We start from the raw sequence: 57,539 nt of genomic DNA, 5'->3' as shown, positions 1-57,539 counted from the left end.
ACCACCGCCTTGGTGATGAACGTGGGCGCAAGCCGCTGCCACGCGCCACAGAGCTTCAGATACGTGCGCGTGAGCCACGAGCCCGTCTGGTGAAAGTTGAACGCCAGGTCCGTGAGCAGCACCGTGCCGGTGGGCCGGTGGAAGAACACGAACTCGTCCAGCTTCGGCATCCCCTTCACCTGCACCTGGTCGATGACCCCCGCCCAACCCGCGTCCGCCGCGTCCCCCAACTCCAGGTCGATGCGCAAATCCTTCCGCTTCGCCCTCAGGCTCGCCGGCGCCACCACGCGCGCCTCCGGATACGCCGCCGCCCAGTCCCCCACCCGCAGGTGGTGCATCAGGTTGGGCGCGACCAGGAAGCGCACCGGGCCCAGCGCATCCACCGCCGCGCGCGCCTCGGGCGTGCAGGCGACCGGCGAGTGCACCCACAGCCCCCCGCCCGGCAGGCGGATGACCGTCATCCGTCCCCCCAGGTCGAACGCCCCCATCCGGAAGGGAACCGCCAGGGAATGAACCTCTCCAGCCACGGCGCGCAGCATGTCTTCCTCCTGGGACGACGACGGGACGGCGGGGCATCCTCGCCGCCCTCCGAAAGCCCTCGCAACGTGAACCACCTGCCCTGGGACGAGCCGGGGGACGTCCTGGGACGACTGGAGCGTTGATTTCCGGGTGGCCAAAGCGTAGGCAACCGTCCTCTTTCAACGACTTTGAAAAGGTGCTCAGCACATGGCCGATAAGCTCACGCCCCGAGAGAAGGGCTTTTCCGAGTGGTACGTCGACCTGGTCCAGAAGGCGAAGCTCGCCGACTACTCGGACGTGAAGGGCTGCATGGTCATCCGTCCCAACGGCTACGCGCTGTGGGAGAACATGCAGCGCGTCCTGGACAAGATGTTCAAGGACCTGGGCCACAAGAACGCCTACTTCCCGCTGCTCATCCCCGAGAGCTACCTCAAGAAGGAAGCCGAGCACGTCGAGGGCTTCAACCCCCAGCTCGCCGTCGTCACCCACGCGGGCGGCGCCAAGCTCGAGGAGCCCTACGTCATCCGACCCACGTCGGAGACCATCATCAACCGCAGCTTCGCCAAGTGGGTGCAGAGCTATCGGGATTTGCCCCTGCTCATCAACCAGTGGGCGAACGTGATGCGCTGGGAGATGCGCACGCGCCTGTTCCTGCGCACCACCGAGTTCCTCTGGCAGGAAGGCCACACCTGTCACGAGACCGAAGAGGACGCGGAGAAGGAGACGCTCCAGATGCTGGAGGTCTACCGGACGTTCTCCGAGGACTACATGGCCATGCCCGTGATGACGGGCCGCAAGTCGGAGTCGGAGCGGTTCGCCGGCGCCCTGCGCACCTACAGCATCGAAGCCATGATGCAGGACAAGAAGGCGCTGCAGGCCGGCACCAGCCACAACCTGGGCCAGAACTTCGCCAAGGCCTTCGACACCAAGTTCCAGGGTCGCGACGGCCGCGAGCACTTCGTCTGGCAGACGTCCTGGGGCGTGTCCACGCGCCTCATCGGCGGGCTCATCATGACCCACTCGGATGACTCGGGGCTCATCGTCCCGCCGAAGCTGGCGGCCACGCACGTGGTCATCATCCCCATCTTCGGCAAGGCGACCGACACGGAGAAGGCCCAGGTGCTGGAGAAGAGCCACGCGCTCGCCGCCGACCTGCGCAAGTCCGGCCTGGGCGTGGTGGTGGACGACGACGACAGCAAGGGCCCCGGCTTCAAGTACTTCGAGCACGAGCTGGTGGGCACCTGCGTGCGCATCGAGATTGGCCCCAAGGACCTGGCCAAGGGCACCTGCGTCATGGTGCGCCGTGACTTGAAGGTGAAGGAGTTCATCCCGCTGGGCGAGGCCGCCGCCAAGGCCCAGTCCATGCTGGACCAGATGCAGAAGGACCTCTTCCAGAAGGCGAAGACGTTCCGCGACGAGCACACCTTCGAGGTCAACTCCTATGAGGAGATGAAGGAGAAGGCGGACGCGGGCTTCCTGCTCGCGCACTGGAACCTGGACCCCAAGGTGGAGGCGCGCATCAAGGAAGAGACGGGCCTGACCACGCGCAACCGTCCCTTCGCGCTCAAGCAGGAGCCGGGCAAGTGCGTCGTCACCGGCGAGGACTCGCCGGGCCGCATCGTGTTCTCCAAGGCGTACTGAGCCCCACCGCGAACGCGGCGTCATGACAGAGGGCCGTGGAGGGACTCCATCAGTCCCCCCTCGGCCCTTTGTCACACCTCGAAGGGCGTCTCCCGCTCGAACTCGCGGCTGGGGACGCCGACGATGGAGTAGTTGGGCGACTGGAGCGGCGGCATGCGCCGGACGATGCGGCGGTGGAACGTGCGGTGGCTGCCCCGGAACTTCCCGCTGTTGTAGACGCGCAGCAGGTTCGCGGTGAACAGGCCGTTGAAGGCTCCGTCGCTGGAGAGCTGGTTGTCCTGGCACCCGGAGATGAGCAGCACCGTCGCCTTCGTCTTCGCGATGGGGTCATCCTTCGGGAGCCCCGCCATGACGTCGTCGTAGAAGGCCTTGTTGTCCCGGTACGTGCGCAGGGCAATCGCCGTGGGCATGTCCTTGAAGCGCCTCACCTCCGGTGCCGGGTCGTGCAGCGTGTCCGACAGCAACTCCAGGCTGCCTGACCCCCGAAGCGCCGCGTACGCCGCCTTGCTCACCGTGCCGCTGTGGCAGCTATCGGAGAACATCAACACGCGCACGCCCTGCTTCAGCTTGGACAGCGCGAGGTGGATTTCGTCGTCGATGAGCTCTCCGTCGTAGAGCACCCACGTCTCGTCCTGCGCGTCCGACTCGTCGCTGTTGCGGTCCGGGAGCTGCCCGCCGTGTCCGGAGTACGTCAGCAAGAACAGGTCTCCGGGTTGGAGCACGCGGGCCGCCTCGTCCATCTCCTTCAGGATGCGGCCCCGCGTCGCATCCTTCGTGAGCACCTTGCGCACGGTGGAGAACTTCCGCTCCGTGGCGATGGCCACCATGTCCTCGGCGTCCGCCTCGCAGGCGACGAGCGCTCCGTCCCAGCCCGCGTAGTGCGCCGGGTCCACCAGATTCAACCCGATGTTCAACGAATATCCCTGAGCCATGGTCACACTCCTCCTGTCACCGGAGGGAGCGCGAGGCTTCCAGGTGTGAGCCCACCGGCCCCAGGGCGCCGAGCCTCCCTGCCCGGCCCCCGTCCGCTCAGCCCACCTCGCGCAGCGCCTGCTTGCCCGGGACGAAAGTGGCCACGGGCTCGGCCTTGCCCGCGACGGGCAGGGGCGCGGCGGGCTCGAAGCGCAGGGACGCATCGTCCTGGCAGAAGCGGCGCGTGGCCTCCGACACCAGCATGGCCACGCCCACCTTCTTGGTGAGCCCTTCGATGCGGCTGGCCAGATTCACCGCGTCGCCAATCACCGTGTACTCGCGCCGCTGCGCGCTGCCCACGTCCCCTACCACCACGCGCCCCGTGTGGATGCCGATGCCGATTCGCAGCGGCTCCTCACCGCGCGCCACGCGCTCCGCGTTGAGCGTCTCCAGCGCCTCCAGCATGGCCAGCCCACACGCCACCGCGGCCTTCGGGTGCCCCGGCAAATCCAGCGGCGCGCCGAAGTACGCGAGGATGCCGTCACCGATGAACTTGTCGAGCGTCCCTCCATGGCGGAACACCACGTCCACCATGCGCGACAGGTACTCGTTGAGCAGCGCGACGACTTGAGGGCTGTCCATGCGCTCGGACATGGAGGTGAAGCCTCGGATGTCGGAGAACAGCAGCGTCACCTCGCGGTGCTCGCCGCCTCCCGCCTCGGTGCCGTGCTGGGCAATCTGCCGGGCGACCTCGGGGGAGAAGTAGCGGCCCAGCCGCTCCAGCCGCACCTCCTCTTGCGCCACCTGCGTCACCAGCCCCAGCACCTGCCGGCTGATGAAGGCCGCCGCGAGCGCGCCCAGCGCCAGCACCAGCACCATGCCCGGCAGGAACGCCTGCCACTCCACCTGGGCCTGGAACACCAGCATCTTCTCCAGGCCGATGGCCACCACCGTGGCCAGCACGACGATGACGCGCGACAGCGTCACCAGCGACACGAGCACCACCAGCACGATGTACACGCCCAGCGTCAAGAGCGCGGTGGGCACCGCGTTGTCGTTGTTCGCCGTGCCGATGGCCAGCGACTGGAGGGCGAAGACAGCGGGCATGTCCAGGAAGACGAGCCCGAGCGCCGGGCGCCGCCCCAGGCGGGGAAAGCGGCGCGCGCCCGCCCACAGCACCACCGCCAGCGCCAGGTACGCGGCGAGCACCCCGAGCGGCGTGCGCCACTCGAACTGCCACGTCATCACCAGCCAGCTCGCCGTGCCCGCCGCGCGGACCCGGTTGAGCCACTCGCCCACCTGCGCGCGCCACCCTTCCAGGCGTCGCGCGAGCGTATCCTCGACATGGGAAAGCACCCGCATGAGGTCGCACGCTACCACCACCCTCCAGGGAGCCACCCGCGTGCGAGCCATGAGGCCCAGGTGCGGTATCTTCCGCCCCAGGAAATCATGGCGAGCATCGGTCACGTGGCGGTGGGCATGGCCCTGGGGCGGTATGAGGCGAACGGTGAGTCGACCCGTCGCCTGGTTGCCTCCATGGCACTCTTCTCGATGCTGGCCCTGCTGCCGGACGCGGACGTGGTGGCCTTCGTCTTCCGCATTCCCTATGCGGCGCCGTGGGGACACCGGGGCGCGTCGCACTCGTTCGTCTTCGCGGCGGCGGTGGCGCTCGCGGTGGCGGGGGTGGCGAAGTGGGCGGGGGCGCCCGCGGGCCGCTGGGGTGGGCTCGCGTTCCTCGCGGTGGCGAGCCACGGGCTCCTGGACTCGCTGACGGATGGCGGGCTGGGCGCGGCGTTGCTGTGGCCTTTCTCGAATGCGCGGCTGTTCGCGCCCGTGCGTCCATTGCCGGTGTCGCCCATTGGCGCGGGCATGCTGTCGCCGCGCGGGCTGTATGTCGTCGGCGCGGAGCTGCTCGCCTTCATCCCCTTCTGGGCCTACGCGCTCTGGCCGCGCGGGTCCGCGAGAAAGCGCTGAGCCATGCGACTGTTCACCGCCGTCACGCTGGGGGCCTCCATCGAGGCTCGGGTCGCCGCCGAGCTGAAGCGGCTGCGCCAGCTCGCGAACCACGCCCGCTTCGTGCGAGTCGAAGGCATCCACCTCACGCTCGTGTTCCTGGGGGAAGTGGAGTCCTCGCGACTGCCCGCCATCCGTGAGGCGCTGGCCTCGGTCGGCCCCCGGCACGCGCCCTTCACGTTGTCGGTGGGCGGAGGCGGCACCTTCGGCACGCCCACGCATCCGCGAGTGCTCTGGGCGGGCGTGCATGGAGAGACCAACGCGCTCAAGGCCCTGCAGGCCGACACGGCGGAGCAGTTGCAGCCGCTCGGCTTCGAGTCGGAGTACCGCGACTACGCGCCGCACCTGACGCTGGCCCGGAGCCACACGTCGTCCGGAGACCCGGCGCTGCTCCAGTGCGTGAAAGCCCTGTCCGATACGGACCTGGGCCAGGGACGCGTGGACCGGCTCGTCCTCTTCGAGAGCCGTGGCCCGGAGTACCACCGCGTGGTCGAAGTGCCGCTGACGCGCACCGCCTGACAGCCGCACGCGCGCGCTCCCTTCTCCAGGGAACACCGTCGGCGCCAGGGACGTCACATGCCTCTCGGATGGGGGCGTAGGAGTGAGCCCTGGCATCGAGGCTGCATCGTGAGTCAGCCGGCGTGGCAAACGCCGGAAAGGACAGGGTCCATGCGTTGGCTCGTGTTGTGGGGAGTGTGGTTGTGGGGACTCAGCGCGGTCGCTGCGCCTCGGGAGGAGCTGGCGGCGAAGCTCCAGACCGGGGACGTCGTGCTGCACACCTCGCGCTCGCGGCAGTCCCAGGCCATCCGGGCGGCCACGCACAGCGCGCTGTCCCACGTAGGGCTGGTGGAGGTGACGGCCCAGGGCGTGTTCGTGGTGGAGGCCGTGCAGCCGGTGCAACGCGTCCCGTTCGCGAAGTGGAAGGCGCGCGGCGTGAAGGGCCACATCCTCGTGCTGCGCCCCCAGGGACTCGACGCCGAGCAGCGGCAGCGCGCTCTGACGGCGGCGAAGTCCCACCTGGGCAAGCCCTATGACTGGCGCTTCGGCTGGGGCGACGAGGCGATGTATTGCTCGGAGCTGGTACGCAAGGCCTACGCCCAGGGCGCGGGCGTGGAGTACGGAGCGATGGAAACCCTGGGCTCGCTCGACGTGGCCGGCCTGAAACAGCAGATGCGCGAGCGCTACGGCGTCCAGGTTCCGCTGGAGCAGGAACTGATAACACCCGCGAGCCTTGCTCGTGATGCGCGGTTGTCGGTGGTTCACTCGGATTTCCCGAGTGAGCGCCAGCCCGGGTCATGAATATCCAGGGGTGTATTCAACCCTGACTCGGAGAAGGTGAGCCGAGCCCGGAAGCGCGGATACACTTCGTTTCATGCGACGCCTCCTGCTCGTCCTCCCCCTCCTCCTCCTCGCTGGCTGCAAGAAGGACGTCACCCAGGGCGCGGTCAAGGTCACGGTGAAGTACGGCCCCTTCCTCCCGGGATGCCTCCGGGTGGAGGCGTTCGACGTGGCCAGCGGGCAGACACGCGGCAAGGACATCGTGGGCACGGAGGTGAAGGGGACTCGCGCCGACGGCGGCAGCATGATGGTCGCGCTGATACCTCCTCTCGACTGGGGAGCGTCCGTGGGAGTGCGCGCCACGGCCTTCGAGCAATCCTGCGAAGGCAAGGCCGTGGTCTCCGACTCGCAGCGCGTGACGGTGGAGCTCGACACCGTGCATGCCGTCACGCTGTCCCTGCAGGCCACGGACGCGGACCAGGATGGCTACGTCGGAGAGAGCAGCAACGGCACCGACTGTCGGGACGACGTGCTCGCCATCAATCCAGGCGCCGAGGAGCTCTGCAACGACGTGGACGACAACTGTGACGGCGTCGGCGACACGGTCCACTTCCAGTTGGGAGAGGCCTGCTCGACGTCGGCGGACTGCTCCGGTGTCTTCCGCTGCGGCACGACGGACCGCGCCCGGTTCTGCGACACCCCGCCCAGCAGGAATGTGTATCTGGACGGGGACCAGGACGGCCACGGCAAGAAGGACTCGACGCCCCTCATCGTCTGCGGCGCCACGCCCGACGGCTACACCACCGGCGCTCCGGACGACTGCGACGACACGAACCGCGACATCCGCCCAGGGCTCACCGACCTCTGCGATGACGTGGACACCAACTGCGACGGAGTGAAGGACGAGGGCTTCCCCACGCTCACGCAGCAGTGCACGGATTCGTTCCAGTGCCAGGGAACGAACCAGTGCAACAGCGTCCAGACGGCGCTGGAGTGTGTGACGTCCTCGGTGGCCACCCTGTGGTACCCGGACGAGGACGGCGACACCTTCGGTGGCAACACCGGCATCGTGCAGTCCTGCGTGAAGCCCGCGGGCGCCTATGTCACCAACAGCTCGGACTGCAACGACGGCGACTCGCGGACCCATCCCGGCGCCACCGAGCTGTGCGATGACCTGGACAACGACTGCGACGGCCAGAAGGAACTCCAGAGCGTCTGCCCGGGCGGAAACGCTCCCGCATGGACCAGCAGGAACGTGGGCTCGGGGGGGATGAAGGACTGGTACGCGGCCTCTTCATGGACTCGGGGCGGAGTGTGGGTCGGGGGTGACGACAACCGTCGCGCGCGGCTGCTGCCCACCGGCACGAACTTCACGGTCATCACGGATGACAGCTGCGGCGCCGACGACACCCAATGGCGCGCCATCTGGGCGGACCCCACCACGGGCCGCGCGTGGCTCGGCTCCGAGGGCGGCAAGAAGGCCCACCAGGACACCACCGCCGCGGGCTGCTCCGACATCAGTGACGACAACCGGTGGATTTTTGGAATGACCGGGCTGCGAACCAACAACGTCCTCACGCTCTACGGCGCCAACTCGCCCACGGGCGAGGACAACCAGACCACGGGCACGTCCTTCACCTGGGATGGCGGCGGAACCCTGAGCTACAACGCCGCGAACAACGCGCTCCCCAGCGTCTACAACATCCACGGGAGCGCCCCGAGCCACCTGCTGTTGGTGGGTGGCGCCTCGAACACGCCTCGCGTCTTCCGGTTCAACCCCGCCAACAGTCGCTGGGAGACGGAGAACGCGGAGCAGGACACCACCGGTGCACGGGCGCTGCGGGCCGTCTGGGCGGTGAACGACCAGGTTGCCTTCGCCGTGGGCGATGGAGGCACCGTCCTGCGCAAGGTCAACGGCACGAAGTGGGTCAAGCAGGGCTTCCCCAACGCCCATGACCTGACGTCGGTCATCGCCTTCGGCGCGGGGTCCGCCTATGCGACGTGCGCGAACGGCCACATCTACCGCTACAACGGACAGACGTGGACGGAGATCCACGCGGCCTCCGGCGGGCGCCTCAACGACATCACCGGCACGGGCCCCGACGACCTCTGGGTGGTGGGCATCGGCGGGCGAATCCTGCGCTGGCCCGCCTGGCCCTGAGGACGCGGGCGCTCAAGTCCCCCGCCGCGCCACCACGAAGCGGCGGGTGAACAGGAACGGAGTGCCCCGCGCGTGAGCGGGGTACGCGTCGCGCAGGCGCGGCCCCAGCTCCTCCAGGAACGCCTGTCGCTCCGCCTCACCCAGCGCCGCCAGCACCGGCCGCAGCGTCGTCCCCAACAACCACTGCAACACCGCATCCTCGCCCGGCAGCAAATGCAGGTACGTGGTCTCCCACGCATCCACCATCATCCCCCGCCCCGCCAGCAGCGACTCGTACGTCTCCAGCGTCTCCACGGGCCGCCGCCTCACGGGCTCAAGCACCCGGGCGAAGCGCGGCAGCGCCTTCACCTCGTCGACGAGGCGGTGCGAGGGCGCATCGAAGTTGGCCGGCACCTGGAAGGCCAGCACGGCGTTCGGCGAAAGCTTCGCCACCAGTCGCGCCATCAGCGCCGCATGGTCCGGCACCCAGTGCAGCGCCGCGTTCGACACCAGCACGTCCAGCGGCACGGGAGGCGCCCAGCCCGCGAGTTCCCCCACCTCGAAGCGCACGGAGCCCGGCGCGGGACGGCGGCGCGCCTCCTCCACCATCTCCACCGAGGAGTCCACGCCGTAGACCGTCGCGCCGGGCCAGCGCTCGGCCAGCACGCGCGTCAAATCCCCCGTCCCGCACCCCAGGTCGGCGACGTGCGTCGGGGCGGCCACGTCCACCCGCGACAGCAGCTCGAAGAAGGGCCGCTTCCGCTCATCGCGGAAGCGCGTGTACTGCGACGGGTCCCACATGCCAGCCTCCCGGCGGCGTGCTCGCGCCGCGCACCGGGAGGTCTAATCCACCCGCCCGCTCAGCGCTCGATGCGCAGCACCTGAAAGCCCTTTCCCGCGCTTCCGAAGCCGCTCACGTTCTCCATCCGCACCACCAGCTCCCCGGAGGGCAACACACCCCACACGTCCGCGCGCGCCAGGTCGGCCCCGCTCACCCGCTCGTGGCGCCGCGCCTCCTTCCACGTCTGCCCATCCCCGCTGGTGAACAGTCGCGCGGAGACATCCCCCGGCGCCTGCACATCCCCCGCGCTGGACCAGGCCGTTCCCAGCACCCAGCCACCTCCGGGCGCGGCGACCAGCGAGTAGGCGGGCCCCGGCAGCTCCCGCACCGTGCTCACCCGGCCGTCCACGGACAGCCGCAGCAGCTTCGGGTGCTCGGGCTCGAACAACGTGGACTGCCCGAGCAGGAGCGAGCCATCCGCCATCACCACGCCCGCCACCGCGTTCGCGCCGTAGCCCTGGAGCAGGGACTTCCACGTCCGCCCGCCGTCCGTGGAACGCAGCACCGCCGCCTGCGTCTTGTTGCTGCCCATCAGCGCCCACAGCGCCCCCGTCACCGGGTCCGCGACCAGCGCATAGCCATGCCGGTGCGCGGTGAGCGTGGAGCGCACGGACCAGCTCGCTCCGCCATTCGTGCTCGCCCACACCCGCACCGGCGCGGAGGACGAGGTGAAGGTCTGGTACTCGAGGAAGAACCACGTGCCGCCCAGCTCCGCGAAGCTGCGCGGCCCCATCGCCCGGTAGCCCCCCAGGCTCACCTCGTCCTTCCACGTCCTGCCGCCATCCGTGGAGCGCTGGAGGTTGTACACACCGCTGTGGCTGGCCACCGCCACCAGCGTCCCGTTCGCCATCGCCGCCAGCGTCCACAGGTTTCCCCCGTCCTGCCCGCGCGCGGCCCAGGTGGCCCCACCATCCGTGCTCGCCATCAACCGCGAGCGCTCGCCCCCCGCCGCGAGCCCATAGAGCGTGCCCGCGCCATCCACCGCGAGCAGCTCGTGGCTCGCGCTGGAGCGCACCAGCTCCAACGAGAAGGGCTCCTCTGGCGGCTCCTCGTCGAGCACCCTCGCCACGCGCGACACGGTGCCTCGCGAGCTCGCGTCCGGCGATTCGCCATAGAGACACGGCACCTCGGTGCTGCCCTCCGGCAGCACGTCCACCGCGTTGGGATAGCCCTTGAACGTCGCGTCCCCGTCGAGCGTCACCGCGTCGCTCAAGCTGCCGTCCGGCAGGAGGGCGCGCACGCGCAGCTCGTAGTGCTGATTGAGCACGCGCATGCGGTTGTAGAAGATGTACAGCGTGTCGCCGATGCGGGTGATGGCGGCCTGAATCGCCCAGTCGGACGTGCTCTCCACCAGCTTGCGCGGCCCGAAGGACGTCCCGTCGAAGCGCCGGTAGTACAGCCGCTCCTGCTCGTCCTTGTAGACCAGGTGCATGCCGCCCCGGCCGTCCGCCACCGCGCTCAGCGCCGCGCCGTGGTAGATGCCGTCGGAGAAGGCCTCGCGCACCGGCCCCCAGTCCTCCACGGGGTCCGCGTCGTCTCGCACCCGCATCCGCGTGGGCACGAAGCCATCATGCATGGCGTAGACGAAGACGAGCTTCGTCCCCACGCTCAACAGGCGCCCGCCTCCGCGACGGCGAACCTTGTCCAGCACCTGGGGCGCGCCAAAGTCCTGTCCGTCATCGGTGGACACCGCCACCACCGCCGTGGAGCCACCATCCACCTCCACCCGGAAGGCCTGGACCCAGAAGCGCCCCCGCGAGTCGCGCGCCAGGAGCGCCCGCGAGTAGCCCGTGCTGTCATCCACCGCATTCAGCACCCGCACCGCGGGCTCGGGTGTCCAGGTGTCCTCCGAGGACTGGTAGCGCCACCACTGGAACCAGACGTCATGGCGTCGGGAGGGCGCCAGCTGCGGACCCTCGTACGAGTAGACGAGCGCCACGTCCCGGCCCACCGCCAGGAGCTCCGCCCGGTCCGTGTGCGTGGAGTCCGACTGGATGTCCCCCACGCGCCGCACGGTGCGCAGCCCGTCCTCGGAGCGGTACAGGACCAGCCCCTTGCCCTCGGTGCCACCGTGCTGGATGGCCACCAGGAAGCTGGGGGGACGACTTCCACCTCTGTCGATGCGAACGATGTGGCGCTGCGCCGGGAGCGTCAGGGCATTGCCCCCACTCACCGGAACCAACGCCGAGCCGCCCGCCGCGAGCACCACGGCGAGCAAGGCCCCAGTCAGCCCTGTCATGAATCCCCTCCCCCGAACACCGAGGAGGAAGACTGTGGGCGGTCAGGGGGAGAAGGAAGCCGCCCCGCACCACCAGGGCGCCCCATTCCTTTTCAAGTGAACGGGGCGCCTGTCATCAAGCACACGCTCCCGCGAGCGCGGGCGTGCACCAACGACGAACTACTTCGTGCGACGGCGCTTGGCCGGAGCGGCCGTGCCCGCGTCCTGCGGACCCGCGTCGGGAGCAGTCGCCTCGACCGCGGCACCCTCCGCGGCGACACCCGCGTCACCCGAGCCGGCATCCGCCGCGCCCGCCGCGCCCGCGCGCGGAATGGCCGGAGGCGGGTTGACGAGCTGGAGCGAGCCCAGGAAGTCATCCGCCGCCGGAGCGCCGATGCTCGGGTTGTAGAGAACGAGCATGGTGTAGAGGCGCGGGCCCACCAGGTAGTTGCGCGCGCGCACCTCGCCGTTGGGCGAGGACACCGTGTAGGACTTACCGGGGTAGCCGTCGAGCGTCAGCTCCTGCTCGTTGCTGACGGTGCCCTTGAGCTGGTTGGTGAGGCCGTCGCGGCCCTCGTTCAGGAACGCTTCCGGCGGCCGGCTGGCGACGACCTTCTCCGGGTAGTCGGCGATGCTGACCGAGTAGATGACGCCCTCGGGGGTCTGCAGCGAGTAGGCCGCCGTGGACACCTCGCCCGCGGGGATGTTGACCTTCTGGCGCTGGACCTGAGGCTGGCCCGGCATCTTGACGTTGAAGCCCTCCTCGGCGCTCACGGGGTTGAGCTGCGGGCCCGCGGCGGCCGGCTGCGCGCCGCCCGTCTCTCCACCCTCGTTGGGCAGCTCCTCCACCGTGGAGGTCGCTTCACCAGAGTTGTTGGAGCTGCTGTCGGTCTTCTGCGGACCGACGCACGCGAGGGCCATCAGCGCAAGGGTGGCAATCGAGGCAAGGAGGCGGGACAACGAAGGCATGGGCGCGCTTCCTGAAATGAGTTTGGGAGAGTTGAACGCGGTGCGTCGGACGACGCTAGACGAACTGCTCGACTTCTGACTACCCGAGATTCGGAGACCCGCCAGTTTCCAGGTGTCACGAGGACCCCAGAAGCGTCGGCGGCAGGACGAACGTGGTGCGCCGGGAGGCGGAAACTCGGCCTTCCAGAGCCTACTCGCCCAGATAGGCGCGGCGCACCTCCGGGCTCTCCAGCAGCGCTTTACCGGGGCCGGCCATCACCACTTCCCCTGTCTCCAGCACGTAGCCGTAGTGGGCGGAGTTGAGGGCCAAGTGCGCGTTCTGCTCGACGAGCAGCACGCTGACGCCCGCCTTGTTCACGTCGCGCAGGGTGCGGAAGATGGTCTCCGTCACCTGCGGCGCCAATCCCAGCGAGGGCTCGTCGAGCAGCAGCAGTTGGGGCCGGCTGAGCAGCGCGCGAGCGATGGCGAGCATCTGCTGCTCTCCGCCCGACAGCGTCCCGGCCATCTGGTTGCGCCGCTCCTTGAGCACGGGGAAGAGCGTGAAGTTCTTCTCCATGTCCGCGCGGATGTCCGCGGTGTCCCGGCGCAGGTAGGCCCCCAGCTCCAGGTTCTCCAGCACGGTGAGGTTGGGGAAGATGCCGCGCCCTTCCGGTGCGTGGGCCATGCCCCGGGGCACCAGCTGGTGCGCCTTGAGGGACGTGGTGTCCTGCCCGCTGAAGCGGATGCTCCCCGCGCTCGCCTTGAGCATGCCGCTCACCGCGCGAAGGGTGCTCGTCTTGCCCGCGCCGTTGGCGCCGATGAGGGCGACGACTTCACCCTTGCCCACCGTCAGCGACACGCCCCTGAGGGCCTGGATGGCGCCGTAGTGGACCTTGATGCCCTCCACCGCCAGCAGCGGGGGGAATGCCTGGCGCTCACCCAGCGTCTTCACCTGCGCCTCGCTCACGCCGCTCCTCCGTGGCTCTCCAGGTAGCTGTCACCCAGATACGCCTCGATGACCTTCCGGTCGCTTCGCACCTCGGCCGGAGCGCCGCGCGCAATCGTCTCGCCGTGATCCAGCACGGTGATCTGCTCGCAGATGCCCATCACCAGCTTCATGTCGTGCTCAATCACCAGCACGCCCAGCTTGAAGTCGTCGCGCAGCTTGCGGATGAGGACCATCAGGTCCGCCTTCTCGCGCGTGTTCATGCCCGCGGCGGGCTCGTCCAGGAGCAGCACGCGGGGCTGGCTGCCCAGCGCGCGCGCGATTTCCAGCCGGCGCTGCTCGCCGTAGGGAAGGTTGCGCGCCTCCTCGTCGCGGCGGTGCGACAGGCCCATGACCTCCAGGAGGTGCTCGGCCTGCGCCGTCAGCCGGCGCTCCTCGCGCTGGAAGGACGGGGTGAGCAGGAGCGCCTTCCACCAGTCCGCGTAGTTGTGGGCCGCGTTCGCCAGCTTCGCGCCCACGCCCATCCGGGACTGGTGCAGCGCCGTCTGCGCGCGGCAGGCCACCTTCACGTTGTCCAGCGCGGTGAGCGCGCGGAACAGGCGGATGTTCTGGAAGGTGCGCGCCACGCCCAGCAGGTTGATTTGATGCGGCTTGCGCCCGTTCACCTTCGTGCCGCTGACGAACACCTCGCCCTGGGAGGGCTGGTACACGCCGGTCAGCACGTTGAACGCGGTGGACTTGCCCGCGCCGTTGGGGCCGATGAGGCCCTGCAGGTCGCCCTGCTGGATGGAGAGGCGGAAGTCCGTCAGCGCCTTGAGGCCACCGAACTGGATGCTCACCCCGTCCGTGCGCAGGAGCGCGGCGGACTTCGTGGCCGGAGCGACAGGGGCCACCGGCTGCGCGTTCGCGCTCATGCCAGCCCCCTGCGCTTGCGAGGCAGCCACCGGGGCAGCACGTCCCAGATTTCCTTCGTGCCGAACAGGCCCTGGGGACGCGACAGCATCAACACGACGAGCAGCAGGCCGTAGATGGGCATGCGAATCTGGTCCACCCGCTGCGCCAGGCTGCCCTCGGTGCCCAGCGCGCCGAACAGCGAGCGCATGCCTTCGGGCAGCAGCGTGAGGAAGATGGCCGCGACGAACGCGCCGGTGGTGGAGCCCAGGCCGCCCAGCACCACCATGACGACGATTTCCATCGAGCGCACGAAGGTGAAGGAGCCGGGATTGATGATGGGCACGAAGTGGGCGAACAGCCCGCCGGCGATGCCCGCGAAGAACGACGAGAAGACGAAGGCGCGGACCTTGTAGCCGGTGGTGTCCACGCCCATGGCCTCGGCGGCCACCTCGTCCTCGCGGATGGCCCACAGGCTGCGGCCATGGCTGGAGCCGGCGAGCCGGCGCGCGGCCAGCACCACGAGGAACACCCAGAAGAACACCATGCCCGGGCTGGAGTACTGGGGGATGCCCGACAGGCCCAGCGCGCGGCCGAACGCGTCCGTGTTCTGGACGAAGACGCGGATGATTTCGCCGAAGCCCAGCGTGACGATGGCCAGGTAGTCGCCCCTCAGGCGCAGCGAGGGCAGACCCACCAGGAAGCCGCACGCCGCGGCGGCGGCGCCCCCCGCGAGCAGCGCCAGCATGAAGAGCACCTGGTCGCTGGCGGCCACGGGGAGGAAGGACAGCGCCACCTCCTTGAGCTGCAGGGAGGTGTAGCCCGCGATGTACGCACCCACGGCCATGAAGCCCGCGTGGCCGATGGAGAACTGGCCCGTCATCCCGTTCACGATGTTGAGGCTCACCGCGAGGATGATGTTCACCCCGACGACGGACAGCAGATACGTCGCGAAGTCGGAGCCGGTCAGCGACCAGTGGAACAGCGCGAGCGTGGGAATCGCGATGACCAGCGGAAGGATGCCGCGCAGCGCGGGGGGGACGAGCGACGGTGCCTCGGGGATGGAAAGCGCGGGGGATTCCATCGTCACACCTTCTCCGCGGCGACCCGGCCGAACAGGCCACCCGGCTTCACCAGCAGCACCAGGATGAGGAAGCCGAAGGCCACCGCGTCCCGCCAGGTGCTGGCCGCGTAGCCCACCACGAACTCCTCCACCAGCCCGAGCACCAGCGCGCCCACCACCGCGCCCGGCACATGGCCGATGCCGCCAATCACCGCGGCGACGAAGGCCTTGAGGCCCACGTACAGGCCCATGAGCGGGCTCACCGACGTGTCCTTGATGGCGTAGAGCAGCCCCGCGCCCGCGGCCAGGCCGCTGCTGAGCATGAACGTCAGCGCGATGACGCGGTCGGTGGGGATGCCCATCAGCGCCGCCACCCGGTGGTCCCAGGAGACCGCGCGCATCGCCCGGCCGAAGCGCGTGCCGAAGACGAGGTACTGCAGGGCTACCATCAACCCCACCGCGATGAGGAAGCTGATGACCTGCCAGTTCCAGACGACGACGTCCCGGTCCCCGATGATGAGCCACTCCTTGGGCTCGATGATTTCGGGGAACGCGCGGGGGCTGGCGCCGGGCAGGAAGCCGATGTCCAGCTGGAAGCCGTAGGAGAGCGCGAAGGAGATGCCGATGGCGGTGATGAGCGCCGTCAGCCGGGGCTTCTCGCGCAGGGGCCGGTAGGCGAAGCGTTCAATGAGGAAGCCGAACAGCGCGCACCCGAGCATGGCCACCGCGAACACGGCGGCGATGCCGAGGAACGAGCCGCGCGCCTCGCGTCCAATCGCGAAGGCGGTGGCGTAGCCCATGTAGACGCCGACCATCATGACGTCGCCGTGGGCGAAATTGATGAGCTTGAGGACGCCGTAGACCATCGTGTAGCCGAGCGCGACGAGCGCGTAGATGGTTCCGGCGGCCAGACCGTTGATGAGGTGCTGGAGGAGCTGCGCCATTTAGGGAGAGATGGTCGTCACATACTGCGTCTTGCCGTCCCCGACCTTGAGGACGACGGCGGACTTCACGGCATTGCGATTGTCATCCAGGGTGACGGTGCCCGCCACGCCCGGGAAGTCCTTGGTCTGCGCGATGGCATCCCGCACCGCCGGACCGCTCAGGTCCTTGGCGCGCTTGAGGGCCTCCACCGCCACGCGGGCCGCGTCGTACCCCAGCGCCGCCAGCGCGTCCGGCACGCCGCCATACGCGGCCTTGTAGTCGGCGATGAACTTCTGCACGCGGGGGTCCGGATTGTCCGGCGAGTAGTGGTTGGAGAAGTAGCTGCCAGAGATGGCGCTGCCGCCCAGCTCGAAGAGCTTCTCGGAATCCCATCCGTCGCCGCCCATCAGGGGGACCTTGAGGCCCACCTCGCGGGCCTGGCGCGCGATGACGCCGACCTCGCTGTAGTAGCCCGGGACGTAGATGCCGTCCGGCTGCGTCTTCTTGATGGCGGTCAGCTGCGCGCGGTAGTCGGTGTCGCCCTGGCTGTAGCTCTCCGTCGTCGCGACCTTGCCGCCCATCTCCGTGAACTTGCGCGTGAAGACGTCCGACAGGTCGATGGAGTAGGCGCTCTTGTTGTCCTGGAGCACCGCCACCTTGCCCAGCTTCAGGTCCTCGCGGGCGAACTTCGCCATGACGAAGCCCTGGAACGGGTCGATGAAGCACACGCGGAAGATGAAGTCGCCCTTCTGCGTCACGGTGGTGTTGGTGGACGAGGGCGTAATCATGGGCACGCCCGCCGCCTGCGCCTTCTCCGCCATGGCCAGCGAGTTGGACGAGGCCACGTCGCCCAGGATGAGCACCACCTTGTCCTGCGTAATCAGGCGGGTGGCGGCCTGCGCGGCCTCCTCCGGCTTGCTCTGATTGTCGTAGACGCGAATCGCCAGCTTCTTGCCATTCACGCCGCCCGCGGCGTTGGCCTCCTTGAGCGCCAGCTCGATGCCGTTGCGCGTGGAGATACCGAAGGTCGCCTGACCGCCGGTGAGCGCGCCCACCTGGCCCAGCAGGATGGTGTCGGAGCCAGCGGCGGGTGTGCCGCTCACCGTGCTCCCGGACTGACCCTGCGCGGCCTGCGTGCCAGCCTCACCGGAGGGAGTGGGCTGCGTCTTCTTCTCACAAGCGCCCGCCATGACGGCGAGCGCGGCGAGCAGCATCGGGGCAAGGCGTCGCATGCGGAGCAATCCTCCTCAACAGGGGGTGCTGCGATTCAAAGCCCCGGTTTTCTAGGGGAGCCCTCTCCATGGGTCAAGCGCGCTGCCAGACAGGCCCTCCCCCCACGTACCCTCCGTGCGGCGCGTCACGCGGGGTTCCGGGCCCGGGCGCCGGAGGGGACCGAGGCGTTTCGCGCGCCCATCCCACCCCCAAATGCCGCGGTCCTCGGGGGAAGCGCCCGTGAACCTGGAGGACGACGCCCCCTGGAGGAGAAGGCGATGCACGCCGGGAGAGGGCAGGCAACCCCCGTCGGGGGCAACCACGGGACCGAGCCCCTCGCGCTCGTGTTGCCACGGCACTGTTCATCCCCGGACCTGTTCCCACCTTCCGGTTGATGGAGTGGTGGACCGCGCCCTCCATCCAGCCAGTCAGCAGGAGGAGCCAGCCATGTTCCAGCGCAAAGACGTCAGGGAAGGAATGGCCGTCCGCAGCATCGACGGCGAGAAGCTCGGCAAGGTCTTCGCCATCGGCGACGACGCATTCCACATCGAAAGGGGCCTGTTCTTCCCGAAGGACTACCGGGTCGCCTTCACGGAGGTCAGCGAGATTCGCGACGGAGAGGTGATTCTCAACCGGGGCAAGGAAGCGCTCCAGCAGGTCTCCGACGCGGAGCGCGCCAAGGCCACCGCGGGCACGGGCGTAGCGGCCGGAGCCGTGGGCCTGGCCTCCGAGCGCACGACGACCACGAAGGAGACGCGGGTACGCGACGCGGACCTGGGCACGTCGCGGGGCTCCGTCACGTCGCTGCCTGGCGCGAACCTGGGCACGGACGCCAACTACGCGGCCAACATGCGGGCGGACACCGACATCCGCAGGGGCGACACCCGCCTGGAGACCGACAGGCGCCTGGAGACCGACAAGCGCCTGGGCACCGAGATGAGGCGCGACGCCGACGACATCTCCATCCCCGTCCACCGGGAGAAGCTGACGGTGGAGAAGCGCGACACGCAGGCGGGCGAGTTGCGCGTGCACAAGGACGTGGTGGAGGAGGAGGAAGTGGTGAAGGTCCCCCTGCGCCACGAGAGGGTCCGCGTGGAGCGCCGGGCGGCGACGTCGGACAAGCCCGTGGTGGGCGCGACGTTCAAGGAGGAGACCATCGTCGTCCCGCTGCACGCCGAAGAGGTGGACATCACCAAGCGCTCGGTCCTGGACGAGGAGGTCGTCATCCACAAGGACGTCGTCGAGGAGGAGCGCCGCATCACCGAGAGGGTGCGCCACGAGAACGTGGACATCCGCACCGAGGGCGAGGTCGACGCGCCTCGCACGCTCAACGCCACGCCCGACGACCCGTCGCTGCGTCGTTCATGAAGTGACGCCCGGGCACCTTCCGCCCGGGCGCTCGCTCGGCCTGGAATGGGGCGGGAGCCCCGCTCCGTCTTCTGGAGTGGGGCCAGCCCCCTGCTTCGACTCAGGTGGGGCCACAAGCCTTGCTCCGTCTGGAGTGAGACCCGGGGCCCACCTGAGTCAGGGCGCGGCCTTCTTCTGGGGCATGGGGCGAGGCTCCGTGTCGATGTCCTCCTGGGGAGGCCACCCCTCTGGGGGAGCCCGCACGTCGCGGGACGCCACCGGAGGCTGTCCCCCGGCCTCCGTGCGGTCCAGCCGGTTCAGCTCTCGCAGCCGGTCCGGGAAGTGCCGGGCCATCAGCCGCGACAGCTCCGTGTCCTTCGCCGGCGTGACGATGTCCAACAGCCGCTCCGCCATCTCCTGCGCGCTCGCGAAACGCGCCGTCGGAGACTTGGCCAGCGCCACCTCGAGCACCTCCCACAAGGGACGGGAGATGGTGTCCGGCCGCGTCAGGCGCTCGTCGCAGATGGCCTGCATGGACCGCAGCTCGTCTCCCCTGTCAAAAGCGCGCCGCCCGGTGAGCGCCTCGTAGAGGATGAGGCCCATGGCGAACAGGTCGCTGCGGGCGTCCAGCCGCTGCCCCCGGGCCTGCTCCGGCGACATGTACAGCGGCTTGCCCTTCACGATGCCCGGCAGCGTCATCGTCCGCTGCGCGCGGACTTTCGCCACGCCGAAGTCCAAGACCTTCACCTGGCCGTCGAAGCCCACCATCAGGTTGTGCGGGGACAAGTCCCGGTGCACCAGGTGCATCGGCTTGCCGTCCTCGCCCTTGAGCAGGTGCGCCGCGTGCAACCCATGCAGGGCCTGCACGACAATCGCCGCCGTCTGCTCGGGCGTCAGCGGCCCCTTCTGCGCGCGCAGCAGCCGGTCCAGGTCCACGCCCCGCACCAGCTCCATGGCGATGAAGTACGCCCCCTGGGCCTCGCCGAAGTCATAGACGTGCACGAGGTTGGGGTGCGACAGCCGCAGGCCGATGCGCGCCTCGTCCAGGAACTGCTGGACGATGGCCGGTTCCGCCGTCAGGTGCGGGAGGATGCGCTTGAGGGCCACCAGCCGCCCCAGGCCCTCCGGGCCTCGCGCCCGCGCCACCAGCACCTGGGCCATGCCACCGGTGCCCAGCGGCGTCAGCACCTCGTACTTGCCAATGCGCCCGCGCGGCACCGGCGTGTCATCCAGCGCCAGTTCGTCCAGCCGCTCCAGGGGCCCCTGCCCGTCCATCAGCGCCAGGAAGGCCAGCACGGCCGTGTCCAGCTGCTCGCCGATGGCCTCCACCAGCTTCATCACCAGCCCGCCACCGTCCGCGAAGCCGCCCTCCACCGCCAGCCCCAGGCCGCCCAGCTCCAGGTTCCCCAGCTTCAGCCGGGTGCAGAACAACATCCGCCCGTTCTTCAGCCGGTGGGGCCCCCGCCAGCTCGCGGCCTCGAAGACGTCCGCGCCCAGCTCGCCCAACACCCGCGTCAGCACCGGCCCGCGCGTGCCCCGCAAGGACACGAAGCCCGCGGGCGCGTGCACCATGCGCGCGCACTGGGTGAGGAAGACATCCAGCCCCGCGTCCAGCGTCAGGCCGCGCTGGAGGCAGTCCTCGAGGATGTCGTCCGACATCCGATGAACCGCCACCAGGCCGCGCAGGAACGCGACCTCTGTCTCCAACGAAGGGAATTCCACGGGCCCATTACACACCCGTGTGAGCTTCCCCGGGTAGTCTGGGGTTGCCGCTAGACGCGCTCGCGGTCCTTCAAGGACGCGCTACCGGACACCCGCTCGGCGGTGGCCGAGGGCAGCGGCAGGGCGCGACCGTCGATGAGGCCGTGGACCTCCAGCACGTGCTCCAGGTGCGCCACGCGCGCCCTCAGCATGGCCGTGTCCGGGTGCTGGCCGAGCTGGGCCTCGCGCAGGCGGATGAAGGCCTCCATCACCGGCTTGAGCGAGAAGCGCAGCGTCAACCCGAGCAAGGGGATGCCGCACGTCATCGCCACGACCAGGACCATCACCACGGCTTCGACTGGATCCATGACTCGCTACCTCGAAACGGACAGGGGTACCTCACTCTACGCGGGCCGCGCGAAGTGATTGCACCCCCTGTCCGGGAGTCCGGAGCCGCCTCAGCTCGCCTGGCCGGTGTAGATGGCGTCGGCGATGCGGTAGGCGCTGCCCTCCAGGCGCTGGAAGGCCTCCTTGAGGGCCACCGCGTCGGAGGTGTTGAGCATGCCCTTGAGCCGCTCCAGGTCCGTCCTGATTTCCTCGCGGTCCTTCTCCGACAGGAGGCTGGCGTACTCCTCCAGGCTCTTCTCCGTCGTGTAGATGAGGCCGTCGGCGTTGTTGCGCAGCTCCGCCAGCTCCTTCTTCTTCTTGTCGTCGGACGCGTGCGCCTGCGCGTCGGAAATCATCCCCTGGATTTCCGCCTCCGACAGACCGGAGTTGCTCACCACGCGCACCTGCTGGACCTTGCCGGTGCCCAAATCCTTGGCGCTGACGTGGACGATGCCGTTGGCGTCGATGTCGAACGACACTTCAATCTGCGGCACGCCGCGCGGCGCCGGGGGGATGCCCACCAGTTCGAAGCGCGCCAGCGTCTTGTTGTCCGCCGCCATCTCGCGCTCGCCCTGGAGGACGTGCACGCTCACCAGCGGCTGGTTGTCCACCGCGGTGGAGAACACCTGGCTCTTCTTGCAGGGGATGGTGGTGTTCTTGTCGATGATCTTCGTGAAGACGCCGCCCGCCGTCTCCACGCCCAGCGACAGCGGCGTGACGTCCAGGAGGAGGACGTCCTTCACCTCGCCCTTGAGCACGCCACCCTGGATGGCCGCGCCCACGGCGACGACCTCGTCCGGGTTGATGCCCTTGTGCGGCTCCTTGCCGAAGAACTCCCGCACCTTCTGCTGCACGCGCGGCATGCGCGTCATGCCGCCGACGAGGAGCACCTGGTTGACGTGCTGCGCGCTCAGGCCCGCGTCCTTCAAGGCAATCTTGCAGGGCTCAATCGTGCGGTCGATGAGGTCCGCGACCAGCGCCTCGAACGTGGAGCGGTCCACCGTCTCCGTCAGGTGCTTGGGGCCGGACGCATCCGCGGTGATGAACGGCAGGTTCACCTCCGTCTCCGGCGCGCTGGACAGCTCGTGCTTGGCGCGCTCGGCGGCCTCCTTGAGCCGCTGGAGCGCCATGCGGTCCTTGCGCAAATCCAGCCCGTTGTTCTGCTCGGCGAAGCGCTTGGCCAGATAGTCGATGAGCCGCTGGTCGAAGTCCTCGCCGCCCAGGAACGTGTCGCCGTTGGTGCTCTTCACCTCGAACACGCCGGCGGTCAGCTCCAGGATGGAGATATCGAACGTGCCGCCGCCCAGGTCGTAGACGGCGACGCGCTCGGTGCCGCCGTCCTTCACCTTGTCCAGGCCGTACGCGAGCGCCGCCGCGGTGGGCTCGTTGATGATGCGCAGGACGTTGAGGCCGGCGATGCGGCCGGCGTCCTTGGTGGCCTGACGCTGGCTGTCGTTGAAGTACGCGGGGACGGTGATGACCGCCTCGGTGACGGGCTCGCCGAGGTAGTCCTCCGCCGTCTGCTTCATCTTCATCAGGATGATGGCGGAGACCTCCGGCGGGCTGTGGCCCTTGCCGCGAATCTCCACCCACGCGTCGCCGTTGGGGCTGGTGGCCACCTTGAACGAGCTGACGCTGATGGCCTTCTTCGCCTCCGGCGAGTCGAACTTGCGGCCGATGAGCCGCTTCACCGCGAAGACGGTGTTCTCCGGGTTGGTGATGGCCTGCCGCTTGGCAATCTGGCCCACCAGCCGCTCACCGGAGTCCGTGAAGCCCACCATCGAAGGCGTGGTGCGGCTGCCCTCGCTGTTGGGAATGACCACCGGCTCGCCGCCTTCCATGACGGCGACGCACGAGTTGGTCGTTCCGAGGTCGATTCCTATCACCTTGCCCATGACGCTTACTGACTCCCCCCGGAAGTGCTGTCCGACTGCTGCTCGGTCGCCTCGGCACGCGGCTCACCGTCCGGCGAGGACGGCGCCTCCGCGGACTCGGGCGGCGTGTTTGACGTGGTGTCGACGGGCGCTGGCGCCTCCGGCGCGCGCGCGACGACGACGAGGGCCGGACGCACCAGCCGCTCGTTGAGGAAGAAGCCGCGCACCACCTCGAAGGCCACGTGGCCGACGGGGACGTCCGCCGTCTCCACCTGCTGGATGGCCTCGTGCATGCGCGGGTCGAACGGCTGACCCTTGGCGCTGAAGGACTTCACGCCGTGGCGCGCGAGCGCGTCCTCGAAGGACTTGCGCGTCATCGCGACGCCCTTCTGGAAGCTGTCGATGTCGGTCGACTTGGCCGCCGCCTCGAGCGCGCGGTCCAGGTTGTCCATCACCGGGAGCAGGTCCTTGAGCAGCTTCTCCGAGCCGAAGCGCTGGACCTCCTCCTTCTCCTTCTGCGCGCGCTTGCGGTAGTTCTCCAGGTCCGCGGCGGCGCGGACCATGCGCTCCTGCGCATCCTTCGCGCGCTCGTGCGCCTCGCGCAGCCGCTCCATCGTCTCGCGGCCCTTGGCCTGACTGAATTCGACCTGCGCCTTGAGCGACTCCACCTCCTCGCGCAAGGCGGCGACCTCTTCGGCTGTCGCCGGAGTCGCCACGGGGTCTTCGGGAATCGCGGAAGACTCGGGGGAGGCGGCGAGGTCCTCGTCAGAGGCGGCGGCCTGGGGGGCCTCCACCTCGATGACGGTCACCTCGTCATCCTCCATTCGACGCTCGACGCTGCGGACCGCCGCGTCGATGACGTCCTGCCCGATTTCCGCCTGGATGCTGTCCTTTTCGCTGGAGCCGGCCACGGCGCGCACTATCTCACGCGCCGCACACCGTTCCAACTGGCGGGAACGACTGGCGGAACCCGGACCCGAGGTATGTGCGGGCGCGATTCAGGCGGAACGGAACTTCACGCTCCGGCGGTGGGCTTCTTGGCGCGGCCCATCGTCTTCTTGGAGGCCGGGGCGGCCTTCTTCGCCGCCCGCCCGCCCGCCTTCTTGGCGCGGCCAATGGACTTGGTGCCCGCCTTCTTCGCGGCGCGAGGCTCGGCCTTCGGAGCCGGGGCCTCGGCGGCCGGGGCTTCGGGGGCGCTGGCGCGGGAGGCGCCCTTGGCCTTCTTGCTGGCGGGAGGCTTGGTGGTGGCCTCGTCCTCCGGATGGAAGGCGCGCTCCACGGCGCCCTCGACCTGGCGCACGGCGGTCTCAATCTTCTCCGCCGCCACCTTGGTGGTGCTGGCCGCCCAGGTGCGCAGCTGCTCCAGGCCCTCCTTCACCTTGGCCTGCTTCTCCGGGTCCTTCACTTCCTTGAGGAGCCGCTGCGCCTCGCCGCGAAGGTCGTCGGTCGTGCGCTTGAGCTCGTCACCGGTGCGCTTGAGGAACTCCATCAACTGCTTGTCCCACTTCTCGGCCATTGAGCGTGTCCTCTCGTCGGGCGGCGGCAGCCCCCCATGGTTCCCGCGACTCTCGAATATGTCACGGACGACGCGGACGGCCATTGCCGTTCCAACGCAGCGCGACTTCCTGGGGCTCCGTCCGTCTTCGAGGGTGTCATCGTCGCGCAACAGGGATTTCGCTAGAGTGTCTCGTTTCAAATGCGGGCCCGGCCGATGGCTCGCCCTGCTGGAGCACATCCATGTCTCTCATCCGCGCCGCCGGGACACTCGTCCTCCTGGCCTTCTTGAGCGCCTGTTCGGGAAGCCGCCACGATGACCCAGGCGGGGGCCCCAAGCTCCCCACCTCCGAGCTGACCGACACCACGGTGGGCGCCACCTATGAGGTGCACCTGACGGCCACGGGTGGCACCGCGCCCCTGAGCTACACGCTGGAGACGGAAGTCCCCCCGGGCTTCTCCTTCTATTCGGCCGACGGGAAGCTCACCGGCCCCGCCAGCGCCTCTGGAGAGTTCTCCCTCCGGGTGAGCGTGCGGGACGTGGAGAAGAGCGTGGATACGCGGACGTACAGCCTCAAGGTGTGGCCGGCGCCGGTGCTCTCCGCCGTCTCGCCGTCCGCCGCGTTCACCGGCAACGGCTACACGCACACCTTCTCGGTGGCGGGCGGGCGTCCCCCGCTGACGTTCTCCGTGGCGGAGGGCTCGCTGCCCTCGGGCCTGTCGCTGACGCAGGACGGAGAGGTGACGGGCGTGGCGGAGCTGGCGGGCACGAAGACCTTCACCTTGAGGGTGCAGGACGCCAGCGGCGTGAAGGCGGAGGGCCGCTTCTCCCTGGAGGTGAAGCCAGGCACGGGAATCCCCGATGGGGGCTCTTCGACGAGCTTCCCGCTGGCGGTGGGCAACTGGAACATCGAGTGGTTCGGCTCCCCGACGGAGGACCCGGCGGACGACGCGCTCCAGCTCGCCAACGTGCAGTCTGTGATTGGCGACGCGGGCGTGGACGTGTGGGGCCTGGGGGAGATGGTCAACACGGCGCAGTTCAACACGCTGAAGGACCAGCTGCCCGGGTACGAGGGCTTCCTTTCCAATGACTCCACCGTGACGTTGGGACCCACCTACTACTCGTTCAACGAGCAGAAAGTGGGCCTGCTCTACAAGACGGGGCTGGTGGAGGTGCGCCAGGCGCAAATCGTCCTGAGCGAGTACGAGAATGACTTCGCCGGCAGGCCGCCGTTGCGCGTGGACCTGCGCATCACCCGAGGCGTCTCCAGCGTGGACCTGACGGTGCTGGTGCTGCACATGAAGGCCATGACCGGGGCGGACGACTATGCACGGCGGCTCGCGGCCGGGCAGCACCTCAAGGACTACCTGGACTTCAACCTCCCCACGCAGAAGGTGATGGTGGTGGGTGACTGGAACGACGACGTGGACGGGTCCACCACGACGAACCCCAGCACGGGGGGGAAGTTCGACACACCCTACCGAGACTTCGTGGACGACACCGTGCGCTATGCCTTCGTCACCCAGGCCATGTCGCTCCAGGGGGTCGCCTCCACCGTGAGCTTCTCGACGTTCATCGACCACCAACTCGTCAGCAACGAGATGCTGGCCCACTACGTCTCCGGCTCGGCCGCCGTGCTGCGGCCGAACATCCCCAGCTACGGCTCCACCACGTCGGACCACTACCCCATCATCAGCCGCTACAACTTCGGGGAGGTGCCGGAGCACACCGTGAAGCTCACCGCGCCCAACGGCGGAGAGTCACTCAGCGCGGGCGTGGCGTTCGACATCACCTGGACGTCGGCCGGGGTGAACACGGTGCGGCTGCAGTACTCCCTGGATGACGGGCTCACGTGGAGCGACATCGTCGCGTCCGTGCCCGCCACGCCCGCGACCTACACCTGGACGGTGCCCGCGGTGGAGTCCTCCACTGCGCGGGTGCGCATCAGCGACGCGCAGGATGGCACCCTCGCGGACGTGAGCGACAACGTGTTCCTGCTGAACCGTCCGGTGCCCACGTTGTTCATCAACGAGTACCTGCCCCACCCGAACAACGTCTCGGGGACCCAGACGGTGGACTTCGACAAGATGTTCGTGGAGATCCGCAACACCGGCACCACGGCCGTGGACCTGGGCGGATACTCCATCCACGACGAGGAGTCGCGGCGGGGCGACAAGCCCGCGCGGCACGTCTTCCCCGGGGGCACGATGCTCCAGCCCGGCAAGGTCTATACCGTCTACTCCGGCGCGTCGGCGGTGCCCTCGGGCGTGCCCAATGTGGCGTACGCCAACGGCGGCGACGGGCTGCGCTTCAACCGGGGCCAAAACACGGGCAGCTCCGGCGACACCGCCTTCCTCGTCCGCCCGGATGGCTCCGAGCAGGACAAGGGCAAGTACGGGGACGCGATCCAGGGTGTCTCCTACAACCGAAACCCTGACGGCTCGGCCGCGGGGAGCTGGGTGCTGCACAACACGCTGTCCTCATCGACCGCGTCTCCCAGAACGCGCGTCGACGGCTCGGCGTTCTGACCAGCCGAGGGTGAAGTCCGCTCGACGCCATGACGGCGGCCCGTACCCACGGGTCGCCCGGCGTCGGGCGGCCTCAAACTGATATCTCCCCGAGGTCGGCGGCTCATGCCTGGAGTCGCGGGACGCGCCTTCGCGGCAATGGGCCGGAGTGGCTGGACGCGAACCCGGCCGCCACCTCCGCACCGTCAGGGCCTGCCTTCGCGCCGCGTCGGCGGGCCCTCCGGGCCCGGGCAACTCCAGACGCCACGCGCCCCCCGCCCCACCACCCGCTCGATAGGAGAGACCCCATGACGGAGACACTCACGCTGTACCGCCCGGTGGGGCTGAAGGAAGCGGAGCTCGTCCTGGCCAGCGACTGTCGCGGCTTTCCTCCCCGCCTGCCGGACCAGCCCTTCTTCTACCCGGTGATGAACGCGGACTACGCGCGGCAGATCGCCCGGGACTGGAACGCCCCGGACGCCGGCTCCGGCCACGTGGGCTTCGTCACCGCCTTCGACGTGGAGTCCTCCTGGCTCACCCGCTACCCCGTCCGGACGGTGGGCGCCGCGCGACACCAGGAGCTGTGGGTGCCCGCCGAGGAGCTGGAGGACTTCAACGCCCACCTCGTCGGCCCCATCCGCTTCATCGAGAGCTGGTACGGCCTGGACGAAACCCACCGCGCCACCGTGCTCGCCCGGCTCCAGACCGCCTGGTCCCAGGTCCATCCCCACTCGCCCCTCCCCTTTTCTTGAGGCCGGCCCAGAAATAGTTCGAGGGCATAAGACCGCGTCCCGACAACTATTTCTGGGTCGTGCCGCAAGGAATTCGGCATCCCTTCGTTGACGTGGACAACCCAATTCGCGAGCAAGCTCCGTATCCCTTTCAAGGGTGACGGCTGGTCGGGCATTGGGCTCGAGCCGGCTCGCGTGGTGTCGGAGAGACCGTGCTGCCAGGCAATGACCGCTCCGTCCTGGAGTCCTTCCGTCGTGGGGATTCGTCCGTCCTCACCCAGGTGTACCGCGCGTATTCGCCGGAGGTGCTGCGCTACCTCTCGCGACGCTTCTCCGTGGGCCCGGATGGTGGGGCCACGCGCACCGTGTCCCTGTCCGCGCTGGACCTGGACGCGGCCCATCAGGAGACCTTCGTGCGCGCGTTTCGTCCCAACATGCGGCAGGCCTATGACGGGGTGCGGCCCTACCTGGGGTTCCTGCTGACAGTCGCTCGCTCGACGGCCATCGACCTGATGCGCGCGTCGGGACGGGTGTCCCGGGAAGCCGTCTCACTGGACGAAGCACCGGAGCTCAACCAGTTGCCCAATGAGGGGCGCAGCCCGGAGGAAGAGGCGCTCGGCACCGAGGTCAGGACGCTGGTGCGCCGCTTCCTGGAGACGCAGTCCGAGGAAGGTCGCGCGCTGGCGCAGCTGCGGTTCGTGGAGGGGCTGTCCCAGGAGACCACCGCCGAGCGACTCCGACTCACCCGAGGCGAGGTCCGCGTGCGCGAGCGCAAGCTGCGCACGCAGTTCACCGAGCACCTGAAGTCCTCCGGCTGGCTGGAGACGACGGCCGAGCCTGGACGCCTGGAGCTGGGCGTCCTCTTGGCCACCCTCGCCCTGTGCGCGATAGGGAGCATCCCATCATGAGGTGGTACGAGCGACACATCGACGCCAGCCTGCCGCGCTGGGCCCAGGGAGAGCTTCCCCCTGCCCAGGCCTCGCGACTGCTGCGCCATGCCCACGTCTGCCACCGCTGTGGCCCCCTCTACGAGCGATGGGCCCAGGCGCACCGCGCGCTGGAGGACTCGCTGGACGCGCCCTCCTCCATGGAGCGGCTCGCGTTGACGGAGGGGGGACTGGAGGCGGCGCTGGCCGCGGCGGAGCCCCTGGCCGCCCCTTCACGGTGGCCGTCGATGATGGCGCTCGCGGGCGCGCTGACCGCCGTCGTCGCCGCCATGGTGCTGTCGCCCGCGCTGACCGACGAGTTCCGCGCCCGAGGCCTGGGCACGCCGCCGCCCGGCGTGGCGCTGCGCATCTTCTGCGCCACCCCGGGTCAGCCGCTGCGGGAGCTGCACTCGGGGGAAGCCTGCCCGGCGGGCGCCATGCTGGCCTTCGCCGCGGGCGGGCAGGCGCCGTACACGCATATCGCCGTCCAGGTGCGCGGCACGCAGCGCGCGGAGCTCACCGCCGGCCCCTTCCTCCTGTCCGGTGCGCCAGGCAAGGAGGCGCCCCTCGCGTTGACGGTGCCGCTGCCGGAGACGGTGGGCGAGGCGGAGGTGACGGCTGCGTTCGCCGACAGCCCGTCCGCGGCCCTGGCGGCCTTGCGTGGTGAGGAGCAGGGGGGGGCAGTGGTGCTCAAGCAGGCCCTGAGGGTAGAGGAAGGTCCATGAACAAGCTGGGAGTGCTCCTCGGGGTCGCCGCGCTCTTCGCCGCACGCGACGCCTCGGCGGATGCCCTGGTCCGCCGCGCGCTCGTGATTGCCCACAACGGCAGCGACGACCCGTCGCTGCCCGCGCTGCGTTTCGCGGACGATGACGGCGTGCTGTGGGCGGAGACCCTCCAGCGGCTGGGGGTGGAGACGACGCTGCTGGTGGACCCGGATGCCTCCACGCTCGCGGGCGCGCGGCCGGTGCTCGCGGGCGCGCGGCCTCCCACGCCCGACGAGGTGAAGCGCGAGGTGGCCCGGCTGCGCGCCGCCAGCCTCGCCGACGACGAGCTGGGCCGCGAGACGGACGTGCTCGTGGTGTACGTGGGCCACGGCAACACGGACGAGGCGGGCCGCGCCTACTTCACCCTGGCGGGAGGCCGGCTGGACAAGGCGAGCCTCTACGCGGACGTGGTGGACCCCCTGGGCGCCGACTACGTGCACCTCATCGTCGACGCCTGCCGCGCGTCCGGCGTCGTGGGCAGCCGGGGTGGGCAGACGGACGCGGCGGTGCTGGCGGAGCTGCGCGGCATGCTCGCTCGCGAGCAACTGGCCACCCGGCCCACCGTGGGCGCCGTCTTCGCGGAGAGCGACGATGGAGAGACCCACGAGTGGTCCCGCATCCGCGCGGGCGTCTTCAGCCACGTGGCGCGCTCGGGGCTCCTGGGCGCCGCGGACATCAATGGCGACGGACAGGTGGAGTACAGCGAGCTGGGCGCCTTCGTCTCCGCGTCGCTGCAAGGCGTGAAGGGCCTTCCGGCGCGGCTGAGCATCCACGCGTTCGCGCCCACCGGAGCGCCCCGCCGTCCCCTCGTCGGCCCGGCCCCCAGCGGCCCCAGCCTCACGCTGTCCAGCGGCTTCGGTCACTCGCGACTTTCCGTGGAGGACTCGGACGGACGGCGGCTCGCGGACGTGCGTCGCTCCGAGGACCAGTACGTGATGCTGCGGCTGCCGGAGCGCGACGTGTACTGGCTGCGCACGCCCACCAGCGAGGCCCGCGTCACCCTGGCGGAGCTGTCCCAGGAGGTGCTGCCGGACCTGAGGCCCCGCGAGCTCCAGGAGCGCGGTCCCGCCGAGGAGGCCCTGCGCCGGGGCCTGTTCGCCGTGCCGCTCGACAAGGACTTCTATGACCAGTACGTGGTCGCCGCGGGCCTGGTGCCGGTGGACTTCTCCCGCGCCTTTCCTCCGGCCGCGGGCGGCGGCGACTTCGTGTCCCGGCGCTTCGCGATGGCCAGCCCCTCCGCCTTCTCCGCGTGGGAGGTGGGCCTCGTGGGGCATCAGGCGCCCCTGGGGCTGAGCAGGTTCTCCACCGGCCCGAGCCTCTCCTGGCGCGATGACACGTGGCCGCACCTCTACTACGGCGCGCGCGCCACCTACTCGCTGATGCCGGTGGCGTTCGAGGGCATCCGCACGCATCGCACCACGGTGCAGGGCCTCTTCGGCCTGAGGGATGGGGAGCGCACGCCGCTGTTCCTCGAGGCGGGACTCGGCTGGGGTGTGCTGGGGGTGACGTCGCCGAACAAGCGCATGTGGGACCCGACGCTGCTGACGACGCACGCGGCGGCGGGCGTGGCGGGGCGGCTGCTGGGACTGAAGCTGCGACTGGCCGCCACGGCCTCCGCGGACCGCGTCACGCTGGACGGTGACGACAGGTGGGACCGGATGTTCGGCATCGAGCTGGCGCTGAGACGCTGACACCGTGAGGCCCGGGGGAGAGCCTTCGTGATGCGACCTGTCTGGATGACGCTGCTCGTGCTCACCATGGGCTGTGACGGAATCGACCTGAAGCAGCTCGTCCGTCAGCACAATCCCCTGTCCCGCTTCGAGCCCGAGCCCTCCGGCGAGAACTGTGAGCACGGCGGACGGCGCACGCTCACGGGCCTGGACCTGGACGAAGACGGCGTCCTGGACGACGCCGAGGTGAGCAGCACCTCCTACGACTGTGCCCTGGCACCGCCGCGAGTGCTGGTGGTGACGCAGACGCTCCCTCCGGGGACACCCTGCCCGCTGGGCGGCCAGCGCTTTCGCGCGGGCCTGGACGTGAATGGCGACGGGCAGTTGGAGGACGCTGAGGTCACGCAGGAAGTCGTCACCTGTCGGGATGCGTCCACCGTGGTGTACCGCGTGAGCGACCTGGACTCGTATCCGCTCGCCTGCGACGAGGGGACGTCCCTCCTGGAGGCAGGGCCGGACCTGGATGGCGATGGCTCGCTGGGGGACACGGAGCACCGCGCGCAAGCCATCGTCTGCGCTCCCGCGTCGATGGTCCGCGTGCGCCCGCAACCCGAGCCGCCCGGAGCCCGCTGCGCCTCCGGTGGCACGCGCCTCAACGTGGGCACCGATACGAACGGCAACGGCACACTCGAGGACTCCGAGGTGGCCACGCGCACCTACGTGTGCCGCTCCGAAAACACGTTCACCGGCGACTACTATCTGCGCGACGCGGTGGACCTGGAGGTGCTGCGCTCCCTCTCCCGCATCCAGGGCTCGCTGAACATCCAGGACACCGCGCTGGCCGAGCTCGTCCTGCCCTCGCTCACCGCGGTGGAGGGGCCGCTGTACGTGGGCGGCAACACGGCCCTGACGCGTCTGGAGATGGACGGGCTGCGCTTCGTGGGCGGCGACATCACCGTCTACGCCAACCCGGAGCTGGAGACGCTGACGCTCGGTGGCTCGACGGAGCAGGGCGTCCTGTGGGTGGAGCGGGACTTGTCCGTGCAGCAGAACCCGCGCCTCGCCAGCCTGGATGGGCTGAAGAACGTGAGGCCCCGGGGCAGCCTGTCCTTGTTCGACAACGACTCGCTCACCCTCCCTGCCTCGTGGAACCTCACGGAGCTGCCCGGCTCGCTCGATGTCATCGGCAACGCGAAGCTGACCCGACTGCCCTTCCGCGTCCTCAAGCAGGTGGGGGGCTCCATCGCCATCAATGAGAACCCGGCGCTGACCGAGCTGGAGTTGACGCAACTGGAGACGGTGGGCAACACCCTGACGCTCCGCCAGAACGGCTCGCTGACCAACCTGTCGGGCCTGCCCGTACTCCGGACGATTCAGGAGGGGTTCTACGTGACGGACAACGACGCCCTGGTCTCCACATCGGGGCTGGGCGAGCTGAACAGCGTGAGCTGGCTGTCCCTCGCCGACAACGACGCCCTGACGGCCTGCGACTTCCCCCGGCTGACGGCCATCCACGGCCGGTTCGACCTGACGCGCAACAAGGCGCTGACGCACCTGGGGACCTTCCCGGCCCTGTCCTCCCTGCCGCGACTGGCGCTCTCGGAGAACGACGTGCTGAACGACGTGTCGGGGCTGGGCAACCTCCGGAGCATGGAGGAGCTCGAGGTGACCGGGAACCCGACGCTCAAGCACCTGGATGGGCTCTCACACCTCAAGTCGCTGACGAAGCTCAAGGTGGACTCCAATCCCGCGCTCGAACGACTCGGGTTGGGCGGCCTCCTGGAAGTGCGCCAGACGCTGGACATCGTCTGGAACACGGCGCTGCCCACCTGTCTGGCCAACACCTTCGCGGACCGGGTGTTCATCGGGACGGAGCGCGACATCCGGGGCAACGACGACACGGCCACCTGCACGACGCCGGTGCTCCCTGTCGGCGATATAGCAGCGCAGGGCGCGTGGGCCCCCGAGGGAAGCACTCGATGAGATGGTCATGGCTGGCGTTGCTGCCCCTGGTGATGGGCTGTGAAGCCCTCCGGTTGAGCGAGCTGTTCCCAGCGCGCTCCCGCACCGTCGCGGAGCCTCCGGGGGAGCGCTGTCCCCTGGGAGGACGGGTGACGTTCGTGGGCACGGACACCAACGCGAACGACGTGCTCGACGACGACGAGGTGACGAGCACCGAGGTCCACTGCTTCCCCATGCCCGACCTGTTGGTGACCGTGGAACCCGTGCCCTTCGGTACCCGGTGTCTGGGGGGAGGACAGGTCACCCGCGCCGGGCACGATGCGAACGGGAACCACACCTTGGACCCGGAGGAGGTCGCCCGCGAGGTGTACACCTGCTGGAAGGTCTCCGACGCGCCCATCCTCTCCCGCGTGCGCATCCCCGCGCCGTCCCCGGGCTCCTGCTCCGAGCCCACCCGGCTCACCCTCGTCGACTCGGGACCCGACGAGAACGGCGACAAGAACCTCGACGACGACGAGGTGCGGACCACCCTCACCCTCTGCGCGCAGGAGGCCCAGCTCCTGGTGGAGCTGGACTGGGAGCCGGCGGGCGAGAAGTGCGCGGCGGGCGGGACTCGCGTCTTCGCGGGCATGGACCAGAACACCGACAAGGTGTTGGACGCCTCGGAGGTCCTCGCCTCCAGCTTCATCTGCCGGGACCGGAACACCTTCGAGGGCGACTTCGTGGTGCGCAACGACACGGACCTCGCCGTGCTCCAGGGCATCGGCCGCATCCGAGGCACCCTCCAGTTCCGGGGCGGCGGTCCGTCGCTGTCCCAGGTGAGGGTGCCCTCGCTGGAGGTCGTCGATGGCGCCGTGGTCATCGAAGGCAATCCCTCCCTGACGCGCATGCAGTTGCCCGGCTTGCGCTTCGTGGGACAGGGGCTGGAGATTCGCGGCAATGACATGCTGGAGACGCTGGAGGTCGGCGGCGCGAGCGGCGAGAAACTGTGGGTGGCCACGAACCTGGCCGTCGAGTCCAACGCCCGGCTGACGAGCCTGGACGGCCTCCGGTTCGTGGTTCCTCGCGGCGGCGTGCTCCTGAAAAACAACGCCGCGCTCACCCAGGCGCCCGAGAGCCCGGGGCTGCATTCCATCCAATTCCTCGAAGGCGCGCTGACCATCGGCGCCCACGGCTCGCTGCCGAGGCTGCCCCTGCCCAACCTGGTGCGAGTGGCCGGGGACGTCGTCATCGAGGGCAACACCCACCTGCTCACGCTCGACGGGACGAAGCTGGAGTCCGTGGGTGGAAAGCTGCGGGTGAACGGCAACCCCCAACTGCCGAACCTCATGGGACTGTCATCACTCCAGGTCGTCTCCGACACGCTGGAGGTGCGCGAGAACGCGGGGATGCTCAACTCCTACGGCCTGTCCTCGCTCTGGCATGCGGGGAGCATCTTCTTCGCCCGCAACGACGCGATGACGGTGTGGGGAGGCATGCCCGAGCTGCGGAGCGTGACGACGGGTATTTCGGTGGACGCCCACCCGCAGCTCAAGACCATTGGTGGCCTGATTCGACTCGTGAGAGGGCCCTGGCTCGCCCTCTACGACAACCCCAAGCTGACCGCCCTGCATGGGCTGGCGGACCTGGAACACCTGCGGGGGCTCTCGGTGCGGCGCTGCGACGCGCTCGGCAACCTGGGTGAGCTCGCGAAGCTGCGCACCATCGAATCGCTGATGGTGGAGGACAATGCCAACCTGACCCGCCTGGGATTGGACAACGTGCAAGAGGTGTCCAGCTACCTGTCCGCCCAGCGCAACCCGCGGCTTCCCACCTGTCATGTCCTCGAGTTCGTGGGGCGCGCCTACACAGGCACCCCCGGCGTGCTCTTCGTGGCGGACAACGACGACCAGGCCACCTGCCCATGAGTCCATCTGGTGGGGACAGCGCGCGCGACGAGAAGCGACCAAGAGGAACTCCGATGCGATGGACCTGGGTTGTTCCGCTCTTCTTGCTGGGGGGCTGCGATGCGATTCGCCTCGGCGACTTCCTCGAACCCCACGCGACGCTGATACGCAAGGAGCCGGAGCCCGCGGGCGAGCACTGCGAGCATGGCGGGGAGGCGATGCTCGCGGGCCCGGACGCGAATGACGATGGGCTTCTGTCCGACGACGAGGCGGACAACATCCAGTACTTCTGCGACAAGGCGCCCCCACGAGTCGTGCAGCGCACGCGGGAGGAGCCGGCGGGCACGCATTGCGAGCACGGCGGTCGCCGGGTGGAGTCGGGCATCGACACCGACCTGGATGGCGTGCTCGGCGACACCGAGGTGACGGCCGAGGAGTACGTCTGCGCCACGACCTTCCCAGGGGTCTTGGTGCGCACGCGGAGCGAGCCCCGGGGCGAGGCGTGTCCGCTGGGCGGCCAACTGACTCACGCGGGCAACGACACGAACCAGGACGGCATCCTGTCCGACGACGAAATCACCCGCGCGGTCTACGGCTGCCAGGAGCCGGACACGGTGCTCACGCGCGTGGTGGGGCTCGGGACGCGCGAGGACAGTGAATGCGGCTCCTCGGACGTCTACGCCGTGGAGTCCGGACCCGACCTGGACCAGGACGGCACCCTCGACGACGACGAGCTTCGCGCCTCCACCCGCATCTGCAGACCGCCGGGGAGCATCCTGACACGCCAGCACGCGGAGGCGCCCGGCGTGAACTGCATCGCTGGCGGCGTGGCCGTGGCCTACGGCGGAGACGAGGACGGGAGTCTGGTGTTGGAGGAACTGGAGGTCCTGGGCCGGCAGTACGCATGCCGGTCCGCCGCCACCCATGACGGCACCTACGAACTGCTCGACGCCACGGACGTCGCCGCGCTCCAGAACATCTCCCACATCCGAGGAGGGCTCATCATCTCCTCGCAGGTGGCCACGGAGGTGGTGCTCCCCGGGCTGGAGTTCGTCGAAGGCTCCGTGGACATCCACGACAACCCGCTGCTCGTGCGCGTGGCGCTCACGGGGCTTCGCTTCGTCCGGGATGACGTGGTCATCGCCCGCAATCCGCAACTGAACTCGCTGATGTTCGGCCCCGCCTCCTTCCCCCCGAGCCGCGCAGTCCAGGTGGGCCGGAGCCTGAGGGTGGAGCAGAACGCCCGGTTGTTCTCCCTGGCGGGGACGGGCGCCCTCACCCCTCGACAGGGCCTTGAAATCACGGACAACGCCATCCTCGAAGGCGCGGGGACCTTCAGTTTCGTCGAGAGCATCACGGGCACCGTGAGAATCACGGGCAACCCAGCGCTGAGAGACGTTCCACTGCCGCAGGTCGCCCTCGTCGGGGCCCTCCACATCGTCGACAATCCCTCGCTCCTTTCGCTGGCCGGGCTGCGCAAGCTGCGGACCATCCCGGGTGACGCCTCCCTCGTCCGCAATGAGGCGCTGGAAGACACCGCCCTGCTGGAGAACCTCCAGACCGTCGGCCGGGAGTTCGTGGTGTCGGGAAACCCTCAGCTCAAGCGCCTGGAGCTGCCCAACTTCTCCCGGGTGGGGGGCTTCACCATCGAGAACAACAACAACCTGTCCGTCCTCGGCCCCATGCGGGCCTTGCGGGACGTGGGGCCCTACTTCCGCGTCATCGGAAATCCGAGGCTGTATCAAGTCACGGAGCTGGGCTCCCTCCAGAGCATCCGCGGCGAGCTGGTCATCACCAACAACCGGTCCCTGATGGACCTGTCGGGCCTGGAGCGACTGACCATCGCCAGCAACCTCTACGCGGATGGGAACACGAACCTGCCGACCCTCGTCGGGCTGAAGGGCCTGCGAGAGGTGGACGGCCTGACGGTCCGGGACAATCCCAGCCTCACGGAGCTCCGGCTCGACTCCCTGGCCCAGGTCCGCGTCGGCTTCATGGTCACCGGCAACACGTGGCTCCCCTCGTGTCGGGCCACCCTGCTCGCGGAGGCCGTCCACACGGGCGCCCTCGACGAGCGCGTCATCGATAGAAACGACGAGGCGGCCACGTGCCCGCCGTAGCCCGCCTCGCGGGCGCTCGCTGACGCCAGGGCTCCGGGCGGCCCGCGCACGGCCCGTCCGCCCGCCTGGAGGACCTGCGCTGTCCGGTGCGTTCTCTCCCAAGGGGAGCGAACCGCATGGCCAAGCCCGTCATCCTCGCGGTGGACGACGACACGGAAGTGCTGCGCGCGGTGGAGCGCGACCTGCGGCGGCAGTACGGCCGCGAGTACCGCGTGCTGAGCGCGGACCGGGGTGAGGCGGCGCTGGAGACGGTGCGTCAGCTGCGGCTGCGCGGAGACCCGGTGGCCCTCTTCCTGGTGGACCAGCGCATGCCAGGCATGTCCGGCGTGGAGTTCCTGGAGCAGGCCAAGGCGCTCTACGACGAGGCCCGGCGCGTGCTGCTCACCGCGTACGCGGACACGCAGGCCGCCATCCACGCCATCAACGAAGTGCACCTGGACCACTACCTGCTCAAGCCGTGGGAGCCTCCCGAGGAGCGCCTCTATCCGGTGCTGACCGACCTGCTCGAGGAGTGGTGGGCGCACCACCCTCCGACGTTCGAGGGCATCCGCGTGCTGGGCAACCGCTGGGCGCCTCGCTCCCATGCGCTGCGGGACTTCCTGGGCAGCAACCAGGTGCCCTACCAGTGGCTCGACGTGGAGGTCAGCGACGAGGGCCGGCTGCTGCTGGCCCAGGCCGGCGGCGCGGCCGTGGAGAAGCTGCCCCTGGTCCTCTTCCCGGACGGCACGCGGCTGATGGGGCCTTCCACGCTGGAGGTGGCCGAGCGCATCGGCCTGAAGGTCCGCGCCACCAAGCCCTTCTACGATCTGGTCATCATCGGTGGAGGACCCGCGGGGCTCGCCGCCGCCGTGTACGGAGCCTCCGAGGGCCTGAGCACCGTCATGGTGGAGCGCAGCGCACCGGGCGGACAGGCGGGCACCAGCTCGCGCATCGAGAACTACCTGGGCTTCCCCGCGGGCCTGAGCGGCGGAGACCTGACCCGGCGCGCGGTGGCGCAGGCGGCGCGCTTCGGCGTGGAAATCCTCACGCCCCAGGAGGTGAGCGGCCTGCGCGTGGAGGACCCGTACCGCATCGTCACGCTGGCGGATGGGACGGAGCTGAGCTGTCACGCGCTGCTGCTCGCCATGGGCGTGCAGTGGAAGAAGCTGGAGACCCCCGGCATGGAGGCGCTCACCGGCGCGGGCGTCTACTACGGCTCGTCGCGCACGGAGGCGGTGTCCTGCAAGGAAGAGGACGTCTACATCATCGGCGGCGCCAACTCGGCGGGACAGGCCGCGCTCTACTTCGCGCAGTTCGCCCGTCAGGTGACGCTGGTGGTGCGCGGCGACTCGCTGGAGCGGGGCATGTCCCACTACCTCGTCGAACAGGTGCGCTCCCTGCTCAACGTCACCGTGCTGCTCGACACCGAGGTGACGCGCGTGGAGGGCGGCGCCCACCTGGAGCGCCTCGCCCTGGCCACGCGGGGACAACCCGAGCGCACCGTGCCCGCCACCACGCTGTTCGTGATGATTGGCGCCGTGCCCCGGACGGAGTGGCTGGACGGACTGGTGGCCCGGGACGCGCGCGGCTACGTCCTCACCGGACCGGACCTGATGCCCGGAGGCCAGCGCCCCAAGGGCTGGAAGCCGGACCGCCCACCGTTCCTCCTGGAGACGAGCGTGCCGGGCATCTTCGCCGCGGGCGACGTGCGTCATGCGTCCATCAAGCGCGTGGCGTCCGGCGTGGGCGAGGGCTCCATCGCCATCTCCTTCATCCACCAATACCTGAGTGATGTGTGACGTGTCCGCGGACGTGAAGGAGCCCCAGGAGCGTCTGCGATGCCTGGAAGGCACGCTGCTGCGCCAGGAGAAGCTGGCCGCGCTGGGCCGCCATGCGGCGGGGCTGGCGCACGAGATGAACAACCCCGCCTCCGCGGGCCGCCGCGCCACCGAGCAGCTCACCGTGGCCATGGACGCGCAAGAGGACCTGTCCCTCGCGCTGGAGCGCTGGAAGCTGACGGAGGAGCAACGCGTGCTGCTCCTGCGCACGTGCCGGCAGAGCCAGGGCCGGGGCGCCACGCGGGACCTGGACCCACTGACCCGAGGTGACGCGGAGGACGCGCTCGCGACGTGGATGGATGCACGCGGCGTGGTGAACGCGTGGGACCTCTCGCCCACGCTGCTCGACGCGGCCATCGGACAGGAGAAGCTGGAGGCGCTGGCCCAGGCCCTTCCCGCAGACGCGCTGCCGGACGCGCTCGCGTGGTTGGAGGCGATGGTGCGCACGCGGGCGCTGCTCGCGGAGGTGAAGCAGAGCACCACGCGCCTGGCGGAGCTGGCCGGCGCGGTGAAGTCCTATACCCATGCGGGCAAGGAGCAGCTCGAACCCGTGGACGTCCACGAGGGCCTGGAGAACACGCTGCTGCTCCTCAATTACAAGCTGAAGCACGGCGTCGAGGTGAAGCGCGAGTACGACCGCGACCTGCCACGCGTCCAGGCCCTGCCCGGCATGCTCAACCACGTGTGGACCAACCTCGTCGACAACGCCATCGACGCCATGGGCGGCAAGGGCCACCTCACCGTGCGCACCGCGAAGGACGGTGACTTCCTGCTCGTGGAGGTGGTGGATGACGGGCCCGGAGTGCCGCCGGAGCTGCTGCCGCGCATCTGGGAGCCCTTCTTCACCACCAAGCCCATGGGCCACGGCACGGGCCTGGGCCTGGACATCACCCGCCGAGTCGTCGTGGACCGACACCACGGCGACGTGCGCGTGGAGTCGAAGCCCGGGCGCACGTCCTTCCAGGTCCGGCTTCCGCTGAAGACACCTCCGCCGGGGTGACACCGCTACGCGCCGCGCAGCTCCTCGAGTTCCGGACGCGGCTGTGGAGAAGGCGCACGCGGACGCGCGGGCTCGGGGATGAAGGCGCTGTCGAGTTCGAGGGGCAGGCGGACCCGGAAGCGCGTCTCGCCCGGCCTGGAGGTGACGACCACCTCGCCTCGGTGCAGCGTGGACACCACGCGGTGGGTGATGCTCAGCCCCAGGCCCGTGCCCTCGCCCACACCCTTCGTGGTGAAGAACGGGTCGAAGACCCGTGGCAGCACGTCCTCGGGGATGCCGGGGCCATCATCCACCACCTCCACCTCCACGTGGTCCCCGTCGCCGCGCGTGCGCAGCAGCAGCGTACCCCCACCGTTCTCCTTGATGGCGTCGGCCGCGTTCTCGATGAGACTGGTCCACACCTGATTCAGCTCCGTGCCGTACGCGGTGATGGGCGGCAGGCTCCGGTCATAGTCCCGCTCCACGCGCACGCCGCGCAGCCGATGCCCCAGCACGGCCAGCGTGCTCTCCAATCCCTCGTGGATGTCCACGCGCTGCAGCGGCGCTTCATCCAGGTACGTGTACGCCCGGGCAGCGTTCACCAGCGCGGCGATGCGTCCCCCTGCCTGCCCCACCTCTTCGAGCAGCACCGAGATTCCCCGCGTCGCGGCCACCCAGCGCAGCGTGCCCTTCAGCACGTCGCCCTGCAGCGACTCCAGTTCGTGCTCCAGTCGCTCGAGCGACAGGCCCGACTCCACCAGCTCCGGCGCCAGCACCCACGCGTCCTCCACGCCGCGCGCGCCCAGCCACCGCGCGAGCGCATCCTCCGCGTCTCCCCGGTCCAGGGGACTGCGGGAGACGGGCTCCAGCGAGGCGCGAGCCTCCAGCGCCCGCACCTGGGGCTCGGACAGCGTGCGGCAGTCCAGGGACAGCGCCAGCGAGGGCAGCTCTCCCAGCCGCTCCCCCAGCTCGCGCACGCCGCGCATCACCGCAGATACGGGGTTGTTCAGCTCATGGGCCAGTCCCGCGGCCAGCGTTCCGAGCGACGCCAGCTTCTCCTGCTGGAGCGAGATGGACTGAAGCGCCTTCATGCGCTCGGCCATCTTCCGGAGAATCTCCCGGTTCGCCGTGGGGCACTCCGCGAGCATCTGCCAGAAGGCCTTGTGGCTGAGCCGCACCAGCCGGCAGTACGAGAGGGCACGGCTGCTGGCGAGGAAGCGCTGGCCGAGCAGCAGCGGCACCTCCCCGAAGAACTCTCCGGCGCGGAACACGGAGACGAGCGTCTCCACGCCTCCCACCGTCTTGGTGATGCGCAGCTCCCCCTGCAGGATGAGGTAGAAGGCAGCGGGTTCCCCTTCGTGGCCCAGCCACTCCTGGGGTTGAAGCTCCACGTGCGTGGACTCGCCGCGCAGCCACTCGGCCTCCTCGGGGTCCACGTCGGAGAAGAGCGAAACGGTCCGCAGCTCCGACAGGAAGAGAGCCGCCGCGTCGCCTTCCTCCGCGCCTGCCGAGGTGGGCGGAGGGCTCGTCGGCGACAGGCCCTGGGCCTCCGTGCGCGGATGGGGAGCGGCGTGCGGCTCCATGCGGAGCTCCTTCCTGTCAGGGTTCCCCCAACATTGCGCCCCGTCCGCGAGTCTCGCTTCCCCACATGCTCCGTCGTCCGCCACCCTGCCGGACATGCGTCGCGCGGGAGCGGACAGCCAGGCGGTGGCCGCCTGCTCCCAGTCGGGTGAGGCCCCCCCTCGAGCCCCAAGGCGCCGGGCGCCTACAGGACTTGCATCCCACGGTCCATGTCGATTCCGGGTCCACGGGGCCATCCGGAGATGGACACCCTTCCTCGGACCCAGGCAGCATCGAAGGGACATGGGAAGCGAGGACATCGTCACAGCGCTGCGCCGGGTTTCACTGTTCTCCCGGCTGGGCGACGAGCAGCTCCACTGGGTGGCCAGTCATGGGCGCCAGCTTCACTTCGCCGCAGGGACTCGAGTCGCCGCGCAGGGAGACCCCGCCGACGGCCTGTCCGTCATCCTCGAGGGACGCACGGTGTGGTCCCGCCGGGTGGGAGACCAGGACGCCCCCACGGGCACGCTGGAGGCGGGCGACATCTTCGGGGAGCTCATCCTCTTCCTGAACTCCCCCTATCCCACCACCGGCCATGCGCAGACGGACGTGCGCTTGCTGAGGTTGGAGCCCGCCGCCTTCTGGGAGCTCTTGCGTCAGGCGCCCTCGCTGGGACGGGGGCTCATGGAGGTGGCGGCCCAGCGCACCCAGCCGCAGGAAGTGGTGTCCACGCAGCAGCCCGGGCTGCTGACGCCCGGGCAGATGGTGGCGGGGCTCGCACCGGAGCTGGGCAACCCGGCGACGGCGGCGAACCGGAGCGCGACACGGCTGCGCGACACGCTGCGCCTGGTGTCCGCTCGGGCCATGGCGCTGGGGCAGCATGGCCTGTCCTCCGCGCAGCGTGGCGCGTTGCTCGCACTGCCTCGCGAGGCCGCCGACCGCGGCCGGGCGACTCCCGCGCTGGAGCCGCTCGCGCGGACGCGGCGCGAGGAGGACGTGGGCGCGTGGCTGGAGATTCGCGGCATGACGGACGCGTGGGACGTCGCGCCCGCGCTGGTGGCGTCCGGGCTGGACGTGGCGTGGCTGGACTCGGTGGCGCACCGCGTGGGCGAGGCGCTGCTGCGCGACACGCTGTCCTGGCTGGTGGCGGCGGTGAGCGGCGACGTGCTGCTGGCGGAAGTGGAGCGCGGCAGTGCCCGTGTCTCCGCCCTCGTGGAAGCGGTGCAGGCGTACAGCTTCATGGACCGGGCACCGGCCACGGAAGTGGACGTGCATGACGGCCTGGAGACCGCGCTGGGCGTGTTGCGCCACCGGCTGGACGGCGGCCACGTCACCGTGGAGCGACAGTACGAGCGGACAGCCCCGAAGCTGAGCGCGGAGGGTGGCGCGCTGGACGAGGTGTGGACGCAGCTGGTGTTGAACGCGCTGGAGGCGCTGGGTGAGCGCGGCGGGACGCTGAAGCTGCGCACCTGGACGGAAGCCGGTCAGGTGGTGGCGGAGGTCGCCGACGACGGGCCTGGGATTCCCAGGGACTTGATGCCGCGCATCTTCGAGCCCTTCTTCAGCACGAAGCCGCACGCGGCGGGGCTGGGACTGGACATCAGCCGGCGCATCATCGAGCGGCACGGCGGTGACGTGCGCGTCCTCTCCGAGCCGGGCCACACGCGGGTGCAGGTGCGGCTGCCGGTGTAGCGCTCCGGGCGGGTGTCCTGCGGAGCACGCGCGGAGCATCCACCGGGAGACGGAAGACCTGTCCTCGACGCTCGCGAGCGTCGTGCCGTGCACGCCCGCGTGGGGGGCCCTCTGGTTCGCGAGGGGCCACGCGGGTGGAGTGCTCTCCAGTCAGGGGAGCAACTCATGTCCGGCGAAATCCAGGGCGCCTGGTTCAAGGCCATCCTCGGCGCGATGACGGCAGCGTCTTCGCGCTTTCCCGCGCACCAGCGCACCATCAACAGCATGCGTGACGACACGTGGTACGCGTGGGAGGACTACGTGCGCATGACGGGGGAGCTGCACGCGGCGCTGGGAGACAGGGCGGTGGAGGCCATCGCCCAGCGCTCGGCGATGCGCACGCTGCCGCTGGCTCGGGCGAAGGGCTTCGACTCGGTGGAGAAGGTGTTCAGCGACTTCGACTCGGTGCTGCGCGCGCTGGTGAAGGACCTGCCCGCGACGGACAGCACGCGCACCGTGGCCTTCATGCCCCTGGCGGCGGAGCTGGAGAGCGGCTCGCGCCTTCCCGCGCCGCTGCTCTTGGGGACGTTCCGCGGCTTCCTGATGGGGTTCGGGAAGATAGTCACCGAGGCGAAGATGACGCCTCGGCACACCGTGCGGCGCTACTCGCTCAAGTGGATGTAAGCTTCGCACGCGCGACCAGTCGCTCCACGCTTCGCAGGTGGGCACGGCCGAAGAGGGCCATGGCCAGGGTGGCGCCGCAGAGGGCGAGGAACATGTCCCACTGCGCGTCCCAGATGTCGCCCTGCGAGCCGAGGAACTTGTCGCCGCCCTCGGGGTCCAACAGGAGCGCGGCCCACCACTCCAGCAGTTCGTAGGAGGCGCTGATGGCCAGCGCCACCGAGCCGGTGAGGAAGTTCAGCCAGCCGCCGCGCCGCAGGGGCGTGGCGCGCAGCAGCACCTCGCGGATGATGAACGCGGGGAAGAAGCCCTGAACGAAGTGCCCCAGCCGGTCATAGGGGTTGCGCGACAGGTGGAAGGTGTCTCGCGCCCAGTCGCCCAGGGGCGTGAGGGCATAGGTGTAGTAGCCGCCGTACGTCAGCACGAGCACGTGCAGGAAGACGCAGACGTAGACCCAGCGAGACATGGGGAAGCGGCGGAAGGTGGCGGCCAGGACGACCATGCCGATGAGGCCTGGGCCCACTTCGAGCAGCCAGTTGAGCGGGCCCTCCGGGCTGAGCAGCAACGTGGCGATGAGAATGGGAGCCAGCACGCCGGCGAGCACCAGCGGTACCCGGGCTTCTTCTCGCGTGCCGCGCACGGGAGCGAAGTACGGAGCGACGAAGTCGGCGGAGGGCGTCGAGGACAGGGGAACCGCGGGCTGCATCAAGGGGCCTCGTCTCGGGCGTGCCCGGATGTGAAGGCCGGGCCGCGCACAGCATCGCATGTCCCCAGCGGAGGCGTGCTCGCCCCATGCGTGCCGGCACGGCATGACACGAACGGCCTCGCTTCGCGGGGCGACACCGTGAAGGCGCTTACACGCTCGGACCTCCGTCTCTGACAGGCTGCGCCCCCATGGCGCGCATCGGAATCATCGGGACGAAGTGGGGGCGCATGCACGTGGGAGCCTTCCGCGCGGCGGGCGCGGATATCGCGGCCCTGTGCGGACGCGACCCCGTGGCCACCCGAATCGCCGCCGAGCAGGAAGGCATTCCCCTGGCCACCACGGACGTGCATCAACTGTGCGCCGCCGTGGACGCGGTGGTCGTGGCGAGCCCAGACGCACTGCACGCCACCCATGTACTCGCCGCTCTGGATTCCGGACGCGCGGTGCTCTGCGAGAAGCCCCTGACTCGCACCATCGAAGAAGCACGCCTCGTGGCACGCCGCGCCCACGACACCCCGACGCCCAGCGCCGTCAACTTCCCCTACCGCATGCTGCCGCCCCTTCGCGCCCTGAAGCACTGGCTCCGTGGACGCTCCGTGCGCCACCTCGTCCTCACGCTGCGCACTGGCTTCACGTCCATCGGCGACGATGCACCCGACGCGCCCCTCACGGGCGAATCCGGAGACTGGGGCGGCCTGTCGCACGTCATCGACGCGGCCTTGTGGCTGACAGGACACGCGCCTGTCTGGGTGCAGGCCTCGCTCTCCGGCCGGCCCGTCCACACCGCCGCGTTGCACGTGGGACTCTCCTCCGGCGCCGTGCTGGTACTCACGCATGCCGCATGTCCTGAGCCGGGCCTTCACGGCGGATGGACGTTGCTCGGCCACGACTGGGAGGTGGGCTTCTCCGGGGGCTACGTGCCCTCGCGCGGAGGCTGGTGCATCTCCCCCGTACGCGGCTTCGAGCAAGGCACCTGGAAGGACCTCGCCCCCGGCGTCGAGCCCCGACCCGGCGAGCCCGAGCCCTGGGCCCGCGCCCACGAGGAAGGCGCGCGCCGATTCCTCGGCCTGCTGCGCGGAGCACCCCGCGACGGACTCGCCACGGTGGAAGACGGCGCCATCGTCCAGGAGGTCATCGCGGCGGCGCTCCGCTCCAACGAAGAGGGCCGGAGGGTCCACGTGCCTTCCACCTCGGCGTCGTGAAGGACACGCCGCGACAGGGGACCCCTCCCTCCGGACAGACAGAGCAGGCAAGGTGGCTCGCGCGACTACCCCGGGGGTGGATACCTTTCACCCGCACGAAGCCTCATCCCACGAAGGAGCACGACATGCCGACGGTCGAAAAGCATGCGGTCGGAACACCCACCTGGATGGACCTGACGACGCCGGACCTGGAACGGTCTCGCGCCTTCTACAGCGCGCTGTTCGGATGGACCTACCTCATCGGTCCCGAGGAGTCGGGCTTCTATTCGATGTGCCAGCTCAACGGCCGCATGGTGGCCGGCATCGGCCTGAAGCCCAAGGACGCGCCCTACCCCACCGCCTGGAGCGTCTACTTCGAGGCGGATGACGTGGATGCCTTCGTCCAGCGCGCCGAGAAGCTGGGAGGCAAGGTGGTGGCAGCCCCCATGGACGTCTTCGACGCGGGCAGGCTCGCCGTCTGTACGGACCCCACGGGCGCGAGCTTCGGGCTCTGGCAGTCACGCGGGCACAAAGGCGCGCAGTTCGTGGGAGAGCCCGGCACCATGGCCTGGCACGAGGTGAACACCCGCGACGGCATCCGCGCGAAGGACTTCTACTCCGCCCTCTTGGGCCTGGAGGCCAAGAAGCTGGACCTCGGCATGGACTACTGGACCCTCGACAAAGGCAGCGAGCCCGTGGCCGGAGTGCTCCAGATGACCGCGCAGTGGCCCGGCGACCTGCCACCCCACTGGATGAACTACTTCGCTGTCACGGACACGGACGCCTCGGTGCGCAAGGTCACCGAGCTGGGCGGCAAGGTCCACGTGAAGCCCACCGACTCGCCCTATGGCCGCTTCTCCGTGGTGACGGACCCGGTGGGGGCGGCCTTCACCCTCATCGCGCCGAGCCGGCCCGCGTAGAGCCCTGTCGGACGCACGCCACTCCCGTGGGCACCCGCGTTTTCGCTTCAGCGCGGTGCCCACTAGAGTACTGGACGAATGTCGTCCTTCTCCCCCGGCAGCGCCCGCGTCTCCCGTCCCGCCGAGCCGTGGCTCGAGGAGCTCGACATCTTCGTGCGGGCTCGCTACCCGCTGCTCTACCTGGTGTCGTGGGAGGAGCACCGCGTGGACGCCATCCTCGCGGAGCTGGCGCGCGCGCACGGCAAGGCCCTCTTCACCTGGTCCATCACCCGGGGTCTGCGCAGCATGGGCACCTCGCGCACCGCGCCCCTGCCCGAGGACACGCGCAATCCCATCGACGCGATGGCCGCCATCGAGAAGCTGGGCGAGCCCGCGTTGGTGGTGCTCAAGGACTTCCATCCCTACCTCGAGGACCGGGGCGTGGTGCGCGCCTTGCGCGAGCTGGCCCACTTCCTCAAGAGCACCTTCACCACCGTCATCCTCCTGTCGCCCACCCTGCTCATCCCCGTGGAGCTGGAGAAGGAAATCTCCGTCATCGACGTGCCCATGCCCGGGTACAACGATTTGCTCCAGCTCTTGCGAGAGATTGTCGCGGTGGTGCGGCGCACCAACAAGGCGACCATCGACCTGTCGAGGGACCACGCCGACCAGCTCATCAAGGCGGCGCTCGGTCTGACGATGGCGGAGGCGGAGAACGCCTTCGCCAAGGCCATTGCCCATGACGGCAAGCTGGGCCCCGAGGACATCAAGCGCATCCAGGACGAGAAGCGGCAGGTGATTCGCAAGAGCGGGTTGCTCGAGTACTACCCGCCCGAGGAGTCGCTGGGGAACGTGGGAGGGCTGGAGAACCTCAAGGGGTGGCTGAGCCAGCGCACCGCGGCCTTCGGCGAGCGGGCCCGCCAGTTCGGCCTGCCGGAGCCTCGGGGCCTCTTGCTCCTGGGCGTGCAGGGCTGTGGCAAGAGCCTCACCGCGAAGGCCGTGTCCGCGCACTGGAACCTGCCGCTCTTGCGGCTGGACATGGGCCGCATCTTCAGCGGGCTGATTGGCTCCTCCGAGGAGAACCTGCGCAAGGCCATCCGCGTGGCGGAGAGCGTGGCGCCGGTGGTGTTGTGGGTGGACGAAATCGAGAAGGGGCTGTCCGGTGTGGCCTCCTCCGGCGCGGGAGACACCGGCGTGTCCGCGCGCGTCTTCGGCACGCTGTTGACGTGGCTCCAGGAGAAGACGGCGCCGGTGTTCGTGGTGGCCACGGCCAACCGCATCGACGGCCTGCCGCCGGAGGTCCTTCGCAAGGGACGCTTCGACGAAATCTTCTTCATCGACCTGCCCGAGCAGGCCGAGCGCGAGGCCATCTTCCGCATCCACCTGCGACGGAGGAAGCGGGAGCCAGAGGGCTTCTCGACGGAGGAACTGGCCACGCTCACCGAGGGCTTCAGCGGCGCCGAAATCGAGCAGGTGGTGGTGGCCGGGCTCTATGAAGCCTTCGCGGAGGACACGGAGCTGGCCCAGCGGCACCTGGTGCGCACCATCCAGGACACCTTCCCGCTGTCGGTGACGATGCACGACGAGATTCGCCGGCTGCGCGACTGGGCGAGAGGCCGCACGCGTCCGGCCTCATCCGGGAGGACCCTGCCCCAGAGGGCGACATGAGCTCCAAGCTGTCGCGCTTCCTCCACCTGGAGAAGGACCGGGGCGAGCGCGCGAAGCGGGAGCTGCCACCCCAGCTTCAAGACGGAGGGCGCCGCTTCGAGGACATCGCCGAGCGCGGCGCGCTGCCCCAGGGCGAGGTCCCCGAGGCGCACCTGGAGCGCTTCAAGGCCCAGGCCCCGGTGGTGTTGGAGCAGCGGCCCGACAGCTCGGAAGACGACGGGCCGGACTTTCCCCGCTGCGTCGTCTGCGCGTCGGACAACGGCCGCTTCGCGAAACACTGCCAGCAGTGCGGCGCGGACCTGGGGACACCCGAGCAGCTCGCCTACAGGGAGCAGCTCACGCGCGAGCACCGGGAGCAGCGCGCGAAGCAGCTCGGCGTCGAGCGGGAGGGCGCCCTCCAACGGCTGGAGCAGGAGCGCCGCGAGGACTCGGAGCGCTACGCGTTCCTCCTGGGGAAGCTGCGCGCGGAGGAGCAGAAGCACGGCGCGTGGCGCCTCTTCGCGCGTCACTCCACCGTGGGCACCGGGCTGCTGGCCCTGCTGCCCTCGACGTTCGCGCGGTGCCTCGCCATGGGGGCCTATGTTGGGGTGACGCTCGGACTGCTTCGCTTCGGCCGGGGCGACGTGCGCTGGGTGGGCATCGGGATGATGTTCCTCCTCGCCCTGTTGTTCACACCGTGGCGGAGCCGGTTCAGGCGCTGGCGATGAACGGCCGGGGTGCCCGCGCCACCCGAGCGGGCGAAGGGCGGCACCCCGGACCTGGACTCCTCGCGACTACGAGGCCTCGGTCGTCGGACCGTCGATGGCGATGGCGCTGCGGTTGCCACGCATGAAGGCATCGAGCTTCTCGGGAGACACCTCGATGGGCGCCTTCGAGGGATGCGCGGGGTCACACACGATGAAGTTGCCCTCGTCCGTCACGCCCACCACGGCGACGAAGTGTTCGATGGCGCCACCGCCCTGGGTCCAGGTGTCCTTCTTCTTCTCGGTGGCGAGGGTGTACTCACCTGGCGCGGTCTCGTCGGGGAGGAAGTCGCCGTTGTCGTCCACGTAGACGCGACCCTCGGGGGCCCTCAGCGCCTCGGGCGTCAGGTCTGTCGCCGTCGAGTACTCGTAGAACGAGCCGGAGATGACCACCGTGCTGCCGTCGCGAATGGCATCCGCGATGGCCGCCGGATTCGCCGCCGGCCGGTAGAAGGTGCCGCCCGCGGCCGTCACCGCGTGCTCGATGTCCGTGGTGCCGGTGTAGCTCCCGTTCTCCCCCAACGCGTAGACGACCTCGCCCTGGTCATTCGTGCTGACACCGTCATCGCCGGAGTCGTTCTCGTGGTTGCCCCAGTAGCGCACCGCCTGCACTTCCGCGCCCGTGGAGTCCTGACCGTGCGTGGTGACGAGGTCGGGGATGGCCGGAATCTCCAGGCCCTCGTTGCGCAGCGCCGTGAGGGTGGCGGAAGGACCACAGTTGGCGTTCTCGCCGTCGCCGCCCACGTCTCCCTCGGCGCCGAACTGGTCGACGTAGACGTCCTGGTACTCCGCCGAGGCCGCCGTGTTTTCGTCGCTGGGAGTCCCCACCGCCACGGGCGCCTGCGCCGCCTCGGCCTCCGTCAGCTCCCGGGTGAACGACGTGCTCACCCAGCCCGTGCTCCCATCGGGGCCGCGCACGTAGACGAAGCCGGCCTGCTCTGGCGAGCCCTGCGGCGGCGCGATGACCTCCAATCGCTCCCCGTTCCTGAAGCCGCCAAGGTCCCTGGAGGACGCCAACGGGCGCTCCCGCAGATTCACCCCAATCCCCGATTCCACCTGGAGCTTGTCCCCCACCTCCAGCCTGTCGTTGCCCTGCACCGACGCGTTCGTCACGGGAGGCGGCGGGACCTCCAGCGACACCTGCGCGCGGGCGGGTCGGGCCTGCTCGAACGACGACACCGCGAAGTTCATGGCCGCCTTGGCCACCTGCTGCAGCGGCGGCGGCACCGTCTTCTCGATGGCGACGTTCCCCACGGTCCGGATGACAGGCCCCAGGCTCCTACGGATTGCATCAGTCATGGAATTTCCCCCTCTTGCCAGAAACAAACTAGCAAGAATGTTTTCGCATGACCATGTCCCCCGGTTCATCCGTCATCTGGCCGGGGGGCCTTACACAGCCCGGAGGACCGCGGCTCAGCTTCGCTGGCTGAGCGCGACCAGGGCCGCGGCGACCACCTGCTTGAGCGGGACACCAGCGGCCTCCGCGAGGCGGCGGCAGTCCTCGAATTCGGGGTGCGCGTTGAGGACGGCGCCGTCGCGCAGGCCGCGCTTCACGCGCACCTGGCCCCAAGGCGTCTCCACCTCCACCCAGTCGCGCTCCAGCGCCTGTCGCTCCACGCGGTGGTAGCGCACGCCCAGCGTGGTGGACTCGCGCAGCAGCGTGTCCACCACCGTGTCGCGCAGGCCGCCTTCCACCAGGGCGCTCAAGAGGTGCCCGGGGCGGCTCTTCTTCATGACCACGGGCGTCACCCACGCATCCAGCGCGTCGACGGCGAGCAGCCGCTCCACCAGGTGTCCCAGCAGCTGGGGCGTGGCGTCGTCCAGGTTGGCCTCCACCACCCACAGCCCCTCCGAGCGCGTCGCCTCCATGCGGCCCAGGGACGCACGCAGCACGTTGGGCCTGTCCTTGAAGTCCTTGGTGCCCACGCCGTAGCCCACCTTCTCCACGATGAAGTCGGGAGGGTGGCCAATGTGCGCGAGCACCTTGAGCAGCGCCGCGCCGGTGGGCGTCGTCAGCTCGCCCACGCCCTCGAAGCGCACGGGCACGTCTCGCAACAGCTCCAACGTCGCCGGCACCGGAATGGGCATGGTGCCATGCGCCACGCGGATGGAGCCGCTGCCCAAAGGAGGCGGCGCCGCGTGGACCTCCGGGTCGCCCAACAACTCCAGCACCACCGCCGCGCCGCAGATGTCGACGATGGAGTCCACCGCGCCCACCTCGTGGAAGTGGATGTCGTCGATGGACACGCCGTGCACCTTGGCCTCGGCCTCGCCGATGGCGCGGAACACCGCGAGCGCGCGCTCCTTCACGCGAGGCGACAGCGTGGACGCGGACTCGATGAGGCGGCGGATGTCCGCATAGGCGCGGTGCGGATGCGCCTCGCGCGTGTCCAACACCACATCCAGGTGGGTGCCGCTGATGGCGTGGCGCACGGCGCGACTCACCGCCAGCTTCCACCCCGGGACGCTCAGGCCCCGCAGCGCGGCTTCAATCGCCTCGGGCTTGAGCCCCAAATCAATGCCCGCCGCCAGGAACATGTCCCCGGCGATGCCGCCCACCGGCTCCAGGTACAGGATGCGTCGCATGGGGCTCACCGCCGTCCCTTCGTGCGGGAGACGAGCGCCGCGTAGAAGCCGCCACCGAAGCCGTTGTCGATGTTCATCGTCGCCACGTTGGAGGCGCACGAGTTCACCATCGCCAGCAGCGCGGACAGGCCCTTGAAGTTGGCGCCGTAGCCCACGGACGTGGGCACCGCGACGACGGGGATGCCCACGAGGCCCCCCAGCGCGCTCGCGAGCGCCCCCTCCATGCCGGCCACCACCACCGCGACGTGGCACTCCTGGATTTCCTCCCGGCGCCGCAACAGCCGGTGGATGCCCGCCACGCCCACGTCGTAGACGCGCCGCACCTCCGCGCCCATGGCCTCGGCCGTCACCGCGGCCTCTTCCGCCACGGGGATGTCGCTGGTGCCCGCGGTGACGATGGCCACCTTGCCCGAGCGCACCTTGCCCTGCTTGAGATGGAAGATGCGCGCCACCGGGTGGTACAGCCCCTTGGGGAAGCGCGACACGAGGACCTCGGCCTTGTCCGGCTGCAGCCGCGTCACCAGCACCGTCTGCTTGCGCTCCACCAGCGCGCCGACGATGCCCAACAGCTGCTCCACCGTCTTCGGCTCGCCCAGCACCACCTCGGGGAAACCGAAGCGGAGGTTGCGGTGGGTGTCGAGCGTCGCGTAGCCCAGCTCCGCGAAGGGCAAATCCTTGAGCTTGCCCACGGCGGCGTCCACCGAGACGCGGCCCGACTTCACGCTCCCCAGGAGCTGCTTCAGCGCCTTCTCATCCATGGGGCCCGTCTACTCCGAAACGGGCTACACGCCCAGCCGCGCCAGGAGCGCCCGGGAGCTGTCCCGCTCCAGCACCAGGAGCAGCTGCCCGCTCACCGGCGGAGTCGCCGCCGCCATGAAGCGCGCCTCCAGCACCACCACGCGGCCGGCGTCGCCCTCCACCTGGGACACCGCCGCGTCCACCAGCGCTCGCGCCGTGTCCCTGCGCAGCGTGGGCACCGACGGCATCAGTCGCCACGACGTCAGCTTGCCGATGGCGGACAGGCAGGCGCTCGCGACGATGTTGGCGGCCTCCGAGACCGCGCTGTCACGCTCGGCCTGCCCGGCCCCCTGTCCGCCCAAGAGCAGCGTCTCCAGCGCCGTTCCATCCGCCAGCGGCATCGCCAGCATCAACACGCCCCGCAGCGCGCCGGTGATGGAGAGCCAGGCCGCCACCGCGGGCGCGTCTCCCCCCAGCAACCCCGCGGCGTCCGAGGGGCCGGTGAGGACCACCCGAGGGACGGACAGGTCGACCTGGCGCCCGCCCATCAGGCGGGAGAGGGCGTTGGCGGCATGGCCACAGCCGATGTTGGCCACCTCGCGCAGGGCATCGAGCTGCGCGTCGCTGGGGAGGGGAAAGCTCACGCGGACAGTAACCTCGGCACATCCAGGATGAAGACCGGACGGCCGCTCCCGAGGATGGTCACACCGGAGAGTCCCGGCAACAAATCCAGCGGCCGTGACAGCGGCTTGAGCACCACTTCCTCCTGCCCCAGCAACCGGTCCACGCCCAGCGCCACCCGGCCGGAGTCACCCTCCATCACCACGAAGGGCCGCACACCCCGCAGCCCCGGCGACGGCACCCCGACGAGCGTGTCCAGCGCATGCACGGGCAACAGCGAGTTGCCATGCGGCAGCAGCGCCGTCTCGCGGCTGCGGCTGAGCGCGTCGCCGTCCGCCTCCGTGGCGCCCACCACCTTGGCGATGGGCAGGCCGAACACCTCGTCCCCCACCTCCACCAGCAGCAGGTGCACCACCGCCACCGTCAGCGGCAGCCGCAGCGTGAAGCGCGTACCCCGGCCCGGCTCGCTGTCGATTTCGAGCGTGCCGCCCACGCTCTCCACCACGCGCTTGACGGCGTCCATCCCCACGCCCCGGCCGGAGATGTCCGTGATGTCCTTCGCCGTGGACACCCCTGGCAGGCACGACAGCATGAACGCTTCCCGGTCCGTCAGCCGCGTGGCGACCTCTGGCGGGAGCAGTCCGCGCGCCACCGCCGCGGCCTTCAGCTTCGCGGGGTTCATGCCCCGGCCGTCGTCCTCCAGCTCGAGGATGACGCGGTCCCTGGCGCGCTTGACGGCCACGAGCACGCGCCCGCGCGGGCCCTTCTTCGCGGCGATTCGCTCCTCGGGGGATTCGAGGCCGTGGTCGATGCAGTTGCGCAAGAGGTGCAGCAGCGGGTCCGCCAGCTCGTCGAGGATGGCGCGGTCCAGCTCGATTTCGGCGCCGGTGATGACCAGGTCGACCTCGCGCTCCTTGCGGCGGGCGATGTCGCGCGCCGCGCGGGGCAGCCGGTCGGTGATGAGCGACAGCGGCGTCATGCGCGCCGACATCACCTTGTCGTGCAGGTCCTTCACCAGCGTGTGCAGCCGGTAGACGCCCTCGTCCAGCACGGGCCGCACGTTCTCCGGCAGCACCTTGCCCACCTCGCGCAGGCGCGCCGTGGCGAGCATCAGCTCGCCCACCGTGTCGAGGAAGTAGTCGAGCAGCTCCGTGCGCACGCGCACCGTGCGCGCCGAGGAGTCTCCCGTCGCACGGCCCCCCTCGGCCGTCGTCGTGGGGACGACCACCGGCACGGGGACGGCCACGGCCAGCTTCACCGAGACGACGTCGACCTCCGCCACGTTCTTGAGCGAGGACTGGATGCCCGCCTCGCCCACGGATGTCTCCAGCTCCAGTTGGATGTAGCCGTCCGGGATGCGCCCGGCCTTCAGCTCCTCCAGCGCGGGCCGCAGGTCCACCAGCGTGCCCAGGGTGGTGAGCCGCTTGTGCACCAGGAAGGCCCGCACGCCGGGCACCTGACACGTGGGGGAGATGCGCAGCCGCACCGCCCAGCGCTGGGTGGCGCGGTCGTCGGGAAGCACTCCCGTGGAGGCCGCCTTGAGCGCCGTCCCCAGGTCGGCCACCAGCGTCTCGGGGAGCACGGTCGGCGTCGCCGGGGACGCCATGCCATTGCCGGAGGACGGAGGCGCGCCGATTCCCAGCACCTCCCGCACACCTCCCACCCCGGTCTCCGGAGCCGTCAGCCGAGCTGGCGCGTCCGGCGCGACGGCGCCCGAGGATTGAGAGCCATTGCCGGGAGTCGTGCCTTGCGAGCCCGGGCCCGGTGTTCCGCCAGACGACGTGTCCGGCGCGGGAGTCGAACTCCCAGACGTCCCCGATGACGTACCGCCACCGGAGCCCGACTCGGGTGTGCTCGAAGGCGTGGACCCCGTGGAGCCCGCACCACCGCTGCCCGACGAACCCGTGCCGGAGCCAGACGCGCCGCCGCTGCTCGACGAGCCGGAGCCGGAGCCCGACGCGCCGCCGGTGCCCGACGAACCAGAGCCGGACGCGCCGCCGGTGCCCGACGAACCCGAGCCGGGGTCCTCTCCGTTGTCGGAGCCCTCCGGCTTGAGCACGGTGACCTTGGCGACGCGGGTGGCGGTGGGCGCATGGCCCGTCATCGCCGTGACGCGGACCCCCAGCTGCGCGAGCAGCGCCGACGCGTCATCCGGTGGGCGTCCCTCCGCGACGGCGCGCACCTGCGCCAGCAGCGTGTCCGAGGCGCTCAACAGCAGGTCCACCAGGTCCCGGTCCAACCGGCCACGGTCCTGCCGAACGGCGTCCACCAGGTCTTCCACCCGATGCGCGACGATGGCGATGGGCTCGAAGCCCATGGACGACGCCATGCCCTTCACCGAGTGGGCATGGCGGAACATCGAGTCCACCGCGCTCGAGGAGCCTTCGCGCTCCAGTTGCACCAGGTCCCGCCCGAGCGCCTCCAGGTGCTCGGTGGCCTCCGAGATGAAGAGGCCCAGGTAGCGGGACATGTCCATCGTCATGGCCCGACCTCGTCAGGAAGCGTCGCGAACCCGCCCGGAGGCGATGCCGCTCACGCCTCTCCCAGGACCTTCTTCACCACGGCCAGCACATCCTCGGCCCGGAACGGCTTGACGATGAAGTCCGAGGCACCCGCCTCGATGGCCTCCATCACCAGGCTCTCCTGCCCGAGCGCGGAGCACATGATGACCACCGCGCTGCTGTCGTGCTTGATGATCTCCCGCGTGGCCTCGATGCCGCTCTTGAAGGGCATCACGATGTCCATCGTGGTGAGGTCAGGCTTGAGCTCCTTGTACTTCTCCACGGCTTCCAGACCGTTGGCCGCTTCGCCGACGACCTCGAACCCTCCAGACGCGAAGATGTCCTTGATCATGTTGCGCATGAAGATGGCATCGTCGACGACCAGGACCCGCTTAGCCATGTGAAGAACTCCGCCTCCGAATCGCCTAGCCTAGAGGAGCGCGGACACTATCACCCGCGCTTTCCAGGGGGCTACTCACTTGGAATGGGTGAACAAGGCAACCACCGCGGCGTCCAGTCCCTCTGGATCCAGCACGGTCACTCCCAGCCCGCCCAGCCGAGCAACGCCACGGATGGCCGGCGTCGACTTGCCCGGTGCCGTGCTCACCCGCTCCACCGCCTCGATTCCATCCACGTCCGTCACCAACAGTCCCAGATCCCTCCGGCCCCGGTCCAGAAGAACCACGCGGGAGGGCGGCGTGGCACCGTCCGGCAACCCCAGGAGCTGACGCAGCTCCACCACCGTCACCACCCGGCCCCGCAGGTTCATCACCCCCGTTATCGCCGGGGGCGCGCGCGGAACCCGCGTGAACTTCTCCGGGGGAACCACGACCTCCCGCACCGCCGACAGCGGCAGCCCGTAGCGTTCTTTCTCCACCCGGAAGATGACGTGCCGCACAGAGGTCGTGTTGTATCAGCTTTGCTTTGAGCGGGACGCGGTGGCGCGCCGCGCCGTGCGGGGCTTCTTCACCCCAGGCGCCGCCTTCTTCGCCACCGTCTTCCTGGCGGCCGGCGTGGATTTCTTCGCGGCCGGCGCGACTTTCTTCGCGGCCGACGTGGGCTTCTTCCCGACCGACACGGCCTTCTTCCTGGCCGGGGTGGACTTCTTCACCTGGGACGAACGCGGCGGCTTGCCACCGTCCACGGCGTCGAGCACCGCCTTGGGCGCCACGGCGCGGAAGCTCTCGTGAACCCACAGGGACAACAGCTCCACCGGGGCCACCTCACCGGGGGCGAAGCGCGCCGTCACCCAGCCGCTCTTGCCCAGGCCGTAGCCGGTGGGTTCGGCGAAGGGGAGCATCAGCGCCGCCTCGTGGGACTGGGGCAGCTTGGTGGTGACGGTCAGCCCCTGCTCGTCCAGGACGAGGACGGCGAACATCTTCCCCCGCACCTTGGCCGTGCGGTGTCCCCACGGAAACTCCTCGGTGACGTGGGGAAACGCCAGCATGACCTCGCGCAGACGGACTTCCACGGCGCGCAGGGCGGCATCGGACGACGAAGCGGAGGACTTGCTCATGGCCCCAGACGGAAGCTGCGCACCACGCTCTGCAGCTCGACGGACAGGTTGGTCAGCTCGCTGGCCAGCGACGTCATGCGCGACACGGCGGCCGTCTGCTCCTGGATGACGGACTGGATGGCCTCCGTGGACGCGGCGTTGTTGCGCGCCACCAGCTTGATTTCCTCGATGGCCTTCACCATCTCCTCGCTGCCCTTGTGCTGCTCGCGGGTGCTCTCGGAGATGAGGTGCACCTTCTCCGAACCCTTGCGGATGGTGTCGGTGATGGCGCCCATGCTGCGCACGATGTTGGTGAGGTCCTCGCGGCCCTCGGCCAGCTCCGCGATGCCTTCCTTCATGGCGCTCACCACGGAGGTGGACTGACCGGAGATGTCCCGCGCCAGCTTCGAAATCTGCTCGGCGGAACGGCCCGCGCTCTCCGCCAGCTTGCGCACCTCGTCGGCCACCACCGCGAAGCCGCGGCCGTACTCACCCGCGCGCGCCGCTTCAATCGTCGCGTTGAGCGCCAGGAGGTTGGTCTGCTGCGCCACCTGGGTGATGGCGTCGACAATCTTCGAAATCTCCTGCGTCTTCTCGCCGAAGGCGAACACCTGCTGGCTGGCGGATTCGATTCGGTTGAAGACCTTCTTCACCTTGTCGCCGGCCAGCCGCGCCGCCTTGGAGCCGTCCTCCGCCGCGCTGCTCGTCTCCGCGGTGGTCCGCGCCGCGTCCTCCGCGCTGCCCGTCGCGCGCTGGATGCTGCTGGCCATCTCCGTG

49 protein-coding genes (2 of these 49 only partly in view) are annotated in these 57,539 nt (G+C 69.7%); 22 read left to right on the top strand and 27 right to left on the bottom strand.

Features of this window, described 5'->3' with window-relative positions:
* Nucleotides 1-539, bottom strand: the 5' portion of a protein-coding gene (locus tag HUA75_RS47720) for a DUF4336 domain-containing protein (RefSeq protein ID WP_141649055.1). 142 nt of this gene lie to the left of the window's left edge; the window shows 539 of its 681 coding nt (coding positions 1-539); the start codon lies at nt 537-539; its stop codon lies off the left edge, out of view.
* A 187-nt stretch (nt 540-726) separates the two neighbouring features.
* Here HUA75_RS47720 and proS point away from each other — a divergent pair, with 187 nt between their 5' ends.
* Nucleotides 727-2,160, top strand: a complete 1,434-nt coding sequence (proS, locus tag HUA75_RS15065; protein WP_141649056.1) for a proline--tRNA ligase — start codon at nt 727-729, stop codon at nt 2,158-2,160.
* A gap of 71 nt (nt 2,161-2,231) precedes the next feature.
* Here the strand turns inward: proS and HUA75_RS15060 are convergent, their stop codons facing one another.
* Complete coding sequence (locus HUA75_RS15060; protein WP_141649057.1) at nt 2,232-3,092, bottom strand: caspase family protein; 861 nt, start codon at nt 3,090-3,092, stop codon at nt 2,232-2,234.
* A gap of 97 nt (nt 3,093-3,189) precedes the next feature.
* Nucleotides 3,190-4,434, bottom strand: coding sequence for an adenylate/guanylate cyclase domain-containing protein (locus tag HUA75_RS15055; protein ID WP_141649058.1), 1,245 nt, complete (start codon nt 4,432-4,434; stop codon nt 3,190-3,192).
* Nucleotides 4,435-4,521: 87 nt separating this feature from the next.
* Between HUA75_RS15055 and HUA75_RS15050 the strand changes: the two genes are divergently transcribed.
* From HUA75_RS15050 to HUA75_RS15035, 4 genes are all read left to right on the top strand, one after another.
* Complete coding sequence (locus tag HUA75_RS15050; RefSeq protein WP_174486779.1) at nt 4,522-5,046, top strand: metal-dependent hydrolase; 525 nt, start codon at nt 4,522-4,524, stop codon at nt 5,044-5,046.
* 3 nt (nt 5,047-5,049) lie between these two features.
* A complete protein-coding gene (gene thpR / locus HUA75_RS15045) occupies nt 5,050-5,604 on the top strand; it encodes an RNA 2',3'-cyclic phosphodiesterase (protein WP_174486778.1) in 555 nt (184 codons plus the stop codon).
* Between the two features lie 150 nt (nt 5,605-5,754).
* The gene (locus HUA75_RS15040; protein WP_141642017.1) at nt 5,755-6,384 is read left to right on the top strand and encodes a YiiX family permuted papain-like enzyme; all 630 of its coding nucleotides are present in this window, start codon (nt 5,755-5,757) and stop codon (nt 6,382-6,384) included.
* A gap of 73 nt (nt 6,385-6,457) precedes the next feature.
* Complete coding sequence (locus HUA75_RS15035) at nt 6,458-8,524, top strand: MopE-related protein (protein ID WP_174486777.1); 2,067 nt, start codon at nt 6,458-6,460, stop codon at nt 8,522-8,524.
* 12 nt (nt 8,525-8,536) lie between these two features.
* Here the strand turns inward: HUA75_RS15035 and HUA75_RS15030 are convergent, their stop codons facing one another.
* From HUA75_RS15030 to HUA75_RS14995, 8 genes are all read right to left on the bottom strand, one after another.
* Nucleotides 8,537-9,304: a methyltransferase domain-containing protein gene (locus HUA75_RS15030; RefSeq protein WP_174486776.1), complete on the bottom strand. Its 768-nt coding sequence runs from the start codon at nt 9,302-9,304 to the stop codon at nt 8,537-8,539.
* 59 nt (nt 9,305-9,363) lie between these two features.
* Entirely contained in the window at nt 9,364-11,583 is a 2,220-nt protein-coding gene (locus tag HUA75_RS15025) for a sialidase family protein (RefSeq protein WP_174486775.1), read from the bottom strand.
* A 159-nt stretch (nt 11,584-11,742) separates the two neighbouring features.
* On the bottom strand, nt 11,743-12,531 hold the full coding sequence (locus HUA75_RS15020) for a hypothetical protein (RefSeq protein WP_174454152.1): 789 nt from the start codon (nt 12,529-12,531) through the stop codon (nt 11,743-11,745).
* 190 nt (nt 12,532-12,721) lie between these two features.
* Nucleotides 12,722-13,426 carry an ABC transporter ATP-binding protein gene (locus HUA75_RS15015; RefSeq protein WP_368773767.1) on the bottom strand — a complete coding sequence of 235 codons (705 nt, stop codon included), beginning with the start codon at nt 13,424-13,426 and terminating at the stop codon, nt 12,722-12,724.
* Nucleotides 13,427-13,473: 47 nt separating this feature from the next.
* Nucleotides 13,474-14,370 carry an ABC transporter ATP-binding protein gene (locus tag HUA75_RS15010; protein ID WP_141642011.1) on the bottom strand — a complete coding sequence of 299 codons (897 nt, stop codon included), beginning with the start codon at nt 14,368-14,370 and terminating at the stop codon, nt 13,474-13,476.
* Nucleotides 14,367-15,431 carry a branched-chain amino acid ABC transporter permease gene (locus HUA75_RS15005; protein ID WP_174476018.1) on the bottom strand — a complete coding sequence of 355 codons (1,065 nt, stop codon included), beginning with the start codon at nt 15,429-15,431 and terminating at the stop codon, nt 14,367-14,369. Before HUA75_RS15005 ends, HUA75_RS15010 begins: the two co-directional genes overlap by 4 nt.
* Nucleotides 15,432-15,433: 2 nt before the next feature.
* Nucleotides 15,434-16,354 (bottom strand): branched-chain amino acid ABC transporter permease, encoded by a 921-nt coding sequence (locus tag HUA75_RS15000; protein WP_141642010.1) that lies wholly within the window; start codon nt 16,352-16,354, stop codon nt 15,434-15,436.
* Complete coding sequence (locus HUA75_RS14995) at nt 16,355-17,566, bottom strand: ABC transporter substrate-binding protein (RefSeq protein WP_141642009.1); 1,212 nt, start codon at nt 17,564-17,566, stop codon at nt 16,355-16,357.
* Nucleotides 17,567-17,993: 427 nt separating this feature from the next.
* Here HUA75_RS14995 and HUA75_RS14990 point away from each other — a divergent pair, with 427 nt between their 5' ends.
* Nucleotides 17,994-18,914, top strand: a complete 921-nt coding sequence (locus tag HUA75_RS14990; protein ID WP_141642008.1) for a YsnF/AvaK domain-containing protein — start codon at nt 17,994-17,996, stop codon at nt 18,912-18,914.
* Nucleotides 18,915-19,070: 156 nt separating this feature from the next.
* Here the strand turns inward: HUA75_RS14990 and HUA75_RS14985 are convergent, their stop codons facing one another.
* The 5 genes from HUA75_RS14985 to HUA75_RS14965 all read right to left on the bottom strand — a co-directional run bounded on the left by HUA75_RS14985 (nt 19,071) and on the right by HUA75_RS14965 (nt 24,371).
* Nucleotides 19,071-20,552, bottom strand: coding sequence for a serine/threonine-protein kinase (locus tag HUA75_RS14985; RefSeq protein WP_246137098.1), 1,482 nt, complete (start codon nt 20,550-20,552; stop codon nt 19,071-19,073).
* 113 nt (nt 20,553-20,665) lie between these two features.
* Nucleotides 20,666-20,962, bottom strand: a complete 297-nt coding sequence (locus HUA75_RS14980; protein ID WP_174486774.1) for a hypothetical protein — start codon at nt 20,960-20,962, stop codon at nt 20,666-20,668.
* 90 nt (nt 20,963-21,052) lie between these two features.
* Nucleotides 21,053-22,876 carry a molecular chaperone DnaK gene (gene dnaK, locus HUA75_RS14975; protein ID WP_141642005.1) on the bottom strand — a complete coding sequence of 608 codons (1,824 nt, stop codon included), beginning with the start codon at nt 22,874-22,876 and terminating at the stop codon, nt 21,053-21,055.
* A gap of 5 nt (nt 22,877-22,881) precedes the next feature.
* On the bottom strand, nt 22,882-23,775 hold the full coding sequence (gene grpE / locus HUA75_RS14970) for a nucleotide exchange factor GrpE (RefSeq protein WP_174460877.1): 894 nt from the start codon (nt 23,773-23,775) through the stop codon (nt 22,882-22,884).
* A 95-nt stretch (nt 23,776-23,870) separates the two neighbouring features.
* The gene (locus HUA75_RS14965; RefSeq protein WP_174454145.1) at nt 23,871-24,371 is read right to left on the bottom strand and encodes a transcriptional regulator; all 501 of its coding nucleotides are present in this window, start codon (nt 24,369-24,371) and stop codon (nt 23,871-23,873) included.
* Between the two features lie 221 nt (nt 24,372-24,592).
* Between HUA75_RS14965 and HUA75_RS46685 the strand changes: the two genes are divergently transcribed.
* The 10 genes from HUA75_RS46685 to HUA75_RS47920 all read left to right on the top strand — a co-directional run bounded on the left by HUA75_RS46685 (nt 24,593) and on the right by HUA75_RS47920 (nt 39,733).
* On the top strand, nt 24,593-26,878 hold the full coding sequence (locus HUA75_RS46685; RefSeq protein WP_254627575.1) for a lamin tail domain-containing protein: 2,286 nt from the start codon (nt 24,593-24,595) through the stop codon (nt 26,876-26,878).
* Nucleotides 26,879-27,165: 287 nt separating this feature from the next.
* Complete coding sequence (locus HUA75_RS14955; protein WP_174486773.1) at nt 27,166-27,609, top strand: hypothetical protein; 444 nt, start codon at nt 27,166-27,168, stop codon at nt 27,607-27,609.
* 191 nt (nt 27,610-27,800) lie between these two features.
* Nucleotides 27,801-28,496, top strand: a complete 696-nt coding sequence (locus tag HUA75_RS14950; protein WP_141642001.1) for an RNA polymerase sigma factor — start codon at nt 27,801-27,803, stop codon at nt 28,494-28,496.
* Nucleotides 28,493-29,239: a hypothetical protein gene (locus HUA75_RS14945; RefSeq protein WP_174460875.1), complete on the top strand. Its 747-nt coding sequence runs from the start codon at nt 28,493-28,495 to the stop codon at nt 29,237-29,239. Before HUA75_RS14950 ends, HUA75_RS14945 begins: the two co-directional genes overlap by 4 nt.
* The gene (locus HUA75_RS14940; RefSeq protein ID WP_141641999.1) at nt 29,236-30,969 is read left to right on the top strand and encodes a caspase family protein; all 1,734 of its coding nucleotides are present in this window, start codon (nt 29,236-29,238) and stop codon (nt 30,967-30,969) included. Before HUA75_RS14945 ends, HUA75_RS14940 begins: the two co-directional genes overlap by 4 nt.
* A gap of 27 nt (nt 30,970-30,996) precedes the next feature.
* Nucleotides 30,997-32,931, top strand: a complete 1,935-nt coding sequence (locus HUA75_RS14935) for a hypothetical protein (protein WP_174486772.1) — start codon at nt 30,997-30,999, stop codon at nt 32,929-32,931.
* The gene (locus tag HUA75_RS14930; protein ID WP_174486771.1) at nt 32,928-34,817 is read left to right on the top strand and encodes a hypothetical protein; all 1,890 of its coding nucleotides are present in this window, start codon (nt 32,928-32,930) and stop codon (nt 34,815-34,817) included. Before HUA75_RS14935 ends, HUA75_RS14930 begins: the two co-directional genes overlap by 4 nt.
* A gap of 53 nt (nt 34,818-34,870) precedes the next feature.
* Nucleotides 34,871-36,916 carry a hypothetical protein gene (locus tag HUA75_RS14925; RefSeq protein ID WP_141641996.1) on the top strand — a complete coding sequence of 682 codons (2,046 nt, stop codon included), beginning with the start codon at nt 34,871-34,873 and terminating at the stop codon, nt 36,914-36,916.
* Between the two features lie 116 nt (nt 36,917-37,032).
* Entirely contained in the window at nt 37,033-38,694 is a 1,662-nt protein-coding gene (locus HUA75_RS14920) for an FAD-dependent oxidoreductase (RefSeq protein WP_174486770.1), read from the top strand.
* Between the two features lies 1 nt (nt 38,695).
* Entirely contained in the window at nt 38,696-39,733 is a 1,038-nt protein-coding gene (locus HUA75_RS47920; RefSeq protein ID WP_217446076.1) for an ATP-binding protein, read from the top strand.
* Nucleotides 39,734-39,738: 5 nt separating this feature from the next.
* Here the strand turns inward: HUA75_RS47920 and HUA75_RS14910 are convergent, their stop codons facing one another.
* A complete protein-coding gene (locus tag HUA75_RS14910; RefSeq protein ID WP_174486768.1) occupies nt 39,739-41,295 on the bottom strand; it encodes a sensor histidine kinase in 1,557 nt (518 codons plus the stop codon).
* Nucleotides 41,296-41,575: 280 nt separating this feature from the next.
* Here HUA75_RS14910 and HUA75_RS14905 point away from each other — a divergent pair, with 280 nt between their 5' ends.
* Nucleotides 41,576-42,964, top strand: a complete 1,389-nt coding sequence (locus tag HUA75_RS14905; protein ID WP_141641992.1) for an ATP-binding protein — start codon at nt 41,576-41,578, stop codon at nt 42,962-42,964.
* A gap of 165 nt (nt 42,965-43,129) precedes the next feature.
* Nucleotides 43,130-43,627 carry a hypothetical protein gene (locus HUA75_RS14900; RefSeq protein WP_141641991.1) on the top strand — a complete coding sequence of 166 codons (498 nt, stop codon included), beginning with the start codon at nt 43,130-43,132 and terminating at the stop codon, nt 43,625-43,627.
* Here the strand turns inward: HUA75_RS14900 and HUA75_RS14895 are convergent.
* Nucleotides 43,614-44,330, bottom strand: a complete 717-nt coding sequence (locus tag HUA75_RS14895; protein ID WP_174486767.1) for a DUF2238 domain-containing protein — start codon at nt 44,328-44,330, stop codon at nt 43,614-43,616. The genes HUA75_RS14900 and HUA75_RS14895 overlap by 14 nt on opposite strands.
* Nucleotides 44,331-44,518: 188 nt before the next feature.
* On the opposite strand from HUA75_RS14895, the gene HUA75_RS14890 reads away from it, so the two are divergent.
* The 4 genes from HUA75_RS14890 (at nt 44,519) to HUA75_RS14875 (ending at nt 48,785) form a co-directional block, all read left to right on the top strand.
* Nucleotides 44,519-45,532: a Gfo/Idh/MocA family protein gene (locus HUA75_RS14890; protein WP_174486766.1), complete on the top strand. Its 1,014-nt coding sequence runs from the start codon at nt 44,519-44,521 to the stop codon at nt 45,530-45,532.
* A 125-nt stretch (nt 45,533-45,657) separates the two neighbouring features.
* Nucleotides 45,658-46,431: a VOC family protein gene (locus HUA75_RS14885; protein ID WP_174486765.1), complete on the top strand. Its 774-nt coding sequence runs from the start codon at nt 45,658-45,660 to the stop codon at nt 46,429-46,431.
* Nucleotides 46,432-46,509: 78 nt separating this feature from the next.
* Nucleotides 46,510-48,078 carry an AAA family ATPase gene (locus tag HUA75_RS14880; RefSeq protein ID WP_141641987.1) on the top strand — a complete coding sequence of 523 codons (1,569 nt, stop codon included), beginning with the start codon at nt 46,510-46,512 and terminating at the stop codon, nt 48,076-48,078.
* On the top strand, nt 48,075-48,785 hold the full coding sequence (locus tag HUA75_RS14875) for a hypothetical protein (protein ID WP_174486764.1): 711 nt from the start codon (nt 48,075-48,077) through the stop codon (nt 48,783-48,785). Before HUA75_RS14880 ends, HUA75_RS14875 begins: the two co-directional genes overlap by 4 nt.
* A 66-nt stretch (nt 48,786-48,851) precedes the next feature.
* Here the strand turns inward: HUA75_RS14875 and HUA75_RS14870 are convergent, their stop codons facing one another.
* From HUA75_RS14870 to HUA75_RS14830, 9 genes are all read right to left on the bottom strand, one after another.
* Entirely contained in the window at nt 48,852-50,120 is a 1,269-nt protein-coding gene (locus tag HUA75_RS14870) for an SH3 domain-containing protein (RefSeq protein WP_174486763.1), read from the bottom strand.
* A gap of 114 nt (nt 50,121-50,234) precedes the next feature.
* Entirely contained in the window at nt 50,235-51,407 is a 1,173-nt protein-coding gene (gene larC, locus HUA75_RS14865) for a nickel pincer cofactor biosynthesis protein LarC (RefSeq protein ID WP_174486762.1), read from the bottom strand.
* Between the two features lie 5 nt (nt 51,408-51,412).
* Complete coding sequence (larB, locus tag HUA75_RS14860) at nt 51,413-52,165, bottom strand: nickel pincer cofactor biosynthesis protein LarB (RefSeq protein ID WP_141641983.1); 753 nt, start codon at nt 52,163-52,165, stop codon at nt 51,413-51,415.
* 24 nt (nt 52,166-52,189) lie between these two features.
* Nucleotides 52,190-52,789, bottom strand: coding sequence for a chemotaxis protein CheC (locus tag HUA75_RS14855; RefSeq protein ID WP_141641982.1), 600 nt, complete (start codon nt 52,787-52,789; stop codon nt 52,190-52,192).
* Nucleotides 52,786-55,248 carry a chemotaxis protein CheA gene (locus tag HUA75_RS14850; protein WP_174486761.1) on the bottom strand — a complete coding sequence of 821 codons (2,463 nt, stop codon included), beginning with the start codon at nt 55,246-55,248 and terminating at the stop codon, nt 52,786-52,788. Before HUA75_RS14850 ends, HUA75_RS14855 begins: the two co-directional genes overlap by 4 nt.
* A gap of 50 nt (nt 55,249-55,298) precedes the next feature.
* On the bottom strand, nt 55,299-55,667 hold the full coding sequence (locus tag HUA75_RS14845; protein WP_015352829.1) for a response regulator: 369 nt from the start codon (nt 55,665-55,667) through the stop codon (nt 55,299-55,301).
* Nucleotides 55,668-55,742: 75 nt separating this feature from the next.
* Entirely contained in the window at nt 55,743-56,165 is a 423-nt protein-coding gene (locus HUA75_RS14840; RefSeq protein WP_141641980.1) for a chemotaxis protein CheW, read from the bottom strand.
* 15 nt (nt 56,166-56,180) lie between these two features.
* Nucleotides 56,181-56,783: an MmcQ/YjbR family DNA-binding protein gene (locus tag HUA75_RS14835; protein WP_174486760.1), complete on the bottom strand. Its 603-nt coding sequence runs from the start codon at nt 56,781-56,783 to the stop codon at nt 56,181-56,183.
* On the bottom strand, nt 56,780-57,539 hold the 3' portion of the coding sequence (locus HUA75_RS14830; protein WP_217439534.1) for a methyl-accepting chemotaxis protein. Its footprint extends 566 nt past the window's final position; the window shows 760 of its 1,326 coding nt (coding positions 567-1,326); its start codon lies beyond the right edge, outside the window; the stop codon is at nt 56,780-56,782. Before HUA75_RS14830 ends, HUA75_RS14835 begins: the two co-directional genes overlap by 4 nt.

The sequence above is a fragment of the Myxococcus sp. CA040A genome (assembly GCF_013336725.1).
GTDB lineage: Bacteria > Myxococcota > Myxococcia > Myxococcales > Myxococcaceae > Myxococcus > Myxococcus llanfairpwllgwyngyllgogerychwyrndrobwllllantysiliogogogochensis.
The sequence above is the reverse complement of the archived record's forward strand: the minus strand, read 5'-3'. Positions and strand labels throughout refer to the sequence as shown.

Bases quoted from the DNA above. Each gene is read 5' to 3' on its own strand.
- HUA75_RS15040 (WP_141642017.1), top strand. From the start codon at position 5,755: ATGCGTTGGCTCGTGTTGTGGGGAGTGTGGTTGTGGGGACTCAGCGCG.
- HUA75_RS15035 (WP_174486777.1), top strand. From the start codon at position 6,458: ATGCGACGCCTCCTGCTCGTCCTCCCCCTCCTCCTCCTCGCTGGCTGC.
- HUA75_RS14850 (WP_174486761.1), bottom strand. From the start codon at position 55,248: ATGACGATGGACATGTCCCGCTACCTGGGCCTCTTCATCTCGGAGGCC.
- HUA75_RS14845 (WP_015352829.1), bottom strand. From the start codon at position 55,667: ATGGCTAAGCGGGTCCTGGTCGTCGACGATGCCATCTTCATGCGCAAC.
- HUA75_RS14925 (WP_141641996.1), top strand. From the start codon at position 34,871: ATGCGATGGACCTGGGTTGTTCCGCTCTTCTTGCTGGGGGGCTGCGAT.
- HUA75_RS14875 (WP_174486764.1), top strand. From the start codon at position 48,075: ATGAGCTCCAAGCTGTCGCGCTTCCTCCACCTGGAGAAGGACCGGGGC.
- HUA75_RS14990 (WP_141642008.1), top strand. From the start codon at position 17,994: ATGTTCCAGCGCAAAGACGTCAGGGAAGGAATGGCCGTCCGCAGCATC.
- HUA75_RS14965 (WP_174454145.1), bottom strand. From the start codon at position 24,371: ATGGCCGAGAAGTGGGACAAGCAGTTGATGGAGTTCCTCAAGCGCACC.
- larB (WP_141641983.1), bottom strand. From the start codon at position 52,165: ATGGATGAGAAGGCGCTGAAGCAGCTCCTGGGGAGCGTGAAGTCGGGC.
- HUA75_RS14995 (WP_141642009.1), bottom strand. From the start codon at position 17,566: ATGCGACGCCTTGCCCCGATGCTGCTCGCCGCGCTCGCCGTCATGGCG.
- HUA75_RS15000 (WP_141642010.1), bottom strand. From the start codon at position 16,354: ATGGCGCAGCTCCTCCAGCACCTCATCAACGGTCTGGCCGCCGGAACC.
- HUA75_RS14985 (WP_246137098.1), bottom strand. From the start codon at position 20,552: ATGTCGGACGACATCCTCGAGGACTGCCTCCAGCGCGGCCTGACGCTG.
- HUA75_RS14905 (WP_141641992.1), top strand. From the start codon at position 41,576: ATGGGAAGCGAGGACATCGTCACAGCGCTGCGCCGGGTTTCACTGTTC.
- HUA75_RS15050 (WP_174486779.1), top strand. From the start codon at position 4,522: ATGGCGAGCATCGGTCACGTGGCGGTGGGCATGGCCCTGGGGCGGTAT.
- dnaK (WP_141642005.1), bottom strand. From the start codon at position 22,876: ATGGGCAAGGTGATAGGAATCGACCTCGGAACGACCAACTCGTGCGTC.
- HUA75_RS14880 (WP_141641987.1), top strand. From the start codon at position 46,510: ATGTCGTCCTTCTCCCCCGGCAGCGCCCGCGTCTCCCGTCCCGCCGAG.
- HUA75_RS14885 (WP_174486765.1), top strand. From the start codon at position 45,658: ATGCCGACGGTCGAAAAGCATGCGGTCGGAACACCCACCTGGATGGAC.
- HUA75_RS14955 (WP_174486773.1), top strand. From the start codon at position 27,166: ATGACGGAGACACTCACGCTGTACCGCCCGGTGGGGCTGAAGGAAGCG.
- HUA75_RS14980 (WP_174486774.1), bottom strand. From the start codon at position 20,962: ATGGATCCAGTCGAAGCCGTGGTGATGGTCCTGGTCGTGGCGATGACG.
- HUA75_RS15055 (WP_141649058.1), bottom strand. From the start codon at position 4,434: ATGCGGGTGCTTTCCCATGTCGAGGATACGCTCGCGCGACGCCTGGAA.
- HUA75_RS14930 (WP_174486771.1), top strand. From the start codon at position 32,928: ATGAGATGGTCATGGCTGGCGTTGCTGCCCCTGGTGATGGGCTGTGAA.
- HUA75_RS46685 (WP_254627575.1), top strand. From the start codon at position 24,593: ATGTCTCTCATCCGCGCCGCCGGGACACTCGTCCTCCTGGCCTTCTTG.
- HUA75_RS14940 (WP_141641999.1), top strand. From the start codon at position 29,236: ATGAACAAGCTGGGAGTGCTCCTCGGGGTCGCCGCGCTCTTCGCCGCA.
- HUA75_RS14920 (WP_174486770.1), top strand. From the start codon at position 37,033: ATGGCCAAGCCCGTCATCCTCGCGGTGGACGACGACACGGAAGTGCTG.
- HUA75_RS15010 (WP_141642011.1), bottom strand. From the start codon at position 14,370: ATGAGCGCGAACGCGCAGCCGGTGGCCCCTGTCGCTCCGGCCACGAAG.
- proS (WP_141649056.1), top strand. From the start codon at position 727: ATGGCCGATAAGCTCACGCCCCGAGAGAAGGGCTTTTCCGAGTGGTAC.
- HUA75_RS14870 (WP_174486763.1), bottom strand. From the start codon at position 50,120: ATGACTGATGCAATCCGTAGGAGCCTGGGGCCTGTCATCCGGACCGTG.
- HUA75_RS14945 (WP_174460875.1), top strand. From the start codon at position 28,493: ATGAGGTGGTACGAGCGACACATCGACGCCAGCCTGCCGCGCTGGGCC.
- HUA75_RS14835 (WP_174486760.1), bottom strand. From the start codon at position 56,783: ATGAGCAAGTCCTCCGCTTCGTCGTCCGATGCCGCCCTGCGCGCCGTG.
- HUA75_RS15060 (WP_141649057.1), bottom strand. From the start codon at position 3,092: ATGGCTCAGGGATATTCGTTGAACATCGGGTTGAATCTGGTGGACCCG.
- HUA75_RS15020 (WP_174454152.1), bottom strand. From the start codon at position 12,531: ATGCCTTCGTTGTCCCGCCTCCTTGCCTCGATTGCCACCCTTGCGCTG.
- larC (WP_174486762.1), bottom strand. From the start codon at position 51,407: ATGCGACGCATCCTGTACCTGGAGCCGGTGGGCGGCATCGCCGGGGAC.
- HUA75_RS14890 (WP_174486766.1), top strand. From the start codon at position 44,519: ATGGCGCGCATCGGAATCATCGGGACGAAGTGGGGGCGCATGCACGTG.
- HUA75_RS15005 (WP_174476018.1), bottom strand. From the start codon at position 15,431: ATGGAATCCCCCGCGCTTTCCATCCCCGAGGCACCGTCGCTCGTCCCC.
- HUA75_RS14895 (WP_174486767.1), bottom strand. From the start codon at position 44,330: ATGCAGCCCGCGGTTCCCCTGTCCTCGACGCCCTCCGCCGACTTCGTC.
- thpR (WP_174486778.1), top strand. From the start codon at position 5,050: ATGCGACTGTTCACCGCCGTCACGCTGGGGGCCTCCATCGAGGCTCGG.
- HUA75_RS14900 (WP_141641991.1), top strand. From the start codon at position 43,130: ATGTCCGGCGAAATCCAGGGCGCCTGGTTCAAGGCCATCCTCGGCGCG.
- HUA75_RS14910 (WP_174486768.1), bottom strand. From the start codon at position 41,295: ATGGAGCCGCACGCCGCTCCCCATCCGCGCACGGAGGCCCAGGGCCTG.
- HUA75_RS15030 (WP_174486776.1), bottom strand. From the start codon at position 9,304: ATGTGGGACCCGTCGCAGTACACGCGCTTCCGCGATGAGCGGAAGCGG.
- HUA75_RS15025 (WP_174486775.1), bottom strand. From the start codon at position 11,583: ATGACAGGGCTGACTGGGGCCTTGCTCGCCGTGGTGCTCGCGGCGGGC.